At 56.8% G+C, this 57671-nt stretch carries 54 protein-coding genes and 1 pseudogene (2 of these 55 cut by a window edge); 30 read left to right on the top strand and 25 right to left on the bottom strand.

What is annotated here, in order from left to right:
- Positions 1-546, bottom strand: partial view of a GNAT family N-acetyltransferase gene (locus ABH912_RS08830; protein ID WP_429510410.1) — the 5' portion only. Its footprint begins 147 nt before the window's first position; only the first 546 of its 693 coding nucleotides appear in the window; its start codon is at positions 544-546; the stop codon falls past the left edge of the window.
- A gap of 283 nt (positions 547-829) precedes the next feature.
- On the opposite strand from ABH912_RS08830, the gene ABH912_RS08835 reads away from it, so the two are divergent.
- Positions 830-3958, top strand: a complete 3129-nt coding sequence (locus ABH912_RS08835) for an Ig-like domain-containing protein (protein WP_429510411.1) — start codon at positions 830-832, stop codon at positions 3956-3958.
- 11 nt (positions 3959-3969) lie between these two features.
- Here the strand turns inward: ABH912_RS08835 and ABH912_RS08840 are convergent, their stop codons facing one another.
- Positions 3970-4539, bottom strand: coding sequence for a YceI family protein (locus ABH912_RS08840; protein WP_033060207.1), 570 nt, complete (start codon positions 4537-4539; stop codon positions 3970-3972).
- Positions 4540-4744: 205 nt separating this feature from the next.
- Between ABH912_RS08840 and ABH912_RS08845 the strand changes: the two genes are divergently transcribed.
- Positions 4745-5500 (top strand): SDR family oxidoreductase, encoded by a 756-nt coding sequence (locus ABH912_RS08845; RefSeq protein ID WP_429510412.1) that lies wholly within the window; start codon positions 4745-4747, stop codon positions 5498-5500.
- Between the two features lie 63 nt (positions 5501-5563).
- Here ABH912_RS08845 and ABH912_RS08850 read toward each other — a convergent pair whose 3' ends face one another.
- The 4 genes from ABH912_RS08850 to ABH912_RS08865 form a co-directional block, all read right to left on the bottom strand.
- Complete coding sequence (locus tag ABH912_RS08850; protein ID WP_429510413.1) at positions 5564-7972, bottom strand: efflux RND transporter permease subunit; 2409 nt, start codon at positions 7970-7972, stop codon at positions 5564-5566.
- Positions 7969-9069 (bottom strand): WD40/YVTN/BNR-like repeat-containing protein, encoded by a 1101-nt coding sequence (locus ABH912_RS08855; RefSeq protein WP_429510414.1) that lies wholly within the window; start codon positions 9067-9069, stop codon positions 7969-7971. The genes ABH912_RS08850 and ABH912_RS08855 overlap by 4 nt, the downstream gene beginning before the upstream one ends.
- 88 nt (positions 9070-9157) lie before the next feature.
- Positions 9158-10510: a DUF1329 domain-containing protein gene (locus ABH912_RS08860; protein ID WP_429510415.1), complete on the bottom strand. Its 1353-nt coding sequence runs from the start codon at positions 10508-10510 to the stop codon at positions 9158-9160.
- A 24-nt stretch (positions 10511-10534) separates the two neighbouring features.
- Positions 10535-12187 (bottom strand): DUF1302 domain-containing protein, encoded by a 1653-nt coding sequence (locus tag ABH912_RS08865; RefSeq protein WP_429510416.1) that lies wholly within the window; start codon positions 12185-12187, stop codon positions 10535-10537.
- 465 nt (positions 12188-12652) lie between these two features.
- On the opposite strand from ABH912_RS08865, the gene ABH912_RS08870 reads away from it, so the two are divergent.
- Entirely contained in the window at positions 12653-13342 is a 690-nt protein-coding gene (locus ABH912_RS08870) for a GntR family transcriptional regulator (protein ID WP_033060194.1), read from the top strand.
- A gap of 79 nt (positions 13343-13421) precedes the next feature.
- On the opposite strand, the gene ABH912_RS08875 is transcribed toward ABH912_RS08870, so the two are convergent.
- From ABH912_RS08875 to ABH912_RS08885, 3 genes are all read right to left on the bottom strand, one after another.
- Positions 13422-15059, bottom strand: coding sequence for a bifunctional 3-(3-hydroxy-phenyl)propionate/3-hydroxycinnamic acid hydroxylase (locus ABH912_RS08875; RefSeq protein WP_429510417.1), 1638 nt, complete (start codon positions 15057-15059; stop codon positions 13422-13424).
- A 100-nt stretch (positions 15060-15159) separates the two neighbouring features.
- On the bottom strand, positions 15160-15723 hold the full coding sequence (locus ABH912_RS08880; RefSeq protein ID WP_033060190.1) for a VOC family protein: 564 nt from the start codon (positions 15721-15723) through the stop codon (positions 15160-15162).
- A 40-nt stretch (positions 15724-15763) separates the two neighbouring features.
- Positions 15764-16780, bottom strand: coding sequence for a fumarylacetoacetate hydrolase family protein (locus tag ABH912_RS08885; protein WP_429510418.1), 1017 nt, complete (start codon positions 16778-16780; stop codon positions 15764-15766).
- Between ABH912_RS08885 and ABH912_RS08890 the strand changes: the two genes are divergently transcribed.
- The 4 genes from ABH912_RS08890 (at position 16743) to ABH912_RS08905 (ending at position 19720) form a co-directional block, all read left to right on the top strand.
- Positions 16743-17324, top strand: coding sequence for an amino acid synthesis family protein (locus ABH912_RS08890; protein WP_429510419.1), 582 nt, complete (start codon positions 16743-16745; stop codon positions 17322-17324). The genes ABH912_RS08885 and ABH912_RS08890 overlap by 38 nt on opposite strands.
- A gap of 70 nt (positions 17325-17394) precedes the next feature.
- Complete coding sequence (locus ABH912_RS08895) at positions 17395-18510, top strand: alcohol dehydrogenase catalytic domain-containing protein (RefSeq protein ID WP_033060184.1); 1116 nt, start codon at positions 17395-17397, stop codon at positions 18508-18510.
- Positions 18511-18579: 69 nt separating this feature from the next.
- A complete protein-coding gene (locus ABH912_RS08900; protein WP_033060183.1) occupies positions 18580-19131 on the top strand; it encodes a cupin domain-containing protein in 552 nt (183 codons plus the stop codon).
- A 37-nt stretch (positions 19132-19168) separates the two neighbouring features.
- Entirely contained in the window at positions 19169-19720 is a 552-nt protein-coding gene (locus ABH912_RS08905) for an NADPH-dependent FMN reductase (protein ID WP_429510420.1), read from the top strand.
- Here ABH912_RS08905 and ABH912_RS08910 read toward each other — a convergent pair.
- Together ABH912_RS08910 and ABH912_RS08915 are read right to left on the bottom strand one after the other, a co-directional pair.
- Positions 19704-20225, bottom strand: coding sequence for a hypothetical protein (locus tag ABH912_RS08910; RefSeq protein WP_429510421.1), 522 nt, complete (start codon positions 20223-20225; stop codon positions 19704-19706). The genes ABH912_RS08905 and ABH912_RS08910 overlap by 17 nt on opposite strands.
- A 39-nt stretch (positions 20226-20264) precedes the next feature.
- Positions 20265-21170 (bottom strand): LysR substrate-binding domain-containing protein, encoded by a 906-nt coding sequence (locus ABH912_RS08915; protein ID WP_429510422.1) that lies wholly within the window; start codon positions 21168-21170, stop codon positions 20265-20267.
- 129 nt (positions 21171-21299) lie between these two features.
- Here ABH912_RS08915 and ABH912_RS08920 point away from each other — a divergent pair, with 129 nt between their 5' ends.
- Entirely contained in the window at positions 21300-22736 is a 1437-nt protein-coding gene (locus ABH912_RS08920) for an amidase (protein ID WP_429510423.1), read from the top strand.
- Positions 22737-22738: 2 nt separating this feature from the next.
- On the opposite strand, the gene ABH912_RS08925 is transcribed toward ABH912_RS08920, so the two are convergent.
- From ABH912_RS08925 to ABH912_RS08940, 4 genes are all read right to left on the bottom strand, one after another.
- Complete coding sequence (locus tag ABH912_RS08925; protein WP_429510424.1) at positions 22739-23446, bottom strand: phosphoribosyltransferase; 708 nt, start codon at positions 23444-23446, stop codon at positions 22739-22741.
- A 192-nt stretch (positions 23447-23638) separates the two neighbouring features.
- Entirely contained in the window at positions 23639-24286 is a 648-nt protein-coding gene (locus ABH912_RS08930) for a hypothetical protein (RefSeq protein WP_429510425.1), read from the bottom strand.
- Positions 24287-24880: 594 nt separating this feature from the next.
- Entirely contained in the window at positions 24881-26224 is a 1344-nt protein-coding gene (locus ABH912_RS08935) for a sensor histidine kinase (protein WP_429510426.1), read from the bottom strand.
- Complete coding sequence (locus ABH912_RS08940; protein ID WP_033060168.1) at positions 26221-26880, bottom strand: response regulator transcription factor; 660 nt, start codon at positions 26878-26880, stop codon at positions 26221-26223. Before ABH912_RS08940 ends, ABH912_RS08935 begins: the two co-directional genes overlap by 4 nt.
- Before the next feature lie 132 nt (positions 26881-27012).
- On the opposite strand from ABH912_RS08940, the gene ABH912_RS08945 reads away from it, so the two are divergent.
- The 5 genes from ABH912_RS08945 to ABH912_RS08965 all read left to right on the top strand — a co-directional run bounded on the left by ABH912_RS08945 (position 27013) and on the right by ABH912_RS08965 (position 31831).
- The gene (locus tag ABH912_RS08945; RefSeq protein ID WP_033060166.1) at positions 27013-27336 is read left to right on the top strand and encodes a PepSY domain-containing protein; all 324 of its coding nucleotides are present in this window, start codon (positions 27013-27015) and stop codon (positions 27334-27336) included.
- 92 nt (positions 27337-27428) lie between these two features.
- Positions 27429-27899 carry a DUF2271 domain-containing protein gene (locus ABH912_RS08950; RefSeq protein ID WP_429510427.1) on the top strand — a complete coding sequence of 157 codons (471 nt, stop codon included), beginning with the start codon at positions 27429-27431 and terminating at the stop codon, positions 27897-27899.
- Between the two features lie 25 nt (positions 27900-27924).
- On the top strand, positions 27925-30105 hold the full coding sequence (locus tag ABH912_RS08955) for a PepSY domain-containing protein (RefSeq protein ID WP_429510428.1): 2181 nt from the start codon (positions 27925-27927) through the stop codon (positions 30103-30105).
- Complete coding sequence (locus ABH912_RS08960; RefSeq protein ID WP_429510429.1) at positions 30089-31060, top strand: FAD:protein FMN transferase; 972 nt, start codon at positions 30089-30091, stop codon at positions 31058-31060. Before ABH912_RS08955 ends, ABH912_RS08960 begins: the two co-directional genes overlap by 17 nt.
- Positions 31061-31129: 69 nt before the next feature.
- On the top strand, positions 31130-31831 hold the full coding sequence (locus ABH912_RS08965) for a VIT1/CCC1 transporter family protein (RefSeq protein WP_429510430.1): 702 nt from the start codon (positions 31130-31132) through the stop codon (positions 31829-31831).
- 49 nt (positions 31832-31880) lie between these two features.
- Here the strand turns inward: ABH912_RS08965 and ABH912_RS08970 are convergent, their stop codons facing one another.
- Positions 31881-33239 carry an MATE family efflux transporter gene (locus tag ABH912_RS08970; protein WP_429510431.1) on the bottom strand — a complete coding sequence of 453 codons (1359 nt, stop codon included), beginning with the start codon at positions 33237-33239 and terminating at the stop codon, positions 31881-31883.
- 366 nt (positions 33240-33605) lie between these two features.
- Here ABH912_RS08970 and ABH912_RS08975 point away from each other — a divergent pair, with 366 nt between their 5' ends.
- The 4 genes from ABH912_RS08975 to ABH912_RS08990 all read left to right on the top strand — a co-directional run bounded on the left by ABH912_RS08975 (position 33606) and on the right by ABH912_RS08990 (position 38661).
- On the top strand, positions 33606-35051 hold the full coding sequence (locus ABH912_RS08975; RefSeq protein ID WP_429510432.1) for an ABC-three component system protein: 1446 nt from the start codon (positions 33606-33608) through the stop codon (positions 35049-35051).
- The gene (locus ABH912_RS08980; RefSeq protein WP_429510433.1) at positions 35044-35742 is read left to right on the top strand and encodes an ABC-three component system middle component 1; all 699 of its coding nucleotides are present in this window, start codon (positions 35044-35046) and stop codon (positions 35740-35742) included. The genes ABH912_RS08975 and ABH912_RS08980 overlap by 8 nt, the downstream gene beginning before the upstream one ends.
- Before the next feature lie 9 nt (positions 35743-35751).
- Entirely contained in the window at positions 35752-38157 is a 2406-nt protein-coding gene (locus ABH912_RS08985) for an AAA family ATPase (RefSeq protein ID WP_429510434.1), read from the top strand.
- Between the two features lie 231 nt (positions 38158-38388).
- Positions 38389-38661: a hypothetical protein gene (locus ABH912_RS08990; protein WP_429510435.1), complete on the top strand. Its 273-nt coding sequence runs from the start codon at positions 38389-38391 to the stop codon at positions 38659-38661.
- 137 nt (positions 38662-38798) lie between these two features.
- Here ABH912_RS08990 and ABH912_RS08995 read toward each other — a convergent pair whose 3' ends face one another.
- Positions 38799-39341, bottom strand: a complete 543-nt coding sequence (locus tag ABH912_RS08995; protein WP_429513076.1) for a histidine phosphatase family protein — start codon at positions 39339-39341, stop codon at positions 38799-38801.
- A gap of 135 nt (positions 39342-39476) precedes the next feature.
- On the bottom strand, positions 39477-40331 hold the full coding sequence (locus ABH912_RS09000; protein ID WP_429510436.1) for a LysR substrate-binding domain-containing protein: 855 nt from the start codon (positions 40329-40331) through the stop codon (positions 39477-39479).
- Positions 40332-40437: 106 nt separating this feature from the next.
- Between ABH912_RS09000 and ABH912_RS09005 the strand changes: the two genes are divergently transcribed.
- Positions 40438-41142, top strand: a complete 705-nt coding sequence (locus ABH912_RS09005) for an FMN-dependent NADH-azoreductase (protein WP_429510437.1) — start codon at positions 40438-40440, stop codon at positions 41140-41142.
- On the opposite strand, the gene ABH912_RS09010 is transcribed toward ABH912_RS09005, so the two are convergent.
- Positions 41119-41445: an AzlD domain-containing protein gene (locus ABH912_RS09010; RefSeq protein WP_429510438.1), complete on the bottom strand. Its 327-nt coding sequence runs from the start codon at positions 41443-41445 to the stop codon at positions 41119-41121. The two genes, ABH912_RS09005 and ABH912_RS09010, sit on opposite strands and share 24 nt — an antisense overlap.
- Positions 41442-42182, bottom strand: a complete 741-nt coding sequence (locus tag ABH912_RS09015) for an AzlC family ABC transporter permease (protein ID WP_429510439.1) — start codon at positions 42180-42182, stop codon at positions 41442-41444. The genes ABH912_RS09010 and ABH912_RS09015 overlap by 4 nt, the downstream gene beginning before the upstream one ends.
- A gap of 135 nt (positions 42183-42317) precedes the next feature.
- Between ABH912_RS09015 and ABH912_RS09020 the strand changes: the two genes are divergently transcribed.
- A complete protein-coding gene (locus ABH912_RS09020) occupies positions 42318-43271 on the top strand; it encodes a LysR substrate-binding domain-containing protein (RefSeq protein WP_033060139.1) in 954 nt (317 codons plus the stop codon).
- 2 nt (positions 43272-43273) lie between these two features.
- On the opposite strand, the gene ABH912_RS09025 is transcribed toward ABH912_RS09020, so the two are convergent.
- Positions 43274-43621: a cupin domain-containing protein gene (locus ABH912_RS09025; protein WP_429510440.1), complete on the bottom strand. Its 348-nt coding sequence runs from the start codon at positions 43619-43621 to the stop codon at positions 43274-43276.
- 267 nt (positions 43622-43888) lie between these two features.
- Positions 43889-45106 (bottom strand): MFS transporter, encoded by a 1218-nt coding sequence (locus ABH912_RS09030; RefSeq protein WP_033060136.1) that lies wholly within the window; start codon positions 45104-45106, stop codon positions 43889-43891.
- A 129-nt stretch (positions 45107-45235) separates the two neighbouring features.
- Between ABH912_RS09030 and ABH912_RS09035 the strand changes: the two genes are divergently transcribed.
- The 4 genes from ABH912_RS09035 (at position 45236) to ABH912_RS09050 (ending at position 48806) form a co-directional block, all read left to right on the top strand.
- Complete coding sequence (locus ABH912_RS09035; RefSeq protein WP_429510441.1) at positions 45236-45874, top strand: TetR/AcrR family transcriptional regulator; 639 nt, start codon at positions 45236-45238, stop codon at positions 45872-45874.
- Positions 45875-46116: 242 nt separating this feature from the next.
- Positions 46117-46479, top strand: a complete 363-nt coding sequence (locus tag ABH912_RS09040) for a DUF6463 family protein (RefSeq protein ID WP_429510442.1) — start codon at positions 46117-46119, stop codon at positions 46477-46479.
- A gap of 338 nt (positions 46480-46817) precedes the next feature.
- Positions 46818-47831: an acyltransferase family protein gene (locus ABH912_RS09045; protein WP_429510443.1), complete on the top strand. Its 1014-nt coding sequence runs from the start codon at positions 46818-46820 to the stop codon at positions 47829-47831.
- A gap of 42 nt (positions 47832-47873) precedes the next feature.
- The gene (locus tag ABH912_RS09050; RefSeq protein WP_033060130.1) at positions 47874-48806 is read left to right on the top strand and encodes a transporter; all 933 of its coding nucleotides are present in this window, start codon (positions 47874-47876) and stop codon (positions 48804-48806) included.
- A gap of 75 nt (positions 48807-48881) precedes the next feature.
- On the opposite strand, the gene ABH912_RS09055 is transcribed toward ABH912_RS09050, so the two are convergent.
- Positions 48882-49835: a sensor domain-containing diguanylate cyclase gene (locus ABH912_RS09055; protein WP_429510444.1), complete on the bottom strand. Its 954-nt coding sequence runs from the start codon at positions 49833-49835 to the stop codon at positions 48882-48884.
- Between the two features lie 3 nt (positions 49836-49838).
- On the bottom strand, positions 49839-50852 hold the full coding sequence (locus ABH912_RS09060; protein WP_033060325.1) for a response regulator: 1014 nt from the start codon (positions 50850-50852) through the stop codon (positions 49839-49841).
- Positions 50853-51016: 164 nt separating this feature from the next.
- Here ABH912_RS09060 and ABH912_RS09065 point away from each other — a divergent pair, with 164 nt between their 5' ends.
- The 7 genes and pseudogenes from ABH912_RS09065 to ABH912_RS09095 all read left to right on the top strand — a co-directional run bounded on the left by ABH912_RS09065 (position 51017) and on the right by ABH912_RS09095 (position 57158).
- Entirely contained in the window at positions 51017-51442 is a 426-nt protein-coding gene (locus tag ABH912_RS09065) for a GNAT family N-acetyltransferase (RefSeq protein ID WP_033060127.1), read from the top strand.
- Between the two features lie 127 nt (positions 51443-51569).
- The gene (locus ABH912_RS09070) at positions 51570-52310 is read left to right on the top strand and encodes a Mut7-C RNAse domain-containing protein (protein WP_429510445.1); all 741 of its coding nucleotides are present in this window, start codon (positions 51570-51572) and stop codon (positions 52308-52310) included.
- A gap of 74 nt (positions 52311-52384) precedes the next feature.
- Positions 52385-52573: pseudogene (locus ABH912_RS09075) on the top strand (dienelactone hydrolase); the annotation flags it as partial.
- A 60-nt stretch (positions 52574-52633) separates the two neighbouring features.
- The gene (locus ABH912_RS09080) at positions 52634-53065 is read left to right on the top strand and encodes a hypothetical protein (RefSeq protein WP_429510446.1); all 432 of its coding nucleotides are present in this window, start codon (positions 52634-52636) and stop codon (positions 53063-53065) included.
- 335 nt (positions 53066-53400) lie between these two features.
- Positions 53401-55050, top strand: coding sequence for an arylsulfatase (locus tag ABH912_RS09085; protein WP_429510447.1), 1650 nt, complete (start codon positions 53401-53403; stop codon positions 55048-55050).
- A gap of 208 nt (positions 55051-55258) precedes the next feature.
- Positions 55259-56035, top strand: a complete 777-nt coding sequence (locus ABH912_RS09090) for a lytic transglycosylase domain-containing protein (protein WP_429510448.1) — start codon at positions 55259-55261, stop codon at positions 56033-56035.
- A 442-nt stretch (positions 56036-56477) separates the two neighbouring features.
- Positions 56478-57158 carry a polysaccharide lyase family 7 protein gene (locus ABH912_RS09095; RefSeq protein ID WP_033060121.1) on the top strand — a complete coding sequence of 227 codons (681 nt, stop codon included), beginning with the start codon at positions 56478-56480 and terminating at the stop codon, positions 57156-57158.
- A 128-nt stretch (positions 57159-57286) separates the two neighbouring features.
- On the opposite strand, the gene ABH912_RS09100 is transcribed toward ABH912_RS09095, so the two are convergent.
- Positions 57287-57671 carry the 3' portion of a DUF2867 domain-containing protein gene (locus ABH912_RS09100; RefSeq protein WP_429510449.1) on the bottom strand. The gene runs 146 nt beyond the window's last position, so 385 of the gene's 531 nt are visible here — the last part of the coding sequence; the start codon falls outside the window, past its right edge — the gene reads right to left on this strand; the stop codon is at positions 57287-57289.

Raw genomic sequence — 57671 nt, forward strand, 5'->3', positions numbered from 1 at the left:
CTCGAGCGAGCTGTAGATCGACGCCACGTCCAGCACGGCCATCAAGCCGTCGGTGCCGTGGTCTCGGGTGTTCATCAGCACTTGAGTCGCGCGCACGCCCACGACCTGAAACCCCATTGCCTCAAAATACGGAACCTTGGCCACCGCGCACGTCAGCTCGGCATGCAGGTAGCGGCCGACCATCTCCCGCAGCATCCGCCGGGCAATACCTTGGCGTCGATGGCTGGCACTCACCGCCATATACGCAACACCGCATGCATCGGGATCGTCCTTGACCGGCAGGTACAGCAAGAAGCCGACGACCTTCTCCGGGTCGTCTTCGTCGGTCGCGACGAGCAACTCCACGGCAATCCCTTTCGCCCCGTTCAATGCCTCCAGGTAGAGGTGAACCTCGTAGCCGATCGCGTACTGGTACACGTTGTACAACAGGTTGCTCGGCGCGATAGCGACCATGCTGATGTCGGTCAGGTTATCGACCACCATTTGCAGGATCTGGCTATTGATGTGCTCGGGGCACGGGGTTTTGAAATGGGTGATCTGGGGCATTGCAGTGGCTGACTCCGAGGGGCGGATGCGAAGCGTTCGTCGCGGGCGTGCCTATCATAACGTGCTGGTGCGGCTTTACCCGCAAACCGGGCCTTGATGATTGATCGTTCCCCGACAGTGAGGAATATCCCCCATATGTAAGCACTGCTTTCACCCGTCGACGGCATAGACTCCATTCAACTTACTGATTATTCCCAGTTCCCCCTCACACCAGGGTATGGCGCAACTTTTGCTACGGCCCTTGCAGCGCAGCTGCCATTTGGGCATGGCGCGAGGGGAAACCATGAAAACCGCAGCACCGGAGCACCGCTCACTGGTCTTTTTTCGAGGGCCGGGTGCCTTCTCCGTGATGCTAATCAGCTTCAGCCTGACCACGGCCAGTGCTGCACCGCTCGATGATTTCGGGCCGCCGCCACCGACGGACCCCTCGGCCTTCACCAATCAACCCGCCGATCCCAAGGCAGCGCTGGAGGCATTGAAAACCTTGCCGCCGGCCAATCAAGGGGCATTGGCCCTGCCCAACGGCGTATTCGGTGACAGAAACACACCGCGGGCCGACAACGTGCTGCCACCAAACTTGCAGACGTCGTTCAATTTCCCCACTAATGGCAAACCCAGCCCCTTGTTTGGGGCCGCACCGTTTACCCAGCAACTGTTGCTGTTCGAAGAGCTCGGTTCGGAAAAACTCGACCCGACCACCCCGCCACCGCTCCTGACATTCCCGGTGCCCACCACCGGCCCGGCGCCCCAGCAAGACCCGAACAACGTCGCCCGCAGCGGCCCGTCGAGTGCCGCGATTGAAGCGTTCATGCGCCAGCCGGGGTTGTTTCCGTTCCCGTCGCAGTTTTCCAATGTGCTGGACCGCAACCCGTGGAAGGCGCAGATCGAAGCCTTCCTCAATCGCCACCCGGTGGGCTCGCCCGCCGAAGGTCGGCCGCCGGGAAAAGGCTGGTCGCACCAGCGCTGGAACGAGTTTTTTCCTCAGGTCCAGTTCAAGACCGTACAAATGGGTGCACGGACCAACCAGGGCTTGCGTGACAGAAAACAACTGCACAACTACGCCAACGGCGAATTCGCCCCCGGCGGGCTCTACTACCAAACCTCGGACATCCCTGAAACCGCCGGCACCACTCGGGGCATCGACGTGCGGTTTCATTCCCGGATGCCGGTGCAGAATCACAACTCGCTGTGGACCTTCGACGGCACCGTGCCGCCCAAATTGCTGATGGTCCGCAACGGCCAAGCGTTGCTGATGCGTCACTACAACGCCCTGCCGATCGACCCGGCGGCCAACGCCGGTTTCGGTCTGCACACCCTCAGCACCCACGAACACAACGGTCACTCCCCCGCCGAAAGCGACGGCTTTGCCAACGCGTTCTTCTTTCCGGGGCAGTACTACGATTATCGCTGGCCGCTGCAACTGGCCGGTTACGACAGCATCAACACCACGGCGCAGGATCCGCGCGCAGCGTTCCCCTGTTCAGTGGGCGAAACGCTGTATGTCAACGACGCCAACCCGGGCCTGAAGACGTGTGCAAACGGCAGCATCAAGATCCGTGGCGACTGGCGCGAAACCATGAGCACCCACTGGTTCCACGACCACATGCTCGATTTCACCGCGCAGAACGTCTACAAGGGCAACGCGACAATGATGAATTACTACAGCGCCCTGGACCGCGGTAATGAATCGGTGAATGACGGCGTCAACCTGCGACTGCCCAGTGGTTCGGCGTTGCCGTGGGGCAACCGCGACTATGACGTCAACCTGGTGGTCGCCGACAAGGCGTGGGATCAGGCCGGTCAACTGTGGTTCAACCCGTTCAACACCGACGGCTTTCTAGGGGATCAGATGCTGGTCAACTGGCAGTACCAACCCCGTTTGAAAGTCCGCGCGCGCAGTTATCGTTTCCGCATCCTCAATGGCTCGGTGTCGCGGTTCTTCAAGTTTGCCGTGGTGCGTGAAATCAGCGGCAATGGCGGCGAATTCCCAGGGCCAGCAGGATCGGGGGTGTCCTACAACCGAGTGCCGTTCCACCTGATTGCCAACGACGGCAACCTCATGGAACACGCCGTGCCCTTCGACGGCAGCCTGGACCTGGATGGCGACGGTGACCGGCAAGATCACAATGCAATCCTGCCGACGCTAGCCGTCGCCGAGCGCTTCGACATCATCATCAACTTTGCGAAAAACGGCATCAAGACCGGCGACAAAATCTACTTCGTCAACCTGATGGAACACCGCACGGGCAAGGGGCCGGAGAAGGACGAACTGGCGCTGGCGGACGTGCTGTCCGAAAAATACAAAGCCGTGATCAAGCAAACCAGCAAAGGGCCGCAATGGGACAAGGGCGACCCCGTGGTGGGCAAGTTTCTGCAACTGCTGGTGCAGCCCTACACCGGCCAGGATCAGAGCATGGACCCGGTGGCCTATGAGCCAGCCAAACCCGGCAAGCCCGCCGGGAAGATCATGATCCCGCTGCCCATCGACCGCGACAACCCGAGCGACCAGGCCAAGCTCAAAGCGGCGCGGCATCGCGAGTTCATTTTCGGTCGCTCCGATGGCACAGACGAAGCCCCCTGGACCATCAAAACCGACGGTGGTCCTGGTTTCAGGATGGACCCTCGCCGGATCAGTGCCGCGCCGCAATTGGCCACCGGTCCGACGGATGCCGGGTTCTCCGGAGACGGCACACTCGAAGTGTGGAAAATCAAGAATGGCGGCAACGGCTGGAACCACCCGGTGCACGTGCATTTCGAAGAAGGGGTCATCCTCAGCCGCGACGGCAAGGCGCCGCCGGAATGGGAGAAAGGCGCGCGCAAGGACATCTATATTATTGGCGAAGGCATCGACAGTTCGGTGGAAGTCGACGTGGCGCTACGCTTCCGCGAGTTCGCCGGTACCTACATGGAGCACTGCCACAACACCCAGCACGAGGACACCTCGATGTTGCTGCGCTGGGATGTCGAGCATCCGGGTCAGTTCCAGTTGATGCCAACGCCCCTGCCTGGCTGGGACGGTGTCACCTACGTGAACTCCGTGGCGCTGCCGACTTTCCGCACCGGCAATGTCGACGGCGATCAGGAAGGCAAAAACAAGAAACCCGTGGCCAACCCTGACAGCGCCACCAGCAACAAAGGCCTGGCGCTGACCATCAACGTGTTGGCCAACGACACCGACCCCGACGGCAACCTGCCGCTCAAGGTGGTGGGTCTGAGCCAACTGGACTCCGGCAAGGGCACGGTCAGCACCGATGGGATTCGTGTGATCTACACGCCACCGGCCATCGTCGCTGCGCCGTTCACGGCAACCTTCACCTACAGGGCCAGCGACAAGCTGGGTGCGGTCTCGGACAAACCAGCGACCGTGTCCGTGGCGGTCAGCGCAGTGACGGCGCCAATAGTGGCGCACTAAAGGGAGATCGGTTAATGCTGCGGCGCAACCATCCGGAACCTGATGTTGATGTCGTCGGAGACAGCAGTGTCGGCCCATTCGCCTTCACCGATTTTGAAGTCGCTGCGTTTAAGCGTTAGCCGGCCATCGAAAATCCCGATGGCGTTTTCGGCCTTCAGGAGCACCGGTACCTCCACGACACGCGTGATCCCCCGGAGCGTGAGTTTGCCGGTGATCGAGTAACGGTTGTTGCCCAGTACCTTCACACCGGTCGATTCAAACGTCGCCACTGGGTACGTTGCCGTGTCGAACCAGGCTGGTTTTTTCAATTCGCTGTTGGCGTCGCTGCTTCCGGCATCGATGCTGTCGAGCTGGATGGTGAGCGCGGCCCGGGCTTTCGATGGTTTTGCCGTGTCGAAATCCAGCGTGGCCTCGAACTTGCCGAACGTACCGTACACCCGCGAAGAGAACTGTTTATACGTGAAGGAAATCGTGCTGGCGGTTTCATTGACCTGCGTGTATTCGACCGCCTGGACGCAAGGCAACGCGCCAAAAGCAAGGGCGGCCACCAGCACGGAGCAGGTCGGGAATCGGTGTTTCATGGGATTCTCCGGTTGGGCTCCCGTCATGAGCTGAGGCGCCGCACACGTGAGCCAGCGATAGGTGGACTAAAGCAAATAAACGCCGTTAATGCCACCTGCCGCTCAGACTTCCGACCACCTGTCGGCCCACGCCAATGGCCGCCCGATACGCCCGTTGCCAAGGTGTTTAATGACTGTCCCAACACACCGCATCGGGAGACCGGCCATGAAATTCGTCATCATTGGAGGAAGCGGGCTGATCGGCAGCAAAGTCTGCCAGAACCTCCAGGATTTGGGGCATGAAGTCATCTCAGCGTCACCGAGTACCGGCATCAACGTCATCACCGGCGCGGGCCTGGCGGACGCGCTCAAGGGCGCCGACGTGGTGGTCGACGTGGCCAACTCCCCCTCATTCGAGGATCACGCGGCGTTGCATTTCTTTGAGACCGCCGGGCATAACCTGTTCGCTGCCGAGAAAGTTGCCGGCACCAAACACCATGTTGCCCTGTCAGTCGTCGGCACCGAACGTATGCTCGAGAGTGGATATTTCCGGGCCAAAATGGCCCAGGAAAAACTCATCAAGGCATCGGGCATTCCCTACACCATCCTGCGCGCCACGCAGTTCTTCGAGTTCATTGGCGCCATTGCTTACTCGGGTCGCGAGGACGGCAACACCATCCATTTAACGTCCGCCGCGTTGCAACCGGTGGCCTCGGTCGATGTCGCCGCCGCACTGACGGCTATCGCTCAAAAAGCGCCGATCAATCAGACCGTGGAAGTGGCCGGGCCGGATCGCCGACCCATTGTTGAATTCGTAAGTGAGTACCTGAAACACACCAAGGACCCGCGCGAAGCCGTTTCGGATGACACGGTTCCTTACTTCGGCGCCCCGATCAATGACAAGTCCCTCACGCCAGGCGATAACCCCATTGTCGGAGCGACCCGGTTTGAAGACTGGCTAGAGATCGCACATCCCTCTTGAGTCGCCAGCGGCGATAATGACCAGCGGGTTCAGCGAAACTGAACCCGCTCTCGCCGTCAGGTATCACCCATGCGCAGGCAACGGCTGGTTCTTGGGCTTGAGCAGAAAATGCGCCAGTGCCGGAACCAGTACCAAAGCGCCCACCATGTTCCAGATGAACATGAACCCCAGCAGAATGCCCATGTCGGCCTGAAACTTGATTGGCGACAGCACCCAGGTGAGCACCGCAACGCCCAGCGTAATCCCTGTCATCACCACCACCTTGCCGGTGGAAAGCAGGGCCAGGTAGTACGCATCGGACAGGGTTGAGCCATTGCGCAGATTGGTGAGTGTCACACTGAGGATGTACAGCGCGTAATCCACACCGATCCCCACGCCCAATGCGATGACGGGGAGCGTCGCCACCTTGACGCCGATGTTCAGACCGACCATCAAGGCCTCACACAAAATCGACGTCAGCATCAACGGCAGCACCGTACACACCACCGCCCGCCAGGATCTGAAGGTGATAAAGCACAAGGCGATGACGGCCGCGTACACCATGAACAACATCTGCACGTTCGAACGCTTCACCACGATATTGGTGGCCGCTTCGATCCCGGCATTGCCCGCCGCATTGAGGAACTGGAGCTGGTCGGTGTTATGGGTCGCCGCGAACTGCTCGACGGTCTGCACCACACTGGTGAGCGTGTCCGCCTTGTGGTCCTTGAGGTAGACGTACACCGTCAGCAGGTCGCAGTTTTGATTGAACAGTTCTCGGGGCGCGCGGGTGATGATCGCGTTCAGTAACCCCTGGTTACGGGGTATCTCATACCAGGTCATGCTGCCTTCATTCATGCCCGCTGCGGCCTGCTTGCTCAGCGCCGCCAACGACGTCGTGGACACCACGCCCGGCAGTTGTTGCAGCTGCGCCTCCAGCGCATCGACCGACACCAATGTCTGATAGTTGGCGCAGAAGTATTGCGGTGTTTTCACCATCACCACGTACTTGTCACTGCTGGCGGAAAAGTTGCTGACCATGAAGCGGTTGTCGCTGTTGTAGCGCGACTCCGGACGCAGTTCCGGCGCTCCGGGATTCAGGTCACCGATCTTCACGTGCAGGCTGACGGCAAAACCAGCCACCCCAAGGATCACGGCGATGAGGATGGCACCGCTCGCCCATTTGCGCTCGGTGAATCGATCAAGAAAAGCCCAGAACGGGTGCCGGGCGTGAAGCGCGTCCAGCTGCGAGAACTTGTCGTTCGCTGCTTCACGCTGTGCCGCTGCTTTGCTGACACCGGTGTACGACAACAGAATCGGCAACAGAATCAGGTTGGTGAAAATCAACGTCAGCACGCCGATTGTCGCGGCGACGGCGAGATCCTGAATCACAGGGATCTTGATAATCATCAACACAGCGAAACCCACAGCATCGGCCACCAGCGCCATCAGCCCGGTCAAAAACAATCGGCGAAAGGTGAAGCGTGCCGCCACCAGCTTGTCGGCTCCGCGCCCGATGTCTTGCATGATCCCGTTCATTTTCTGCGCGCCGTGACTCAACCCGATGGCAAACACCAGGAACGGAACGAGGATCGAATACGGATCAAGATCGAAGCCCAGGGTAGGCAGCAACCCTAGCAACCAGACCACGGCGATGATCGAACACAGCAGCACCAACAGCGTGCTGCGAATGCAGCGGGTGTACCAGAACAGCACGATGCCGCAAATCACCAGCGTCGCGGCGAAGAACAGCTGCATCTGCCGCATGCCGTCAATCAGATCGCCCACCACCTTGGCGAAACCGGTGATGTGGATTTTGATGTTGTCGGTTTCGTACTTGGCCCGAATCTGTTCGAGCTGGCTTGAGAGCGCGTTGTAGTCCAGCGGTTTGCCGTCGTCCGAGGTGATGTCCTGAAGCGGTAAAAGCACGATGCTGGACTTGAAGTTAGAGGCCACGAGTCGGCCGACTTCGCCCGACCGTTCGACGTTCTGTCGAACCTGTTCCAGGCTGCCGGCAGAGCCATCGTAGTTGTCAGGGATGACCGGGCCGCCGTCGAAACCCTCTTCTGTCACGCCGATCCAGCGGGTCGCCGGGGTCCACAAGGACTTCATGTACGACCGGTCGACACCAGGGAGCAAAAAGACCTCGTCGTTGATTTTCTTGACCGTCTCAAGGTAGGCGGCATCAAAAATGCTGCCCTGCCGGGCCTCGATCGCAATCCGCAGGGTATTGCCACCCTCCCCCAACTGGCCGCGATTCTTCAGGTAGTTCTGCACATAAGGGTGATCCGTCGGGATCATTTTTTCGAAGGCGGCGTTGAGCTTCAAACTCAGCGCCTGGTAGCCGAACACCAGGCTGAGCAAGACACAGATGCCCAAAATGATGCGGCGGTGATTGAACAAAAGCCGTTCAACCAGGGTGCCGGAAGAAGGATCGAAGGTGTCCGATTGAGGGACGGTGTGAGGCTCGGCAGTACGCGTAAAGCTGTTCATTGATCGTGCTCCGACGATTCCACGGCAACCACGGACGACAGCATGCCGCGTGCGCTGCTGATGATCAGGTCACCGTTCGCGGCTTGCGCCATGCCTGTGAAGTAACCGGGTTGAGTCACTTGAAGGAGAGAGGCTTTGGTATCGCCGCCCGCGAAACGCAGCACTCGGCCTGATTCATCGGTGAGCAATACCGAGCCATCGTCAAGGCGCAGGCCGCTGGTCAAGGTGACGGGTTGCAAGGTGTCGAGACGCTGCCAGGTCTCGCCGCGATCTTTGGACTCGAAGGCTTTGCCACGTAGCCCGAACGCCAGAATCGAACCGCTGCTGGTCGCCTGGAGCCCGAAGGTCGTGCCCTCATAGGGTGACGTCAGCGACTCAAAGGTCTGGCCCTCGTCACCTGAACGCAACAACGTGCCCTGTTCGCCAGCGACGAAAAGGTCCGCCCCTGCACGCTCGATGCTGTAGAGGTGCAAGCCGTTCGGGTTATCGAGACGCGAACGGATCGATTGCCAGCTGAGCCCGCCGTCATGGGTGACAAACGCCAAACCATAAGCGCCCACCACCAACCCGTTTTTGGCGTCCAGGAAGAGCAGATCGAGCAGGGGTTTGTCGGGGCCATCGTCCACCAGTTGCTGTGCTTGAGCGATTTTTTCCGCATTGTCGAAGCGTTTCGCTTCTTGCAGTTCGATCTCGGCTGCCTGGACGCCATCAAGCTGTTTGCTCCAGCTCAGCCCGCCATCCTGGCTGTGCAAGACAACCCCGGCGTGCCCGACCGCCCAGCCTTCGCGGTCATCGATGAAGCGAACCTTGACCAACGTCATGCTGATCGGGGAACTGACTTGCTTCCAGGTGCCGCCATTGTCATCAGAAACAATGATGAACCCTCGTTCGCCAACGGCCACGAGGCGTTGCCCTGCCCTCGCCACACTCAGCATGACCGATTGGGCCGCCATGGCGCTGGTGATCGATGGCTGCACCGGCAGTCCATCGGTTTGTGCCGCCGCAGCCGAACCGGTGAGCGCCGTGATGATCGACACGCTCAGCAGGAACGCCTTGAACGGATGCGGATGTAAAAGCCTGGGAGTCTGAATACGCATTTTCGAGCCTCGATGATGCGGTTCTGTGGACGCCGCGTCAGTGGCACGGCGTCCATGGAACACAAGTGTGAACACGCTGTTGCGAGGCTCAGCGCACCGACCCGGACGCTACCGAGTTACCGGTAAAGAAGTTCTCGGGCTTGCGCGGGATAACGCTGTAGGTTTCGCCGTTCAGGCTTTGCACGACGCTGTACGTCTTGGCTTGCAGGTTGTAGATCACCACCGGTTTCACCACCACCGCCGGGATGGAAGGCACAACGAATGGAAGCACTTGGGACACACGCCACAGCTTGCCTTCGGCGTCATAGCCATCGACCAGCGAGACCGTCCAGCTGTCTTCATCGATGTAGAATTTGCGCTTGGGCACGGCGTGGCGTTTACCCGCCGCGACCGTGGCTTCCAGCTCCCAGACGCGATGCAGTTCCCAGCGCACCTTGTCCGAGTTGAGGTGGTTAGCCGCAAAGGCATCGTCGCGTTTTTCGGCGTTGAATTTGTTGTCGTTGTACGGGATGTACAGCTCTTTTTTGCCGACCAGTTTCCAGTCATAACGATCCGGGTGGCCAATGAAGCCATGCACCTCGTCGAAGTAGTTGGCACCCGACGCCACGAAGTCTGGTGTGTCATAACCCACGGTAGGCGCGCGGCGCACGCGGCGTTGGCCGACCAGGTATTGCCAGGCTTCCCGCGGTTCCTGGGCGTTGATGCTGTCGTGCGTCACCAGCGATTCGCCGGCCTTGAACGGGGGTTCGTTGGTCAAGAAACGCAGCAGCGCATACTGCCCCGACCACTTATCCGCGCCGCCATCCTTGAAGTAATACGGGTACTGCCAGTTCTCGACGCCACGACTGGCCAGTGTTCGGGTTCCGTCAGCATTGCCGATGATGTTGGCGTAGCCCATCTGAATGGATTCGGCCTCGACGCGCAGCAGGAAATTCCAGATCACCTCGTTGCCGGTTTTAGGGATCGGGAACGGAATGCCGCCGTAACAGCCCTCCACCGACAATCCATTGCTGGTGGTCTTGCACTGGGTCGCGTTGGTAAAGGTGTTTTGATAAACGCTGTCGGGGGCCGCAGCGGTTCGATGAGTCGGGTACACATCGAGATGGAAGGTGTCGGGGTATTTGGCCAGCAAGGCTTTCGTCCCTTCGTTCAACTTGTCCGCGTACTGCGCAGCGTTCTTCGCAGTGATCTGCAACAGCGGCTTCTCACCGGGGAACGGATCGGCAGGCATGTCGCCGGATTTTGCCCCGGCCACTTCCTTGGTCAACCCGCCGGTCCAGGCCGGAATGGAACCGTCGGCATTGCCGGCCTTTTCGGCGCCCATGGGGGTCAAGGTGGTTTTGAGCTTCGCCGCCTCGTCAGGGCTCACCGCCGCGAATGCAGTGCTGGCGCAGATTGAGATCGACAGGGTGGAAAGCAACAGCAGTTTAATTTTTGTCATTATCAGGGCCCGCCTGTTCTTTGCTTAAAAGGTTCGCTGGATCGAGAACGCCACAAAATCCCGGTCTTTCATGTTTTGCTGGTAGGTGAACGAGTTGGAGGAGTTGATGACAGGTCCCGCCTCACCGAAAAAGTTGGTGTAGGACAGCGAGGCGTACCACTGTTTCTTGTAATCGGCCTTGAGGCCCAACGTCAGGTCCCCGCCATGTTCCGGGCCGAACGCCTGAGGCGTGACGGAAGAGCGCCCGGAAGGGTTATAACCAATGGTGATCGGGGCTTGAACGTCGATGCCGGGGAAGACCTGGAAGTACTGCGGCTCGAAGGTGAAGCGCAGCGCGAAGGCATTGCGAGTGGTGTTGGGGTCCAGTTGATCGGCATTTTTGCTCACGCTCAGTCGACGATTGAACGCCAGTTCACCGACGAACGAAGCACCGTCCCACAGCGCGGATCCGCCGTAGACATTGACCATCGACACCTGGGCATGCCACGACTTGCCGATGGGGTACGCCGGGTTCGAATCGTTGTCGGAATCCATACCGGTGATGATCGTTCCGCCGACGCCCGCCAATGGCGTGTCGAGCCGAATCGAGGTTTCACCCGCGATGTTGGCTTCGCCGACCAGGGTGCTGAAACTTGCACCGAACACTTTGACGTCCTCGGGATAAACGTTGACGAACGTGTCATCAGCACCGGGGACCAGCGCGGCCGGACGGAAGTAAAACACCGGGGTCTTTTCGTGATATTTCGCGGCGTACAGACCGAACTCCCAGTCCTCGACGGCAAACTTCAGTTGCGCACCAAACTGCCCGGAATCTTTGGCATCAATGTCCTTGCCGTGGCGTAGTTCGCCGGTAGGAAAGAACACCCGCTCCCCGCCTTCGCCGACAAAATCCGCGCCGCTGAAATAGCTACCCGCTGCGGGAAGGCGCGTCTTGTTCCACTCGAATTGGTAGTAGGCGCCGACGCTGACCGTGTCGTTCAGCTGCCAGTTGCCTGACACCTGTTTGGTCGGCATCAGAATTTCCTTGAATTGGGAACTCGGGACGGACTGAAGCTTCACCAGGTCAACGGTGGACTGAGCATTGGCGATGCCGTTGGCCCCGAAGAACAGGCTTTCACCGTAGATTTGCGTGAACTGGCCGAGTCGCCCGGACAACGACGTCGTGCCGATTTCCTTCGAGCCATAAACAAACGCATCGAGGATTTCGGTGTGCTGTTCGTGGATGCGGCGGGTGTCGCTGGTGAACTCATCGTGCTCGACACTCAACGAGTTGGCGGTGCCGGGAGAGTCGTTATCGTTGTCGTGGGCGTAGACATTGTCGTACCAGGAGGCGGCACTCAGGCGAGCACCGACGTCTTTGTACTTGATGTCGAATTCGGACAGGACATCCAGGCGATTGGAGATGAGCCCACGATCAAAATTTCGGTCGCCATCGTCCAGGTTGGGATTGCTGTTGGACGTGCCTGGGCCGACCGCGACCTTGTGATCAAGTTTGTTCACGCGCCAGGCGTTGCTGTACTTGATCGTGTTGTCCCAGGTGGCCGAAAGATCGGGATTACCCGTGTCGATCTGGAAGGCGTGCGAGGGCGTTGAGAGGCTCAGCAGCACCGTTGCGCTGACCGCGCAGGCGATGCTGGAAACCGGCAACGGGCAGAGCCGCTGGTTGGCTGTTTTCATGAAGATGTTCCTGTTTTTTTGTTTTTGTAAAAGGTCATCCACTCGCAGCATTGGCTGCGAATACCACGGGTGCGGCGGCGTTTCTTCCCTGTCCGTTCTGGTCAGATTTACGAGCCCGACCACTTATGCGCAAAACATGATTTGCTGCATTCAATATCACTTTGTGCACAAAACGTAATCCTGCACAAATTCAATGTCAAGAACATTCGGGAGGTCATTCGGATAGCTGGGGGCGGGGATTACGGCAGGCGAGAAGTCCGTGAGGACAGCAGAGGCATGCGTGTTGAAATGGATGGTGGGAAGGAGGTTGGAGGCAAAGGGCCGGTCTAGAGCGTCCGAAAGACGGCTCGTCCATTTCCCCCTTGCGACGAAGGAAAATTTATGCGCAATGCGAAATTCATCCTTTGCACCAAACAACTTTTTGCGCATAAAATCCGTTTAGTGCAAATTTCAGGATGACCCATCATGATCCCCTCCTCCCCCAACAGTCCGCTGATCGAAGTCGCATTGACCAAGATGAAAAAAGCGATTGTTTGTTGCGAGCTGGCCCCCGGCGAAAAACTCAAAGTCGCCGAACTGTCCAAGACCTATGGGCTCAGCAGCTCGCCCATTCGTGAGGCGCTCAATCGCCTGACGCAGGACGGCGTTGTCGAAGCCAGCGATAACAAAGGGTTCAGGGTTGCCCCGATTTCCACCACGGATTTCCGCGACATCACGCGGATGCGCTGCTTGCTGGAATGCGAGGCGCTGGGCGATGCCATCAAGTTTGGCGATGACGCCTGGGAAGCCGATGTGCTGGGCGCGTTTCACCGCTTGAATCTGGTTGAGAAAAAACTCGGGACTGGTGTGCTGGTGCTCGACGATGACTGGTCGACCCGGCACAAGGCGTTCCACTTCGCGCTGTTCGCGGCGTGCCCATCGCCGTTGATGCTGAAGATGATCGACTCCCTGTTTGACCGGGCTGAGCGCTACAGACGCTTCTCTGCCAAGCAGAGAATCCGCCAACGCCACAAGGGCAATGAGCACCAGGATTTGATGGATGCTGCGCTGGCACGGGACTCTGAAAAAGCGGTGACGCTGTTGCGCAACCACATTCAGGACACCCTGGAGCGAACCATTGAAGCGATCGAGCGCCAACAGGCGACGCTTCAATAGATCAACCGGGATTGCAAAAAAAGCCCTTCGCCATGCAACTGCTTTCGTGGACAGTGCAAAGCGAAGGGCTTTCTGTTTTCTACTGACTTAGCCCTTGGGCAAATTTGATCATCGGGTCAATGGCGCCGCCATCACTCGGTTCAGGCTTCTTGCACCACAGCGCAAGCTCCATCCCCTCCAGCAACTCCATCGCCCAGGCAACCGTGACCGCCCCGCCGTACACGTAGTGATCCGGCCGCACGATGACGACATTGCAGCCTCGGCTCTCCAGCCATTGCGCCAACACCCCATCGACTTCCTGATAATCATCCACGGTGCGTGGGCCTGACTGTTGAGGGTCGACCAATCGCACGACATGGATGGGCAGACCTTTGAGCGATTGACTGCTGCGCAGGCATCTCAACAAAGCGCTGGCGTCGAACCCGGGGGCAATGACCACTCGGAAGGACTGGCCGGTAAACTCATCCAGCAGCGCGGTCTTGCCGGCATGGTTGATGACCATCGGTTGCGGAAACAGCTCACCGGCAGGCGCGACCTGCGCGACAAATCCTTGAGACAACCCCGGAATCAGCGATTGCCTGATGGTCCCTGCCGGGTTCTCTGTCATCTGCCGGATCAACCGCGCATCGCGGATTGCGGCTTTCTCGCTGTCGCGTTCGCAAATCACGCCACCGAACTCCTTGGCCGCCATCGTCGTTTGGCGCACATGAGGCACGCGTTCAGTCTGGTAGGTATTCAGGAACGCCGGGGCGGCCAGCCCTTCTTTCACCAGCGCAAGCTTCCAGACCAGGTTCAATGCATCGCGAATCCCCTGGCACATGCCTTGCGCCAGGAAGGGCGGCGTCATGTGCGCCGCATCCCCGAGGAAGAACACCCGGTCGGACTGCCACTGCTCAAGGATCAGTGCGTGGAATCGATAAGCCGACGCCCGCCATAGCTGATAGTCACCCTCCGGCAACCAGCGGGAGATCAGCTTCTTGATCGCTTCGGGTTGTGAGATTTCCGTCGGTTGTTCGTCAGGATTGATCATGAACTCCCAGCGCCGATGCTGACCCGGTCCGACGACAAAAGTACAAGGCCGGGCCAGTTCGCAAAACTGCACGTTGGTCTTCGGCAGATGCTCGCCCGCCCCTTCATTGAGAATCACATCGACCACCAGCCACGGTTCATCGAACGCCAGGTCCTCCATCTTCAGGCCCAGTCGGGTGCGGATCGGGCTGGTGCCGCCATCACACGCCAGCACATAGTCCGCCGTGACCGTGCGTTCGGTGCCGTCTTTGGCCCGAATCCGCACATCCGCTTGCGAGCCTGTGGAATCGACCGACAGAACCTCTGAACCGAGCTCTACAGTGACTGATTTCAAATCGGCAATTTTGCCGCGCAGTGCACGCTCGACGGGCGGCTGCGAGAACACATAATTCGGTGCCCAACCCAGCGGAAAAGGAGGCTTGGCGGCATCAATGCGCTTGATCAGCGCAGAGCCGGTGGTTCGGTACTCCGAGGGGCGATATGGCATGACATGTTCGGCGATCTCATTGGCCAGGCCGATGTTGCCGAAAACACGCATCACTTCGTGGTCAAACCCCATCGCCCTGGGGTTGGTGTACACCGTTTCGGACTTGTCCACGACGAGGGCCTTCAGCCCCCACATGCCGGCCAGATTTGCGCACAGAGCACCCACCGGACCCATTCCAACAATGATGACATCGTAGTCCATCGTCTACTCCGCTTTTTGTTTTTATCCAGTGCGACGTCTGGTTGATGAACAGGCGTGTGCGTGCCCATCAACCAGGCTTCAACATCCACAAATCGGCAAGTTATAAGCCGATTCGAACCCGCTGTTCTTCGATCTTCGCGCGGATGGAGTTCTTCCACTCTTCTCGCGTCTGGAAGCCAGGACGGCGCTTACACATGGCTTCGGTCTGGGCCAGGATGACCTCGCTCGGCAGCTCCAGATCGAGGGGTTCCTTGCAGGGTTGTGCGGTGTAGAACGGCGCATCGACGTACATTTCGATGGGGTTGCCTTCTGGGTCTTTGAAGTACATCGACCAGGCGTTGCCATGGTCCACCTGAGCGATCCCTTCAATGCCGCTGCTTTTGGCGAACTGGTAGTAAGTCTTCAAGTCATCCAGCGTGTTCAGCAGGAACGACAACTGATTGATCGGGTTGAACGGCAGGTCGACAGGCTTGCCGTCAAAGAGCACGACCTGGTGATGCAACTCCGGGTTCTGGGTCATGAAAAACAACCGATGCCCCGTTGAGGCGACACCTTTGTCACTGACGATGAAGCCTAAGGTACGGCAGTAGAAATCGACCATGCGATCGAGGTCTGCGCAAAACACGCCGGAGTGGGTGAAATTGATAGTCGGTAAGGCGGGCATGTGGAACCTCCAGTTTTTATGATTGTGTAGAGGACAACGCTTAGGCTTCGTCAATAACGCCGTTCGATAGCGTCCCGATTTCCGTGATCACTACTTCGAAAATATCACCGGGTTTAAGGAAAATCGGTGGATTCCTCTTGAAGCCGATTCCGCTCGGCGTACCGGTGGCCAGAATGTCGCCCGGGTTCCACGCCAATGCCTTCGACACGTACGAAATCAAATGCGGAATGTCGAAGGCCAACTCTGAAAGTCTGCCTTCCTGCAACTGCTCACCATTGAGTACCCCGCGTACCACCAGCTTACGGTAATCGGAAATTTCCGAAGCTGGAATGAGCCATGGGCCCAGCGCACCGGTTTTTCTGAAGGTCTTGCCCATGCCGTACTGGTGCGTATGGAACTGCCAGTCGCGAACGCTGGCGTCGTTGAAGCAGGTGTAACCCGCGACGTGATCCATCGCATCGGCCGGATCGATATGCGCCCCTCCTTTCCCGATCACCACGGCCAGCTCGGCTTCGAAATCAAACTGCTCGGATACCTGAGGCCTTACCAGTGGTTCTCCGTGAGGCAGCAGCGTTTCGGCGAAACGCTGAAAAATCACTGGGAATTCACCGACCTTTCTGCCGGCTTCTTCGGCATGCGCCACATAGTTAATGCCCACGCAAATCACCTTCCCGGGATTGGGGATGACGGCTTCCAGTTCAACGCTTGAAAACGGGTAGTCGGGTGGCGCGGCCTCTACGATCTGGCGAGCCTCCTGCATCAAGGCCGGGTCGGCCAAGAAGGATGCAAGGTCCGGAACCTGGGTAAAACGGCGGGTCAGCTCGACCACCCCGTCACCGGACACGGCGCCGAAATGGGCCTTCCCCTCTTTGCGGTACGAAATCAGCTTCATGTTCTTCTCCTGTTTTTTATGCACAAAAACTAATTTCTTGCACCATACATCATAAAATGCATAATGCAAAAGGCCGGTTTTAAAAAAATGACGAGCCGCTTGAGGCTCTCGGTTCTGGAGGTTAGGCATGTCGCTAGTGATGGTTCGCAAGGTAAAACTGGACATCGAAGAAGTGTTCCACGAAGGCGGGCCTCGCTCGTCGGTCCCGCTCAGGATTGCGGTCGCCACCGCCGTGGTCGCCAATCCCTACGCAGGTCAATATGTAGAGGACCTGCTGCCGTTCATGCAGGAACTGAGAGGGTTAGGCGCGCAGCTGTCGGAGCAACTGATCCATGCACTGGGCGGCGCCAGTCATGTACAAGCCTATGGCAAGGGTGCAATCGTCGGCGAAGACGGCGAGTTGGAACACGGTGCGGTCTGGCATGAAGCCGGTGGTTGGGCCATGCGCGAAGCCCTCGGCAATCCGAAGGCGATCGTGCCGGCGGCGAAGACCATCGGTGGCCCTGGTTGCCGGGTGATGATCCCGCTTGGGCACATCCAGGCGGCCTATGTGCGCAGCCACTTCGGCGTGGCTGAAATGACCGTATGGGACGGCCCTCGTCGCGGCGAAATCGCTTTTGGCCTGGCCATGGCCACGGGCGGACGGATTCATGCGCGACTCGGTGGTCTGGCTGCCAGCGAGGTGAAGGGCGAAGACGGGCTGCGTTAGTGCCGAAGATTTGAAGCGTGCTGCAGGGTTACATACCACTACAAAAACAATATGTGTGTTGGAGAACATCATGACTGCAAAAACTATGCGCGCCGCACGTCTGTATGAAGGCGGTAAACCCATGGTCATCGAGCAAGTGTCCGTCCCCGAGATTCGTCCGACCGAAGTACTGGTGAAGATCAAGGCCTGCGGGATCGTCCCGAACCTGCACAACATCCTCACCAACTGGGTCAAATGGTTCCCGCATAACCCCCTGCCGAAACTCCCTGCCATTTTCGGACTGGACCCTTCAGGTGTCGTCGAAGCTGTCGGCGCCCAGGTCTACGACTTCAAGGTCGGTGACCGGGTTTACGTCAATCCGGGAAGGCACTGCGGTTCATGCCGGGCCTGCCGCGCGGGCAACACCATCGCGTGCACCGCCTATACGTTCAACGGTTACTTCGGCTTCACTCCGAAAAGCCCACGCATGTTCGAAGACTACCCCTACGGTGGCCTTTGCGAGTACATCCCTGCCCCGCAATACAGCCTGGTCAAACTGCCGGACAACATCAGTTTCGAAACCGCTGCACGCTTGGGTTATCTGGGCACCGCCTACAAAGCATTGCTCAAGGCCAACGCAGGTCCTGGCAGCACGGTGTTGATCAACGGAATCAGCGGCACACTCGGCCTGGGCGCCGTAGCACTGGCGCTGGCCATGGGCGTTCGTAAAATCCTCGGCACCGCCCGAAACCAGGACTTGTTCCAGAAGGTGAAAGACCTGGCGGCCCCGGGCCGGATTGAAATTCACACCCTCGGCACGATTCCCACCCACGAATGGGCCTATCAAGTGACCCATGGCGAAGGGGTCGATGTCGTCATTGATGCCCTAGGCCCGGGCGCCCCCCACGAGAGCCTGACCCAGGCGCTTAAATCCCTCCATCGCGGTGGGCATCTGGTGAACGTCGGCGCCATCGCCGGCGAAGTGCCGATTGATCTGCACTGGATCATGGACAACGACATCCAGATCAGCGGATCGGCCTGGTTCACCACCGGACAAGGCCAAGCCATGGCGGACATGGTTGAGTCCGGGGTGCTTGACCTCTCGTTCTTCGAAAACACGGCCTTCAGTCTGGAGGACGTCAACAGCGCGATTACCGGTATCGAAAACCGCCATGGCGGCTTCAGCAACTACGTCATCTGTCCTTGACTAAACTCAGCGAGTGGAGCGGTTCAACCGCCCCTCGCTGACTCTTTGACTGCCCGTTGAGTAACCCCTATGAAGATAAGAAGAATCGTCACCGGCCACGACGAACAGGGCAATTCCGTGTTCGTTTCAGATGACTTTGCCCCAAGAGCCCAGTCCTTTGCCTCAATCCCGGGGCACGCGATGGCACAGCTGTGGACGACGCCTGCCCAGCCGACACTCCTCGAAAAAGAACGCGACCCGACGCTTGATCACGCCTCGCTGATTCCTCCTCAGGGCGGCACCAGCATCGCCATGTTCGATTTCCCACCCGACACCGTCATGCAGAACCTCGCCGATGGCGTCCAGGCCTTTAGCGAGTTGAGCGCTGCACTGCCGGGCTTGATCGAAAGCTTCGAGCCGGGCCATCCGGGCATGCACACCACTGCCACCATTGATTACGGAATCATTCTGGAAGGTGAGATGTGGCTGGAGCTGGATAACGGTCAGAGCCGTCTGGTAAAGGCCGGCGACATCGTTATTCAAAATGGCACGCGACACGCGTGGCGCAACAAAAGTGAGCGGATTGCCCGGGCACTGTTTGTGATGATCGGAGTGTCACCCGCAGAGAAACAGGCTGTGTAGTTGTTTGATTACTCATCTCTCGGATTGAAGGATTTTTATGGCCACTCATCGTCTGCTCGGTATTTCAGGCAGCCTGCGTTCACAGTCCACGAACACAGCGGTACTCAAGTCCCTTGGCGCTCGATTGGGCGATCAGGCAGAAATGAGTCTCTTCGCGCTGAATGACATCCCCCTGTACAACGCAGATATCGAAACGCAAGCGCTTCCGGCATCCGTGGCGGCATTGAAAGAGGCCATCGCACAAGCCGACGGTTTGATCATCTGCTCGCCTGAATACAACTACGGCACCTCCGGCGTGCTGAAAAATTCGCTGGATTGGGCCTCCCGCCCGGGCTTCAATTCACCGCTGAAAAACAAACCCGTGCTGATCATGACCTCTTCACCCGGCGTGCTTGGCGGAGTGCGTGCCCAGTCTCAACTGCGGGAAACGCTGTCGGCCACGCTGTCCAGGGTCATTTGCGGCCCTCAGATCGTCATTCCCGGCGTGAATCAAAAGATCCAGAACGGCCACTTCGTCGACGAAACAACGATCGAGTTCATGCTGGCGGGGGTCGATCATTTGATCGCTGAAATCAAGCGCCTGGCTTAACGTCACCGCGGTAGTAAGTGGCGTGTTTGGCCAGCCACTGTTTCCCGAGTTCGATATCCTCTTTGCGCCTGGCCAGGATCCAGTCCGACGTCCGAGGGACGCCATGCTTGTCCTGGCCCAAGGCCTGACCCACCAACACCTCGGCTTGAGGAAGAATCAGGAAGCTGAACACCCCCGTAGAGGTCGCGCCTTTCTTGAGGGACTTCCATGTGCCGTAAAGATAGTGACCGTCATACAGTTCACAAGAGCCCTGCCACAGGTAACCACCAATATTGTTGGCGTTGCGCAGTCGAAGTCGTCCACTGTCGATATCGACATCGACCGTCTCAATGACCCATTGATTGGGGTCGTCGGCATCCTGCCAGGTCGATGCCCAGAAGCCGAGCAGATCGTCCCGGCGCGAGTATTGCCAGTGGCTCAGAAGCCTGGGAAGCAATAGCGTCAGCACAACACCAAAGGCCGCGCTGCCGAATGAAATAAAGACGTTTTCCAAGGTGCTGCCCATGGCAAGAGACCTCTGGACTGAGCTGACTGGAAGCTTAGCTCACGGCCCCAACGCGGGTATCCGCGCCTTCAGATACCCGATAAACGCGGTGACCTTGGGCGAGGGCAAATGCTCGCGCGCCGTCACGGCGTTGAGGTCCTGGGGCGGGCCGATCCACTCCGGCAACACCCGGCACAACCGCCCTGCTTCCACGTCCGCCTGCATGCTTTGATCCATCCCCAGGCTCAGCCCTTCCCCGGCGCACAACGCCTCTTTCAACAACGCCGGGTCGTTGGCGATGATCGACGGCTCGACCCGATATTGCCGCAGCTTGGCGCCGGCCTTGCGCATCGGCCAGACATAGCCGACGTCCCGCCTGGCCTGGTGCAACACCAACGCACGGTGCTGGATCAGCTCGTCAGGTGTGGTCGGTTGGCCGTGACGCTCGATGTATTCAGGCGCTGCGTAGATGCCTGTCGCGTAACTGGCCAATCGGCGAGCCACCAGGCTTGAGTCCGGCAAAGCCCCCAAACGCAACGCCACGTCGATCTCCTCCCCGACCAGATCCAGCGGCACATGGGACGCCAGAATCTCCAGTTTGATTTCCGGATACGCCTGGCAGAAACCGGCCACCAGCGGTGAAAACCAACTGACCCCGAACGAGTACGGCACCGTCACCCGCAACCAGCCGCGCGGACCGTCGCGCAGTTGATGCACCGCCAGTTCGGCGTGCTCCAGCGTGGTGGCGATGTCCTTGCATTGATCAAAGTAAACCGCCCCCGCCTCGGTGAGGCTCAACTGGCGGGTGGTGCGGCGCAGCAGTTGCACGCCGATGGCCTGCTCCAGTTCGCGCACCCGCCGGCTAACGGTGGTCTTGGGAATCTGCAAGGCATGGGCCGCGGCGGTAAAACTGCCCAGGCGTACCACCCGCACAAACACCAACGTGTCATTCAAGTCCCTGATCATCGGGCCGCCTGCGAGGTAAAGGGGAGATAGCGCGATTGTGCCACCAACGGTACATTCCAAACCGCTTTTATGGGCTAATCGTGGCGACTGCACACACCTATGATCGGGTCTCTCAACAGGAGTCCCCCCATGAACTTGAATGAATACGCTTCCTACGACGCCATCGGCCTGGCCCGACTGGTAGCGAACAGTGAAGTCACTGCTGCGGAACTGGCCGACCTCGCGATCAAAGCCGTGCAACGGGTCAACCCGCAGATCAACGCGGTCATCGAACACTGGACGCCCACCGTGACGGAGGGCACTGGCCCGCTGGCCGGCGTGCCGTTTCTGATCAAAGACCTGGCGATCACCTCGGCCGGACGTCGCGTCGAACTGGGCAGCCGTCTCGCGCAAGGTCTGGTGGCGGAGTCGGACTCGTTCCTGATGCAGCGCTTCAATGCGGCCGGCCTCGCCACCCTCGGACGCACAACAACGCCGGAAATGGCCTTCAGCACCGAGACCGAATCCGCTCTTCAAGGCCCGACCCGCAACCCGTGGGACACGCGACGCTCGGCCGGTGGATCAAGCGGCGGTTCCGGTGCAGCGGTCGCTGCCGGCATCGTGCCGATTGCCCACGCCACCGACGCTGCGGGTTCGATCCGCGTGCCGGCCGCCTTCAATGGTCTGGTCGGGCTCAAGCCCTCCCGTGGCCGCACCTCGAACGGTCCGGCGCTGGATGAAGTGTTTGCCGGGTTCGGCGTGCAACTCGGGCTGTCGAGAACCGTGCGCGACAGTGCGGCGCTGATGGACGTCGTCCAGGGGTATTCGCCAGGCGATCCTTACTACACCGCCGCACCCGCCGAGGGTTTTCTGGCGCAGGTGGGCCGTGATCCGGGACGGTTGCGCATCGGGTTGCTCGACACACCGTGGAATGGCGCCGCGCTCGACAGCGAGATCGCCGAGGCGACACAGACTGTCGCCCGTGAACTGGAAACCCTCGGCCATCACGTTGAACGCGTCAAAGCACCACTGGGCACCTCGTGGGAATCGTTTGTCGAAGCCAATGCCCACATCTGGTGTGCAACGCTCGTGCGCTGGATCGATGGTTTGTCTGCAGCCACCCAACGGCCCATCGACCTGAGCACCCTGGAACCCGCCACCCTCGCCTGCTACGCCTACGGCCAACACGCCCGCGCGACGGCGTTCGCCGGAGCGCTGGAAGTGCGCAACCTCATTGCTCGCAGTGTGGCGGGTTGGTTTGACGACTTCGACGTGCTGCTGACCCCGACGCTGCCGCGCCTGCCCCAGGCCCTCGGCACCTACAGCGTCGGCGCAGCAGCCATGGACGGTCTGCAATGGACCGCCCGGGTGTTCGAGCACTCGCCGTTCACGCCAGTGTTCAACGTGGCGGGGACGCCGGCGATATCGTTGCCGTTGGGCATGTCCCACGCGCAAGGACTGCCCATTGGCCTGCAATTCGCCGCGCGATTCGGGGCGGAAGAGGTGTTGTTGCGATTGGCGGGGCAATTGGAACAGGCGCTGCCGTGGAATCAACGCAGACCTGAGGTCTGGGTCGGCAACGCTTGAGATCAAAGATCGTGGCCTGATCCGCCGGAGCGTTGCTGCGCGGAACTGGATTCTCGCAACCACGCCCGCTGCAACAGCTTGATGACCTCGGCATCCGAGGTCTGGGTGAAGTCCATGTACCAACGACTGATCGACATCATCCAGTCGGGAAGGATCGGGCATATCAGCTCATCCACTTCCCTGCGCAGCGCCTCCGCCGTTTCAATCGGCGCCACCGGCACGGCGACGACGATGCGAGACGGCGCGTGCACACGCACTGCGTGGATCGCCGCCATCATCGAGGCGCCTGTCGCCAGGCCGTCGTCGATCAGGATCACCACTTGGTCCTTGAGTTGCACAGGCGCGCGCGTTCCCCGGTAAACCTGCTCGCGGCGTAGCAGCTCCCGGGTTTCCCGTGCGACGACGTCATCGAACGTGGCCGGGGCAATCGGGTGAACCCGCAGCGCCTGTTCATTGAGGATTTGGATGCCGCCGCTGGCGATGGCGCCCATGGCAAATTCTTGATGAGACGGAACACCCAGCTTGCGCACCAGCATCAGGTCCAGACGAACGTCCAGTGCCGCGGCCACTTCATAGGCCACCGGCACACCGCCACGGGGCAAGGCGAGGATGATGACATCGGGTCGATGCGCGTATTGGAGTAACGGCTCCACCAGACGTCGACCGGCAGCGGCCCGGTCCTGCAGAATGGTGGGCGATGAGGGACTCATTTGAAAACCTCCTCAGGCGATCACGCCTGTCGGTTCGCATCACACGGTCACTCAGAATTGTCGGTCTGACGGTGGCTGACATCAAGCTCAGCCATGATGCACGCGCCTGTCCTTAAAATACAAAACGCCCGATGCAGTGCATCGGGCGTCAGGGTGAAACAGGTGTAAACCTGTTTCAGGACTAGGCAAGGCCTAACATGCGCTCGCTACTGTCCGTGGAGAAATAACGACGGAGTCCTGTGTTTTCAAACGCTGAGTCAACACCAGCATCGTCAGGAAACCCAGTGCAATCAGTACCGGATACGCCATCAACAGTTCAGAAAGGGAGTACTTCCACGCCAACGGGCGCCCGACGCCCAGCATGGCCGCATACATCCAGGACACGGCCGACAGCGAGCCGCAGAACAGCGCCAGCATCCGTGCGCTGAAGCCAAGATTGAGCAACGAGCCGGCCTTTTGCAGCGCGGGCAGTACCAGGCGATGCAACAAGATGCCGTTGTAACTCAGCAACACGACAATAATCACTTTGGCGTGCAGCTTTGGATTCATAAAGTAACTCATACCTTTTTCCAGGTAATCGATACCGATGACAGCGGCACCCGTCACCCACAACGCTATCAATGCAGCGATGACAGACTTCTGAAGACTTTCCATGTGAGCATTATCATGCTCAGTGAATGTCTTCCGTTTCAACAAGTCTCTGACCATCGCAATATCACTGGTCAATACCAAACCAATGGCCACACAACACGACACTAAATGAACGTAAATAACGCCCAATCGCAAAAATTCCATGCACTCTTTATTTTCGAGCAGGCTCATAATTGTATTTATCGCCACGGTACTTTCTCCACCTTATTCGATAGTACAGATCGATATTCAACAGGGCATTCAACTCTTCAAAACCCTGCGCGATCTTACTTTTATAAGATATGCCAACTCATAGACCTGGCACTGCTTAGCCCATTGATTCGCCTGGCAAATCAATGACCGGCTTATGTATTGCCTCCTGAATTTCAGATAAAAAAATCCCCATTAGCATTCAATGCACATGAGGTTAATTGTCCACTTCTTTTCTGCGGCTGCAGGAGCAGGTCTTGGGTGACGTGCTGCAGGATCAGAGGCCGGGGATCCCGGAATGTTCATTTTTTGAGCAAACTACCGACAAACGGTGGTTATGTGAAAGACCTTCGCACCACAGTAACTCGTGCACTTCTCCGAAACGCCCATGGTAACTAGCCTGGTGAATAACATAAGCATAAAACAGTGCTTATTGGATCCATGAGTTGTGACGATGCTCACAACAAGTGCAATAGCGATCCACTCTCATTCATGACTGACACGCCAACTAATAGTCATACCTTTCGCATAAAAAGCCCACTGACTTTATCGAGGGTCCGGACAGCACGTTAATGTCACTGTCCGGCACCGCCCTCAGCCTTCGACCGTCGACGCGAGCGCAAACCAGACGCAGACTTCGAATCCATCCGTCCGACCTGTCGCCGGCGATACCAACCGTATTTTCGCGTTGACGCCCTGCACAATGGTTTGGGCAATCGCCAACCCCAACCCTGAACCACTGGTTTCACTGTTGCCCCGCACAAAGCGCTCGGTGAGCCGCTGCAACACCAGCTCGGGCACCGGCGGGCCACCATTGACCACACGCAGCAGCGCCTGGTCGGTAAGACTGACTTCGACCGGTTGATCCGCGGCGCCATACTTGAGCGCGTTCTCGATCAGGTTGCGCAACAGGATGGCGAAGGCGTCCGGATCAATCGTCGAGTACACGCTCGTCTGGGTTGGCAGGTGCAACTCGATCCGGTGCCCACTGCTGTGGTTCCACTCATCGACCCCATGAGCCAGCAACGGAATGAGGTCCTGGGGCGTTTCGGACAACAGCCCCCCCCCCTCGGCCTTGGCCAGCTGCATGAGTTTTTCCGAGAGCCGCGTCAGTTCGCGCAATGAATTTTCGATTTTAGCCGCCCGTAACCGCAACGGGCCTTCGGGCGCTTCGTGACGCAAACGCTGGATCTGCGCCAGGGTCGCGGCCAGCGGCGTGCGCAGTTCATGGGCGCTGTTGGCAGTAAAGCTGCGCTCGGTCTCCAAGGCCTTGCGCAAGCGCTCCAGCAGATGATTGACCGCCTCGGCCAACGGGGCGATTTCCGCCGGCAGTCGCGCCACGTGGATCGGCGACAGATCACCCACGCCGCGAGCTTCCACAGCACGACGATACGCCAATACACTGCGCAGGCTGATGCGCACAAACATCCAGGTGCCAAACAGGCTGATGGGAATCAGCGCCAATAACGGCAACAACAAGGCAAGCAACGCTTCCCGCGCGGCTTCACGGCGATGTTCCAGAGGTTCGGCGATTTCGATGAATACCGTCTCGCGCAGCGCACTGGCGCCATACAGACGGTATTTTTGAGTGGTTGAAAAGCCTTCGGCCGGTTGTTGATTGAAGATCTTCGGGTTGGCGTCGTGGGACTGCATCAGGATCTCGCCCTTGGCATCGCGCACCAGATACGTCAGGTATTCCTTGTGCATTTTCAGGGTGGCGACATGTTGTGCCTCACTGGGGTTTTCCCGGTTGCTGATTTCCAGCACGGCCAGGGGCAGGATGCGCTGCGCGGTCTCTTCCAGCGCGCTGTCGAACGCCTCGTTCAATTCATGTTGCACCACCAGCCAAGCGCCGACGGTCGCCGCCAGCCAAAGTAAGGTCGTGCCCAACGTCAATCCCAGGCCGAGACGTTTTTGCAGGCTTGATGACGGCTTCATGCGGACATCAACCGATAGCCCATGCCCCGCACGGTTTCAATCAGGTCGCGCCCGAGCTTTTTACGCAGACGGCTGATATAGACCTCGATGGTATTGCTCTCGATTTCGGCGCCGAAGGCATACAGCCGTTCTTCTAGCTGCGACTTGGACAGCAGCGCGCTGGGGCGCTGCACAAACGCCTCGAACAGCGCCCATTCCCGCGCCGTGAGGTCTACCGTCGCACCGCCCCGCTGCACCGTACGGGCACTCATGTCGACCTGCAAATCACCGAGTTTGATCTGCGGATTGGGGTTGCCGCTATAACGCCGGGCCACCGCCGCCACACGGGCCGAGAGCTCAAACAGGTCGAACGGTTTGACCAGGTAGTCGTCGGCGCCCGCGTTGAGGCCAGCGATACGATCGGAAATCTGATCCTGGGCGGTCAGGATAATCACCGGGGTCACGTCCCCTGCCGAGCGTTGCTGACGCAAAAAATCCAGCCCGCGACCGTCCGGGAGCATCAGGTCCAGCAGGATCAGGTCGTAAGGCGTGGTGCGCACGCTGTTGCGCGCATGGTCCAGGCGCTGCACCCAATCGACTGCGTGACCGTCATCGGCGATCTGCTCGCGCACCGCCTCCCCCAAACCTGGTGCGTCCTCGACCAATAAAACCCGCATCTGGCACCTCCTGCGATGGTTGTCGTGCAGCACCTTAAACGCCTTACCTGACGTGAATCTGAAGATTCAGCTGGTTGTCAGGAATGCACCTTAGGGTATGCCACAGACGCCGACCTCGGCAGGAGACAGATCATGAAATCAGGTTTTATTGCCAATGCCGCGCTGTTGAGCCTGCTGCTCAGCGGTTACGCCCTGGCCGATGACGACTGCAGCGACCCGGTGAGCGACTGGCAACCGCGCGAAACCTTGCGTCAGCAGGTCGAGCGGCAGTACGGCTGGAGCGTGCAGCGCATCAAGGTCGACGACGGTTGTTACGAGCTCAAGGGGTTGGACCGCAAAGGCAATGCCATCGAAGCCAGCTATTCACCGGCATCGCTGCGCCTGCACACACTCGAGATCCATTTCCGGGATGACGGCGATGCCAGGGACTACCTCGGCAGCCCGCTCACCGAATGACGCCTCACCTGTCGATGAGTTTTTCCTGCGTTTCAGGTTGCTGTCAGCAAGCAGGTCCAGGCTCTCGACCTAACGATCAAAAGGACACCGCCATGAAAAAGATCATCGCAGCAACCTGCCTCGTTGGCGCCATTGCCCTGCCGGGGCTGGCCCAGGCCCGTGAAGTGACCTTGACCACACAGCTCAAGGACTACAGCGGCAATGATGCCTACCTGGCGATCTACGTCACCGACGCAAATGGCCAATACCAGAAAACCCTCTGGGTGGCCGGCAAGAAGGCCAAATATTACAAGCACCTGGGCGACTGGGCCCGTGGCAGCGGGATGAACCCGAGCGAATTCGATGGGGTTAGCGGCGCCAGTGTCGGCAGTGGGCGCACGCTCAAAGTCAGCGTCGAACTGGCAGACACCCTGATTGATGCCGGGTATCAGATCCGCATCGACAGCGCCGTCGAGGACAAACGTGACGCCCGCGGCGATGTCAGCGTGCCCCTGACGGCCAAGGGCGCAGGCAAGCCGGCGACCGGCAGTGCCTACGTCGACTCCTTTACTTACGATCTGTAGCACCCGCCATCTCTGGAGGCTGAACATGCTTCGTCAGTTCCATTCCCTTCCTGGCCTGATCGCCGCCCTGTTGGTCATGTTGTTGGCCATCAGCGGCGCGATCCTGTCTGTCGACCCGGCGCTGGAACGCCTGCACAGCACGTCCACTCCTGCCGGACAACTCAACGTCGGCCAACTGGCCGGGCGCGTTACCAGCCACTTTCCGGGCGTGGAGCAGATCCAGCGCTCAGCGTCCGGCACGGTGATCGTCTACTACAACCAGAACGGCCAGGCCGGGGCGGAAAAGGTCGACCCATTGACCGGCCAAGGCCTCGCCCCTTACGAGCCATCCGCGCTCTCGCGCTGGGTGAAAGACCTGCACCGATCGCTGTTCCTTGGCACGCCGGGCCATGGAGTTTCGGGTGTCGGCGCGCTGTTCATGCTGATGCTGTCGGTGTCCGGTGCGCTATTGCTGGCCCGGCGCCTGGGTGGCTGGCGCAACCTGCTGCGGCCACTGCGGGGCACCTTCAGCCAGCGCTGGCATGCTGAAGTCGGGCGACTGGCATTGCTCGGGCTGCTGCTGTCGGCATTGAGCGGGCTCTACATGTCCGCCACCACCTTTGGTTTTATCGCCGACGGCAGTCAACGTGAACCCGCCTTCCCCGCCCACATCAGCGTCGGCCCGGCCTTGCCGGTGGCGAACCTGCAAGCCTTGCAGGCCACCGACCTGAACGACTTGCGCGAACTGGTCTACCCAAGCCCCGGCAACCCGCGCGATGTGTTTTCCCTGCGCACGGCCCAGGGCGACGGCTACGTGGATCAGGCCAGCGGCGCCTTGTTGTCCTATCAAGCCCACGACTCGATGCACAACCTCTACGAATGGATCTATCAGCTGCACACCGGCGAAGGCCTCTGGTGGCTGGGCCTGCCGCTTGGGCTCTGCGCCCTCTGCGTGCCGCTGATGAGCGTGACCGGCATCCTGTTGTGGTGGCGCCGCCGCAAGGCTGGCCCGAACATCCGCCACAACAGCCCTGCCCACTCCGCCGACAGCGTGATTCTGGTGGGCAGTGAAAACAACAGCACCTGGGGCTTTGCCAGAACCTTGCACGACGCCTTGCACCAGAGTGGCCATCAGGTGCATAGCGCGGCGATGAATGAATGGGTCGGCGATTACCGCAATGCCCAACGGGTGTTCATCCTCACCGCGACCCACGGTGACGGCGATGCACCGGTCTCGGCTTCGCAGTTCCTGGCGCGGCTGGCCAACACCGGCCTCAAACCCGGCCTGCCCTTTGCTGTGCTGGGCCTGGGCGACCGCCAGTTTGCGCAATTCTGTCAGTACGCCCATCAGGTGCAGGACGCGATGCTGCAGGCCGGTGGCTCGCCATTGCTGGAGCTGGAAACCGTCAACCGCCAATCCTCTCAGGAGTTTGCGCGCTGGGGCCTCGCGTTGGGCGAAGTGTTGGGGCAGGACCTGACGTTGGTTCACACCCCGCAGCAGCCGCGTACGCATCAATTGCAGCTGACAGAGCGCATTACCTATGGCGAACAGGTGAATGCGCCGACCCATGTGCTGCGCTTCAAAGCACCCAACGAGCTGCCGGGCTTTCTGGCCGGTGACCTGGTCGGGATTCTGCCCCCGGGCAGTCCGATCCCACGTTTCTACTCGCTGGCCAGCGGTTCGCAGGACGGCGAGCTGGAGATCTGTGTGCGTAAACACAGCGGTGGCATGTGCTCGGAACTCCTTCATGGCCTGAACATCGGCGCGCAAATCGAAGCTTTTATCCAGCCCAACCCGCAATTTCGTCCGGCATCGGGCACGCACCCGGTGATCCTGATCGGCGCCGGTACCGGTATCGGTCCTCTGGCTGGTTTTATCCGCAACAACAAGGCTCGACACCCGATGCACTTGTATTGGGGCGGGCGCAACCCGGCCTCGGATTTCCTCTATGAACCGGAGCTCAACCAATACTTGTCGGACCGACGCCTCACGGCACTGCGCGCCGCCTTCTCTCAGGTACAGGACCGCAGCTACGTGCAAGACCGGCTGATCAGCGATGCCCTGGCCTTGCGCCGACTGATTGAAAAAGGTGCCCAGGTGCTGGTGTGTGGCAGCCGCGAAATGGCCAAAGGCGTGATGCAAGCCCTCGATGAAGTGTTGGCGCCTCTCAACCTGAGTGTGCTGACCCTCAAGGCACAAGGACGCTACCGTGAAGACGTCTACTGAGTTGCAGCGTTATAGCCTGAACGGCGAAACCATGGGCACCCGCTACACCGCCCTGTTTTATGCCGGGGCCGGGATCGATACCGACGAAGTTAGTCATCACCTGGCGCGCGCCGTGGCCCGGGTGGACCAGCAAATGTCCACCTGGAAACCCGACTCGGACCTCAATCGCCTCAACGCCGCCCCCGAGCACGAATGGGTGTCCGTGCCCAAGGAACTGGCGACGGTGCTGTCTGCTGCATTGCGCGTCAGTCAGCAATCCGGCGGCGCTTTCGACATCGCTGTCGGTGACCTGGTTAACGCCTGGGGCTTCGGTCCCGGGGAGCAGACGATCACAGAGCAGGCGATTGGCACGATTGCGCCCCGCGCCCGGCTGTTAGCCAGCGCCGCGTTGGTGGTTGAGCCGCAACGCAATCAGGTGCGCAAGCGCGTGCCGCTGAACCTTGATTTGAGTGGCATCGCCAAAGGTTTTGGCGTTGATGAACTGGCTCGTTGCCTGGAGGGTTTGGGCATTACCCGCTACCTGGTCGGCATCGATGGCGAGATGCGCGCCCTGGGCGTCAAACCTGACGGCCAGTGCTGGGCCGTGGCCCTGGAAAAGCCCAACCGGGGCGTGCGTGAAGTCATGGGAGTGATGGAACTTAGCGATGCCGCAATCGCAACCTCCGGGGACTATCGACACTGGGTCGACGTGGCCGGTCAATCCTATGCTCATACCATGAACCCGGCCACCGGCGCACCGCTGTGCAACCCGCTCGCCGCCGTCACCGTGGTGGCGGCCTCGTGCATGCTCGCCGATGCCTGGGCCACGGCGCTGATGGTTCTGGGCGAAACCGAGGGCCCACGCCTGGCTCAGGAACGCGGGATGGACGCGTTGTTCGTGCTGCGCGAGGGTGAACAGTTCAAAGAAATATCCATTGTCGGCGGCCAGTTGCAGGCGCAGATTGAAACCCGTTGACGCCGATTGCCGGACCACTCGGAGCCCGTCCGACTGGAACCGCCTAATGACAGTGAGTCCCGTTAAACAATGAAATTCATGCACAGGCACACCGAGGCACACCGAAGCGATCGTATCGGCTGGCTGCGCGCCGCCGTCCTGGGCGCCAACGATGGGATTGTCTCTACCGCCAGTCTGCTGATCGGCGTCGCGGCCGCCAACGCCAGCCACGCTACGTTGCTGGTCACCGGAATGGCGGGGCTGATGGCCGGCGCCATGTCCATGGCCGCAGGCGAGTACATTTCCGTGCACTCCCAGGCCGATACCGAGCGAGCCGATCTGTCCCGCGAACGGGCAGAACTGGCGAGCGACCCGAAAGCCGAACACATCGAGCTCGCCAACATCTACATGCATCGCGGCGTATCACCGGAACTGGCGCATCAAGTGGCCGATCAATTGATGGCCCATGACGCATTGGGCTCTCACGCCCGGGACGAGCTGGGCATCAGCGCCACCCTCACCGCCAAACCCTTGCAGGCCGCCCTGGCCTCCGCCGCCAGTTTCGTAGTGGGTGCCGCGTTGCCTCTGGCCGTGACTTTTTTCGCGCCGCAGCACAGCGTCGGGCCCTGGATATCGGCCATGTCGCTGGTGTTTTTAGGGTCATTGGGCGCCATTGCCGCCAAGACAGGCGGAGCCAATGTCATAACCGGCGCCTGGCGGGTGACATTCTGGGGAGCTCTGGCCATGGGTATTACGGCGCTGGTGGGGCATTTGTTTGGCGCAGTGGTCTAGCGGGGGCGTCCTATCTAGTCCTGGAATAGGTTTACACCTGCTTCACCCCCTACACCAACCGCTCAATCTTCTGATGCTGCCAGACCATTTTGTAATACGCCGTCTGCAACACCAGCATCCCCAGATACGCCACCGGAAACGCCATCCACACACCCTGCAACCCGAAGTGCCCGTCCAGCACATACGCCACCGGCAACTGCACCCCGACCACACACACAATCGAAATCGCCATCGGCACCAGCACGGAGCCACTGGCGCGCATGATGCCGCCGACAATCGCCTGGAAGCCGAACACCAACAGACTCCACAGCATGATGTGCAACAGATGCTCCGCCTTCGCCCGGGTGGAATCATCCGTGAGGAACAACCCCAACAACCAGTGCGACAACAGATAACCCAACACCACCAAGCCACCGGTCAGGCACACATTGATCAACAACCCCGTGCGCAGAATCGGCCCCATGCGCTCAAGGCGCCCTGCCCCAATCGCCTGAGCGCCGAGGATCGACGCCGTGATCGCAATCGACAGCGCCGGGAACTGCACGTAATTGACGATCTGCGTCACCGCGCCATACGCCGCCGTCGCCTGCGAACCGTGCTGATTCACCAGCGCCAGAATCACCAACTCCGACACCGACAACACCACCATCTGCAACCCGGTCGGCAACCCGATGCGCAACACCTTGCCGAGAATCACCAGGTCCAGCCGCATCGCCGCAAACATCTCCCGATCCGGCGCCAACGGATGCCCCTTGCGAATCAACCGCCACGCCAGCCACCCCATCGCCGACAAGTTACCCGCCAACCCCGCATACGCCGCACTCTGAATCCCCATCATCGGCAACCCGAACCAACCCCGAATCAACGCCGGCGTCAGCGCCAACCCGATACAGGTCGACACCACCAACGCAATCAACGGCGACACCGTATCGCTCACCCCGCGCAGGAGTTGAGTGAAGAGCACGTAGACCAGCAGCGACGGCATGATCCACATCATCACGTGGGCATAGGACACGGCGTCGTCGATAACGTCGGCCGGCGTGCCCAAGCCCTCCAGGGCTGGCCTTGCGAAAACGCTGCCGAGTACGGCTGCTGTCAGGCCGATCATTGCGCCTAACAGCAAGGTTGTACCGGCGATGGTCTTCACCAGATGCGGCTCACGCGCGCCCCAGGCTTGGCCAATGAGCACACCAGCGCCAGCGCCGAGGCCGATGACCAGGGCGATGAAGAAGAAGACGATGGGGAACATGCCGGACACGGCAGCCAGGGCTTGGGTGCCGAGCATTTGGCCGATGTAGATGCTGTTGATGGTGCCCGACATGGATTGGAGGAAATTGGAGAGGACCATGGGGGCCAGGAAAAGGAGGTAGGTTTTCCAGAGAGGGGGTTGGGTTGAGGGGGTTTGCATGGGTGAGGGGCTCTCGAATCGCCATTTAGTAAAAAGAAATCTATTCATGAAAAAAAATCGCAGCTACGAAAAAGTAGCGGATTTTGACTCTCTCGCAGATACCTGAGATGCGAACACACGTTAAAGCACAAAAACAGAGGACCGAAATTGAGATCCGTACTGGAGCTGCCTAGTTTTTACTCCGTGGAGACGATGCTGTCCCAAAGCTCAGATCCTTTAAATGCAACTGAGTATGCTCAATTTTTGAGTGCTCTATGGCAGAAAAAAAACGTAAGGTGAGATCGATGGCCATTTGATACCCTCACAAAACGTAGGCATGTGTCCTTGTACGCTTGCCAGTTCTACAGATGAGAAAGGGACTTTGACATGGCTCATGACGCCTCGCCCTCTTGGAGCGGCTTTAACTACCAAGGAAAAGTAGCGATCTACTATGCGCTTAGCGTAATAAATGAAAAACTAAGCACCAACGTAAAATTTGACTTTACACCTTATGAATTGGTCCTTGAAAACACCGAAGACTTTGAAATTCTAGCAACCAAAAAAACAATTTCTCTGCACCAAGTAAAGGCTCTTCAAGACTCGAGCTTTAGCAGCTACCAGAACGCTCTTTTTGGAATAGCAATAGAACTTAAAAAAGAACAAAATGCCAAAGGCTACATTCACACTTGGAAAAAAATAAACCCGAATCCAACAAAAACATTAACTGAGTCTATAGCAGACGATATAGCTAACGTAGTAACCGAATACAGGTACGCTGCGGACAAAAGCAAAACAGTTATTGGAAACGTGTTGGGCAACTCAAAAAACCCGAGAAAAAAAACTGCAATATTACGCTTAGCGTTTCCGGGTATATTACCTGACAAAATAGAAAACTTCCTCTGTGATATTTGCACATATAAAGACACTGCACTATCTAGACTTAACAACTTCACATACCCTGATGGAAATGAATATTGCGAGCTCGAAGAAATAAACACCAAACTGAAAACAGAACTATCTAAAGCATTTCTTAAAAAATCAGTTGTAAACAGCGAGAAGCAAATCAATAACGCCTTTAATTACTTTCTTGGAACGATTGACAAACACATTACCGAGCGCCACTTAACAAAGAAAGAAAAAGATATTCTATCTATACCTTTCACCAAATTAATAGAAATCATTGAAAACGACTTCGAAGATGTAAGCTCTCAATATTTAGCTTTTCAATTCAAAAATCAATTTCTAGAAAAGTTTGATGAGTTTATGAGCTACCCAGAACTCTACAAGCAACCGTTATTAGATGAGGGGGTAAGCTGCAACCTACGATCTATAAGTTCTTTGCTTTCAATATTATCTCCCGAAGTTCTTTGGGAGCATTATAAATGCTTCTGCCCTCACCAAAGCTTTGACATATCAAATAATTTAACAACCGCCCTAAACGTCAATATGGATAGCGTATTGTTCGTATTGATGAAAATATTTCATGAAATAGATTTCAATAAAACCATTCATAGTTCCAGCACATCGCGACTCGTTTACCAAACTCCTCTACGACCTGGAGATCAGTATCTTCCCACAACGATCAACGCAGATCATTTCCCTGCAAAAATCGCTAGAGGGATAATTGACAACCCAAACATGATCGAGGCGTTATTTGAGATTAATACTTTGATTTATGATGGAAAGCTTATTGAAAAACTTCCAACACAAACTACCACACACATATTGGCTCCAACAGCCGTAGGGGCTGATACAAGAGAAAGAAGAGAAGAGATACTAAGCAATCTTCGATTAATCCCAACAAGCCAAGCCAAGGTAGAACTTAATGCTTAGCGAGATCTTGCGAAACATTTTCATCAACCATAAATTTGCCGAAGTACCGACAAATCTAAATATCGACAACTACAAACTTTCTATATTCAAGCCTCTTCCAGAGTTAGAAAAACAAGAATATTTCGCAATTATAGAAAGTCTAGAACAGTCGGAGGCCGCGACACATTTTATTTTTGATGAGTTGAGCGATCTCTTGTTCGAAAAGCTTCGCACGTTAGACAACATAGAAAGTTACTTCATAAAAAACTGCACATTAATCATTTGCTGCGAGAAATCAAAAACCTCAAACAAACTTATACTTTCAATAGAAGAGGACCCTTATAACTTCAAGAAAAATATCATCACCTATACCAACGGCGAAATCACGAGCTTAAATGAGATAATAAATACGCAAGAGTTAAATCTAACGAACGAGCAGATAAACAACATTATCAACGGGGAATCAGGGAATCTATTTCGTTCATTCAAAGAAAAAAGCAGCAACATAAATAGCTACTACTCCCTAATACTTAAGATCGTCGCGAAGATTCCGTTCATAACATATACACCAGCAAAAAAAAGCCTGCACGACTTAGATGGAGACATTGAAAAAGAGCTAACTAAAGAACAGCAAGCACTATATCTAAAAAGCCTAGACATCGATTTAAACGCATCCGACAAAGAAATCGAAGCTTTAATTCTTAACCTCTAGGACAAAAAAATGACAATACTAAAAAAAATAACCGTAAAGAATTTCAAACTTTTCGGTGCCGAGCCATACACCATAAATTTTGGCGACGCTCAACTAATTTTAATGGACGGCCCAAATGGTTACGGAAAAACCTCCATATTTGACGCAATAGAGTTAGCACTCACAGGAAATATATCTAGGCTTATAACTTTAGAAAGCAGACAAACCCCCACTGACATCGTTGTTGCATACAACAACGCAAAAGACGTTGAAGTAATTATTGAAATCGAAGGAGAATCAGCAACAACCATCATTCGAAAGCTAAAAAACCCACTACCCAAAGAAGCTAAAAAAATATCAAAATTCCAGGAACTATGGGATATCTTTGTAAAAAAAGGCGATGAATGGATCGGCATTACTCAACCCACACTAAATACTTATTTTCAAAATGAAAACTTTACTCGGGACTTTCATTTATTCCACTACATACAACAAGAAGAAACAGCTCGCTTCTTAAAATCAAAAAATGAGATACAGCGAGCAGAAGAACTATCCAAACTTTTTGGAGACACCAAAGGAGCTGAGGAAAAGCTTACGAAGCTATTAACAATTCAAAAGAAAGTGGACTCAATGAAGTTAGATTCATTTCGAGAAATATCCACACTAAAACAAACCCACGACATTACAAACGTCTCCGAGCTCACCTCTCAAATTCAAATCGACCATGAATATTTACTTCCTTGGCTGTCTATTACAGCCAAATCACCCGAATGGGACATTCCCATATCCGAAGCTCTATCGCAAGAAAAACTCAATACAGCGCTAGAAACCCTATCGCAAATATCCTCATTCTTACTATTTAAAGATCAATACTTAAAAGAGCGTAAATACGCACGAAGCGCACAAGAAAAAGATGTGATAAAACACTACATAAAATTTTATAACGCGCTAAACAAACAAGAAATATATATAGACCTGCATTACAAAATAAAAACACTAACAAAACTCCTCGCCATTGTTAACGACAAAAAACTTACCCAGCTATCTGAATTTATAGAACTACAGTACGCATTCGAAGTAATAGACTCACACGAATTTCAGCTTTTCCATGAAGCGTTAGCAGAGTTGATTTCCGAAGAACAGAAAAGCGATGGAATCAATAAGCTTTACGTCGCATTGATTAAAGAGCGAGACACTTTAAGCCAGCATCTTTCTCAGTTAAACAATGAAGATAATTGCCCCCTTTGTGGACAACACTACGAAGATCATGACTCCCTAATTGTTAACGTGGCCGCCCATGGGCAACTATTGCGCACTTTACTTGGTGATCAAGAGCAAAAAACCGTAAGGCTTAGAGATGAGTTTGTCGCCAGCAAACTCACTCCTCTTCAAGAAAAAATTACTGCCTTTATTAGCATTCATAGCACACCATCCGACGATGAAATCATTGAACTTTCTAATGCATTGAATATAAAGGAGCGAATCATAGGGCTCCATAACTGGCTAATAAATGAGGGAATAGAACACTTAGATCTACTTGAAATAAAGCTACCTGCCTCACGTAATGAAAGCGAAATTAACGAACGCGTGAACACCCTATCAGGTCGGATTCGAAACACTGCAAATATCACCGATGAAAAATACCACGAAGCAAATCTTGGTAATATATTCGACTTGGTTTACCGCGATTACTTCAACAACAACCCCGCTTTGACCGGTTCGATCTCCGAAGAGGCGCTGGAGAAAAAAATAAGTTATCTAAAGGCACAATTCTTTAGATCAATTCACACCATAATCATGGATCTCAACGCACTTGAAGAAAAGCAGGAAAGACTAAAAACCATTAAAGACGAATTATCCGAAATCATTCAGTCAGTACGCACGCAAATCAGACAGTATCGAAAACGCCTTATCACCGATATTGAAATCCCATTCTATATATACTCCGGAAAAATACTCCAAACACATCAAGCTGGTCTCGGACAAGGAATCTTGATCAAAGACCCTACTGGTGGTGAGGAGCTAAAAAACGTGAGATTAGTTTCAAATTGGGATAGTGATCACGACATCATGAACACCATGAGTTCGGGCCAGATCTCGGCAGTTGTAATCGCACTAACCCTAGCATTGAATAAAGTTTACGCAAAGAATTTTTCACCGATTTTAATTGATGACCCCGTCCAAACTATGGACGATATAAACATGTCTTCTCTTGTTGAACTACTGAGAAATGAATTCGGGCACAAACAGATCATACTATCCACACATGAAGATAAAGTTTCTAAATACCTAATCTACAAGTTCCTAAAACACCACAAATCAGTTAAAAAAGTCAACGTGATGGAGCGCAGAGAGTACATGCCCACCAACCAGTTTATTTACAACACCGCACCTCCCACATCAGGTAGCCCAACAGACTTTATAGAGCCGAATTAAAGCTTCGTTGCTGATGGATATCAGCACAAAAGTTCATCCCAGCTTGATTATTAAAGATAACAATCAAGCTGGGGCAATCTCTCAGCTATTTCCTACGCCAATTTCAGAAGCATCCATCTACTTTCGCTTTGGTGGTCAAATCTATAGTTCACCTCGTCGCCCACCCAGCGACCAGGTTTGGCGACCTGCAGATCGGATGAGTCCTCATAAATCTGATTCGGAGTTTTACCTATGGAAAGATACATGCCCCTCACCGGAATCGACCTGATCCCGGCTTCCCTGCTAATCGACACCCAAGCCCCACTCGACGTCCTGCAAGCCATGGCCGATTACCGCATCCGCACGGTCACGCAGGTGCTGGAAAACATCGCCCACCGCGCCGAACTCGGTTGCGACACGGTAGTGCTTTCGGACTTTTCCAAACTGCTGGTAATTCCATTACGCGATGGCTGTGACTTGATGGATGTAATCGGCCGGCGCTTGCGGGCTCAAGTAACGGAATAAACGAAAACGGGCGCCGTGAAGGCGCCCGTTTTTTTGTGTCCGCAAACAATGAGCTGCGCCAGCATCCACCGGACTGTCAGCGTCTGGCGAATACGCGCCAGGCAATATCCGTCATTTGGCTAATCAAAATATATGCCTCAACTATGACTCGTTCGGTAGGTCGCAGCGCTCCAGTATCGATTGCCGGTACTTGTGTGGCGAGTCCATCCAGCAGCTTCCAGCTGCTTTGCGATCATTCGGTTCATGAATCCATGACCGAGCAGAAGAACTGAGCCTTCACCGCTAAGGGACTGAAGTCGTTGTGCTGCCTCAATGGCCCGTACCCTCGCCTTGCGGGCAGACTCAACATTCCCGGAGAAACCGCACAACCATAAAATACGAAGAATAAATGCCCACGTGAAGGGTGAAAGTCGCGGCAGTGCCCATCGTCCATAGGGTAACTGTGCCTCGCAAAAAATCTCATCCACGAGGGTGGGTTGAAGGCCCAAGGCCCGGATAGAGGTGAGCGCACGAGGCGCGCTGCTTGAGACAATTACTTTGGCGGTAGCGGCCAGTTCCAAACTCGCTTTAGGGGCAGGCTGGTTCGCAATTTCGGATAAGTCGTATTGCTCAATCCAGCGTTTCATACCAAGTGCTGAAACCTTGTCGAAGGTAGCCAGATTCGGCTGACCATGACGCATTAAGATAATTTCTTTGCCCACTGGAATCACATCCTTGATTTAGCGAACGGAATGCTCGTGCCTGAGCAATCCTGTTTAACGGAGCGCAATAATAACCGCTACCCGAGACGCTCAAGCAAGCCCTTGAAATGACAATCAAGCCCTCCGCGTAGAGCAATACTCCAAAATAACCTGAATAACCGCAGCCACAATCCCCCGATCCGCGTCAGGCGATGTAAACAGCCGACATTGCGCATCCGGCAAATCCGGCAACCCATGCTCTACCCCAACAACCGCCAATCCTTGCCCCAACTGACTGAGTGGCATGGGCGCTACCGCGAAGCCTGCCAGCGCCGCCGCCCGTAACCCGGCGGTGCTGCTGCATAACATCGCCGTGCGTTGGGCGATCCCCGCCTGGGCCAGCCTTGTCAGCGCGGCCTCGCGATAAGGGCACGGCTCGGGGAATAGGGCCAGCGGCAACGGCGTGGGTAACCGGGCGACGGGTTGCGCGGACCAGGCCCACACCAGCGGTTCTTGCCATAGCAACAGCCCCGCTTCGCTGGTTTCGCACAGCGAACCGATGACCACTTCCAGGTGCCCTTGCTTCATCAGCGCCAGCAACGTACCGGGAATGTTCACCTGCACCTCGATCTCCATCCCGGGGTACTGCGCTGCGAAATCCTGAACGGTGCGCAGTAATCGAGACTCGACAAAATCTTCGGACACGCCGATCCGCAGTCGCCCGTGAAACGGCGTGCGTGTCAGGTCTGCCCAGGCATCACGGTTGAGCGCGAGGATCGTGCGCGCATAGGAGACCAGGCGCTCGCCATCGGCCGTCAGTTGCTGGGAACGGGTGGTGCGCGTCAGCAGGGGTTTACCAATCTGTTCTTCCAATCGCCGCACATGGCCACTGACCGCCGACTGAGTCAGGTGCAGCTTCTGGGCGGCACGGCTGAAGCCGTCTTCGTCGACGACGGTGACAAATGTCTTGAGCAGCAGAGCATCGAACATAGTTTTATACGTGATTAATCGAGCAGGAATTTACGATTTATATTTCAAATACAGCTATGTTGCAATGCTCACACCTGCCCTGCTCCCTCATCATTCAAGGTGTGCCATGACGACTCTTCTTCATATTCAGTGTTCTCCACGCAAGCAGCGTTCGGCTTCCCTTGAAGTCGCCCGCAGCTTCATTGCGCGTTATCAAGCAAACACCCCGGACACCGAAATCATCACCCTCGACCTCTGGAACATGGCCCTGCCGGAATTCGATGATCTGGCCATGGAGGCCAAATACGCCGGGCTCAATGGCACGCCGTTGACCGCCGCACAACAAGACGCCTGGAACACGTTAAAAGAGTTGGCCAGTCACCTGCACCGCGCGGATGTACTGGTGATGTCTGTACCGCTGTGGAATTTCAGCATCCCGTACAAACTCAAGCACTTCATCGACCTGGTATCGCAGAAAGACATTCTGTTCAGCGTTGACCCGGAACGCGGTCTGGAAGGCATGCTGCACAACAAACTCGCCGTGGTGATGTACGCCCGCGGCCTGGATTTTTCGGCGCAGTCGAGCACACCGGCGGAGCGCTTCGACTTCCAGAAGCCCTACGTGGAAGCCTGGCTGAAATTTATCGGCGTCACGGATGTGCATTCGGTGATTGTGGAGAAAACCATCCTGGGGGAAGACGTTGATCTGCGCGCGCGAGAGGACGCGACTCAGCAGGCCAGGCGCCTGGCAGACAGTTTGTCGCTGACGGCCCCCTGGTTGAGGCCGTCCCGGCTGCTCATTGATTCATTACAAACCGAAAAACCTGAATAGCCACAACCCTCCCATACCCACCGCCAGCGTCAGGACCGTATTGCGAGTCTGCCAGGCGACCCACGCCGCAATAATGGCGGCGGGTATCTGGGGGTTGTTCAACACCAATTCACCCTGCCCGTTGGGGTACACCACGGCGGGCAGCACAAGGGCCGCCAGCACACTCGCCGGTACGTAAAGCAAGGCCCGACTCAGCACTGACGGGATGCGCAACCGGCCATACAGTTCGACAAAAGAAAGGCGCATCGCGAACGTTCCCAAACCGGCCGCCAGGAACATCCCCCACAAGGCTAGATCACTCATGGTGTCTCCCTCTCGACGTCAGGGGTCAGCACATCGCTCAATGGGCGCTTGCGAACACCCTCGATCAACAGACCCGCCATGACCCCGCCGATAGAAGCGGTTATCAGCCCAAGGTTATAGGGCATATTGACCGCCAACACCGCGATCAGCCCGCCAACCGAGGCGGCGGCCAGGCTCGGCGCGCTGCGGATGCCGGGAACCAGAAGCGCCAGAAACGAAAGCGGTATGGCAAAGCTCAATGACCAGGTCTCGGGGATGCTTGCTCCCAGGTAGATGCCTGCCAATACCGACAATTGCCACGACAGCCACATGGCAGAGGCGGTGCCGGCATAGTAGTGGTGTGCGAATTGACCCAGCTCGCCAGAGGAAAGTTTGAGACTGCACAGTGCGTAGGACTGGTCAGAAAGCATGTAGGACAGCGGCCACGTCCAGCGTCGGGGCAAGTGGTGCAGATGGGGAGCCAATGAGGCGCTGTACATGATGAAGCGCAAGTTGATGACCAGGGCCGTCACCACAATCGCCAGCGGCACAACGCCCGTATGGAGCAGTTGCAGTGCAACCATCTGAGCGGACCCGGAGTAGAACAGCAGCGTCATGCCCATGGTCGTGCCGGGCGACATGCCCATGTTGATCGCCATGACCCCCGTCAGCAAACCGAAAGGAACGACACCGGGACTCAATGGAATGAGCGCCCGGACACCTTGCATGAACGCTTCCCTTCCTGATTGGTACGGCATGTCGTCTCCTTGTTTTTGTGTGCGCGGCGCGGGTTCGATTGGCCGTGGTCCGCAGCCCATCGTGCGGTAGAGTGTGGACCCGGAGCCCGATGGGCAGAACCGACTTTTTTTTCGAGAATACAGGTAGTTTTTGTTATGGCTAAAAGCTCCCAGCCTGATCAGGCCCTGCTCTCAATGCCGTCCTTCAAGGCCATGAGATCCTTCGTGGCCGCCGCCAAATATCGGAACTTCACCCGGGCCGCCGAGGCGTTGTGCGTCACTCAGGCGGCGATCAGCCGTCAGATTCGCGAGCTTGAACTCTACTTGGGGACTGAGTTGTTCACACGGACAGGGAGGGAAGTCAGGCTGACGGCGTCGGGCACCGTACTCTTCGATGCTGCACAGCTGTCCCTGCTGAACATCTTTCAAGCGACTGAAAGAATCCGCCGGGAAAAAAGCGATAAGCGCACCCTGACCCTTTGCTGCTCACCCGCCTTGTCGGCGCTTTGGCTATCCCACCGACTAAAAGACTTCTTCAGCGCCCATCCCGACGTCGACTTGAATGTCATCACCACCCAGCATTTTCTGGTGATGGAGCCTGGGATGAATCCGGATATTTTCATCACCAAGAACAGTGATCTGCGCCCCGGCTATCTGCGAATCCCCTTGTTCCATGAAGTCGTCTATCCCGTGTGCACGCCTCGTTATCTGGAGGCTCATCCAGAACTGAAAACCCTGGAGGGCATGCGCAACAGCGTACTGCTGGATTTGAACCCTTATGGACGTTCCCAACTGTCAGAACAGGTCGACTGGAATGTGTGGTTCGCTTTCCAGTCCCACGATCTACAGATCCCGGCCTCGGAAAACCCGCACTACTTCAGCAGCAATGACTACAGCCTGCTCGTGCAAATGGCGCTGGATGATCAAGGCATCGCCTTGGGCTGGGATCATTTGGTGAGGCATCTGGTGCAGCAGGGGCGCCTGGTTCGGCCGGTGACGGAGGAACTGACGCTCAGGGAATCGGTTCAGTATCTGATGATCAATGAGACGAAGGCAGAGGATCCGGCGTGCGGGCGTTTGAAGGATTGGCTGGTTGCTCAGTTCAAGTGAAGTCAGGACTGGATACTGACAATATCGACCGAGATCTCCACCGCCGCAATCGTGCCTCTGTTCTCAAGCCAGTGTGTGGTGTTCCTGTCCTCGGGCCAGCCCACTCCCGGCCCATAATCCGTGGCGACACCATTTCGATGGTCAGTGATCGTGCCTTGCAGAATGTAGACGGTGCCGGGTCTGTCTATATGGTTGTGAATCGGCCCGAAGACGCCTCCAGGCTCGATGGTCACCCTGCGCATTCTAAGTTGGCGCCCTGCCATACCCTCGATCTCAGGCCCCAGGTCAATGGCTGCCAGTAACGTCACCGTAACGCCTTTCGTCTCAGGTGCCGCCTGTTCGGTGCTCATCGCGCGCTCCCCTCTGTATGTACGAGCCTGACTAGAAGTAGAGACGATAAAAGGTGTGATCAGTGGGGAGGCGACAAAGGGTTGATTGTCGCCTTTCGCAACAGGCCGTTATCGGCCAGAGGCGGACATACGTAACCAACAGAAAGCGGTACCCTGAGACTAAGATCGCATCGCTTAAGTGACTGGGTTTTACAAGGGAGCTTTACCAGATGAAAACCTACCATCGATTTAAGGCCGCCCCCTCAGATAGCCGTTTTTTCATGGGGTTCAGTGCCCCGCAACCGCAGGCCTGCCAGCCGCACGCGGGCCCGATTTGAAGCCGTGAACCCGAGCGCTCCAGACAATTGCAAACCCCACGCCCACCAACACCACCATTGCCCATGGAAAAGAGGCGACGCCCCACCTATCCAGCAACACCCCACCCACCACACCACTCCCCGCAATCGCACTATTCCAGGCCACCACATTCAACGACAACGCCACATCCGCCCCCTCCCCGGCCGCATCCGCCAGTGCCGTTTGCAGCAACGTCGCTGCCCCACCGAAGCTCAACCCCCAAACCGCTACGCCGATGTAGATCACCTCAGGCACGCTACCCAAAAAACCTAACATCACGCAAACCGCCGCAAACGCTGCCAAGCTCACCAACACAGTCTTGCGCAACAATGGCTCAACCAATTTGGCAGTCACCCAAATCCCCACCAACGCCGCAATACCAAACACCAACAACACCAAATCCACTTGATCCCCCAGCCCCGCCGACGCCACAAACGGTGCGATGTAGGTGTAGAGAATGTTGTGTGCCAGCATCCAGCTGATCACCACCGCTAGTACAGGTTGTACGCCCGGCGTGGTCAACACGGCGCGCAGCGACATGCGCTGGTGCGCAGCTTGGGGTGGGTAGTCAGGGACTTTCACCAGTACCCAGACGATCAGCACCAGGGTCAGGGCCGACATGATGCCGAAGGTGGTGCGCCAACCCACGAGGCCGCCGAGCCAGGTGCCGAGGGGCACGCCCAGGGACAGAGCAATCGGTGTGCCGACCATGGCCAGCGCCAGCGCCTTGCCCTGTTGATGGGGCGCAACCATGCGGCGTGCGTAGCCGGCCAGCAGGCTCCAGGCCAACCCCGCCGCGACACCGGCGAAGAAGCGCGCCACCAGAGTCACGCCGTAATGGGATGACAGCGCAGTGATGGAATTGAACAGCAAGAAACCGACGATGGTCAGCAGCAGCACGTTACGGCGGCGCCAGTCGCGGGTGGCGATGGTCATGGGGATGACCGCCAGCACCGAGCCCAGAGCGTAAGCGGTGACCATCTGGCCGGCCATGGAGGGGGAAATCGCCAGGCCTTCACTGATCAGCGGTAACAGGCCAGCGGGCAGGGTTTCGGTGACGATGCAGATGAAGCCGGTCATGGCCAGAGCAAGCAACGCGCCGATGGGCAGGCGGTCGGGTGCTGCCGATAAGGTGATTGAGGGTGTCACGGGAGACTCCTTGAGCGAGGACTTCAGATTTAAATACTGATCGATACAAATGTTGAGGGCAGCCAGCGCTTGTTGTCAACGACTTATGTATCGACTAGTATTTATCTCGTTATTCAGAGGAGCCTTTAAATGGCGCAAATGGGCCGCCCCCGCACCTTCGACCGCGACCACGCCGTGGAACAGGCCTTGCACCTGTTTTGGCAACAAGGCTACGACGCGACCTCCCTCGCTCAGTTGAAAGCCGGGCTTGGTGGCGGGATCTCCGCACCGAGTTTTTACGCGGCGTTCGGTTCCAAGGAAGCGTTGTTTGATGAGTGTGTGCAGCGTTACCTGGCGACCTTCGCCCAGGTCACCGAATGCCTGTGGGACGAGAGCCTGCCGCCACGCCAGGCCATCGAGACAGCGCTGCGCCAGTCGGCGCGCATGCAGTGTGAAGAAGGCCATCCCAAGGGCTGCATGGTGACTCTCGGCATGATGAGCGCGCCCAGCCCAGAGAATGCGCGGGTGGTCGATGCCCTGACCCAATCTCGCGCCCGCACTCGCGCGGGGATTTTGGCGTGTGTTGAGCGGGGTGTCAGTGCCGGTCAGTTGCCGGGCAATTTTTACGCGCCCGCGATGGCTACGGTGTTCGACAGTTTCTTGCAGGGTATTTCCATCCTTGCTCGGGATAACACGCAGCATGGGGTCATTGATGCGGCCATCACCCAGATAATGCTGACGTGGGACATGGCTGCCTCTACTGTGCCGCCCACCTTTTGCAATGGTTAAAAGGGGCTGATCGATTTAGCCAATCTGTTGCGTCGACCGGTTGAATCCACAGTCGATTGATGCCGCTGATGACTGGTAGAGAACGGTCAAAAAGTGGACGGTGGACACGGTGATGGCAAATGGGTAGCTTCATTCGCGGGCAGCAGCCCTTGCCGTCACCCATGTTGCGTTTCTCCCTGAGCAATGTCGCATTTGCCGTGACCACTTCTAAGCCAACCTCACCGTTACGGAGCATATAAGACATGTCCAACATCGTCGCATGGACCCTGTTCGCCCTGGGTGTCCTCCATATTCCGTTCGGTATTATCAAGTTCAAAACAGCATTCGCCGCCGCTGTAGACTCTGGCTTCGTTGACCAATTCAAAGCGCACGAAGATCGACGTACTGCCCTCTGGTTTACCATGCTGGGGCCGCTTTTTATGCTCGCAGGGCAGACAGCGATTCACGCCGTAGCCGTTGGCGATCTCGCGCTACTTAAAATGGTTGGCATCTATGTGCTTATGATCTCGATCATTTGCGTCATTGCCATTCCAAAATCGGGGTTCTGGGCAACGCTGCTGGTTTCTCCGCTGATCATCGCGGCAGGGTATGGCTTGTACGCCTGACAAACGGTTCATCCTTCACGATAGGCAACAATCGGCCAAAAGCCGCCGGTAGGGTATCTACCAAAAAGTGGGCGATTCACTTAGCGCCATGCCATCAAGCAACGTCAAACAAGCAACGTCAAAAACCCGGTCATTTAGCGAATTCCTCGCGCCTGGAATTTTTTCATGGCGTGAAGTGTAAAGCGCAAAAGGTGTCCTAGACTTCAGGCTTAAATGGTCTGATTTCATGAATTGTTCACCGCTGTAACTACTTGGTTTTTATATGAATTCAGACAGTCTTCAGTCGCAGCGCGGCCTTTATAGAATGCCCTCTATCGACCTAAGAGCGGGATGCCAATATGAATAGTGTTTCCGGAGAGGGCTCTCGATTCAACGTACTTGATGGATGGCGCGGCATAAGCATCTTGCTTGTCTTGGCGTGCCACCTGCTACCACTTGGCCCAAAGCCTTGGCAATTTAATGCCGCCGCAGGCGTTATGGGAATGGCTATATTTTTTACGCTATCGGGATTCCTGATAACAAACTTTCTGCTCAACAACAGCAGCGTCGTTGATTTTTTAATCCGCCGAATCTTTCGGGTTGTGCCGCTCGCCTGGTTGTACATGCTCATTGCTTTGCCTGTCATGAACAGCACTCCGGATTTCTACATCACAAACTTCCTGTTCGTTGCCAACTGGCCGCCTATGTGGCTTGGCAGTGTCAATGGCCATCTGTGGAGTTTGTGCATGGAGGTCCAGTTTTATTTTGCCATCGCTTTACTGGTCGTTCTGATGAGAAACAAGTGGGTAATGCTAATCCCTTGTCTCTGCATCGCCGTCACGATGTACCGAGTCATGAATGATGTCCATGTCGCAATCAACACTTATTACCGCATTGATGAAATACTTTCCGGCTGCATACTTGCACTGATCTACAACAATAGACTGGGTAACATCCTTGCCAAACTTCCGACACAAACGGCGATCACACAAATATTTTTATTTCTCCTGTTTGTCTTGTCCTGCCATCCCGATGCGGGCTTCATGAACTACTTCCGCCCCTATCTTGCCGCAGCCATGGTGGGGAGCACGTTACTCAATAGCCGGACACGAGTTGCCCTGCTTCTGAATAATCGAATTCTATTTTATATCGCCACCATTTCGTACGCTCTCTACGTTGTTCATCCGATGCTAATACACACTTGGCTGGGTAGCGGAGATACCGTCATAAAATATTTGAAACGCCCTTTGTTGTTCGCCGCCATTTTTATCACCGCGCATATCTCCACCTTCTATTATGAAAAATGGTGGATTGCTTTTGGTAAGCGATTTGCCAAGAAAGTGGCTAGCCAATCTGTTACATCGGTCGGTTGAATCCACAGTTGATTGCGGACCTGCACGACAGGAAGCGAGCGAATGCGGATGAAACACACACTCTGCGTCGTCAGGCTGGCCCGGTTCGCATCCGCTTCGCTGATCATAGTTGCCCCCTGTGCAGTCGCAGAGGATCTCGAACCCAGGTCCTACGCCAATACGCCGGTCGGTATCAATTTCCTGCTCATGGGCTACAGCGATCTCCAGGGTAGCGTGACCGCCAACCCCTCAGTCCCACTCCAGGATGCCAAGCTCAACATCAAGACTGTCGTGTTTGCCTTTGCAAGGTCTTTGGACGTCTGGGGCCGCTCCGGGAAGTTCGATATCGTCGTGCCTGAAGCCAGATTGACGGGCTCAGCGCTGTTCGCGGGTGAACCCAGGGAGCGAAATGTTACTGGGTTGATAGATCCAAGATTCCGGTTCTCGGTCAACTTATATGGCGCCCCGGCGATGTCCCTGGCTGAGTTCCCCAGCTATCAACAGGATGTGATTATCGGCGCCAGCCTGGCAATTACGGCGCCACTTGGCCAATACGACTCCAATAAGCTGGTAAATCTCGGCAACAACCGCTGGTCATTCAAGCCTGAACTTGGGATTTCCAAGCGCCTGGGAGCCGTGACCCTGGAATTATCCGGCGCGGCAACCTTTTACACCGACAATGACCAGTACCTTGGCGACCGTACATTTTCCCAGAACCCGACTTACCAGACACAGGTGCATCTTATCTATGCCTTTAGCAACGGTGTCTGGGCCTCGCTGGATGGGACCTACTCCGCTGGCGGGAGTACCTCAGTCGATGGGGTCGGGAACCACGACTTTCAGGAAAATACACGCTATGGGGGGACGCTCTCGCTGCCGTTGAATCGAAATAACTCGCTAAAGCTGTTTGCGAGTGAAAGTGCGCATACCCGTACCGGCAGCGAATACGATGCTATTGGCATCGTCTGGCAGTATCGTTTCGGCGGAGGGCTTTGAAACTCAGGACTTACGCTACATTCCATTGATGCGTTCGGCTGCGCAGCAGTCGTAAAACCAGGCACTACGATCTATCTACTCATACACCGTCACCCGATTGCGCCCGGCCTTCTTCGACACAAACAGCGCATGGTCCGCCCAGGCGATCAGGTCGGCGTGGTTGATCGAGGGCTGGCTCAGGTCGGCCACTCCCAGGCTGATGGTGAAACGGATGCTCTGGCCGTTGAACAGCACTTCCAGCCCTTCGACTGCCTGACGCAGACGTTCGGCGAAAACCCGTCCACCGGCCTTGTCGGTGTCCGAAAGCACCACGCCGAACTCTTCACCGCCATAACGCCCCGCCACATCGGTTTCGCGCACATGCTCGTGGATCAGCCTGGCGACTTCCTCGATGACCTTGTCGCCCGCCGGGTGACCATAGGTGTCGTTGACCCGCTTGAAGTGGTCGATATCCAGCATCACCAGGCTGGTGGCATTGCCATAACGCTGGTGCCGGGCATAGGCGACTTTCAGGCTTTCTTCCCAATGACCGCGGTTGTACAGGCCCGTCAGCCGATCGGTTCTGGAGAGTTGCTGCAATTGCGCATTGGCGGCCTGGAGCTGATGCCGGTTGGTGGCGACGTCGGTGACGTCATAGATCACCAGGCAAATATGGTTAATTTTGCCGTCGGTGGAGCGCAGCGGTAACAGCGTGGTGTTCTGGTACATGAACTCTTCCTGGCCGGTGATCGGCTGGTAGTTCTTGAACCGCACCAGATACGGACGTTGCTCCCAGATAGTGAACGCTGGCGTGCCCAGGGTAACGACGCTTTCCACCTTGCGGCTGAACCATTGACGGTCGACTTCAGGAAACAGATTTAAGAAATTCTGATTTTGGGCGTCCTTGGGCTGCACCCCGGAGCGGTTCTCCATGAAGGTGTTCCAGACTTGCACGCAATAGTCGCGGTCGAGCACTACGACACCGACGTCGATGTTCTGGACAATCGCCAGCAGCCAGTGAAATTCGTTCAGATCGATAGGATCGTTCATGGCTCAGTTCATCAAGTAGGCGAGTTTGTGGGTCAATCGCTCGATTGAGTCTTCCGTGAACAGCAACAACAGGTCGAAACGAATATCATGCCCTTCCAGGCTGTAGCTGATTTCCACTGCCAGGGTCTTTTTCCAGTGCTTGTGGTTGTCCCGGATCAGCTCATCGATGGTCGCGTGCTGGCCGAGGATCTGCGGGTGGCCTTGAGAAAACACCACATCGATCTGTTCGGCAATGCTGCTCAGGCAAGCACCGATCAGAACGCTGGAGAGGTCTAGCAGCATTTCCAGGTCCGAATAATCGGCGCTCTGACGCTGCATCAATTGCGCTATGTCGGCGATTTCCGAGTCGTGAAACATCAGCAGGGCTTCGCCGGCGATGCCACTGCCGATAAACCCCTGGCAGATGGCCGTGAGTTCCTTGCAGCTGCTGGCATCGGTCAGCGCCATGTGCAACTCGCCGACTTCGAGGATGTTCACGTTCGGTACTGGCAACTGCACAAAGACGCCCAACACTTTGGCTATCAGGGCGGCCGCCCGGCCGATGGCAACGTTGACCGTTTCGCGGAACACATCGTGAAAACTGATGACCGTGTTCGCTGCCGGACGACTCCCCAGCGACGCCTGGCCAATCTCCGTCAGTAGCCCCAGCTGACTGAGTGTCTGGCGCAACTCGTTTTCGTCGAAAGGCTTTTTCAGGAACGCCAGCGCGCCCAGCTCACGCACGCGGCGCACCGCTTCTTCCTGAATGTCACCGGAGATCACGATGACTTGCGCCTTCAATCCTTCGGCGCGCAAGGCGCTCAATACCTGATAACCATCCATCTCCGGCATGGTCAGGTCGAGCAACACCACCTGCCCCAACCCCCGGCGTATGGCATCCATTGCCTCGCGACCATTACCGGCCTCGGTGACCGAAACCGGCCAGTCCGCCGGCAGTGCCCGTAGCACCTGCTTACGGGCCATGTTGGAGTCGTCACATACCAGTAGGGGAATCACTGACAAAAGATAGGCACTCATCGGCATTGAACATCAGGGAAAGCACTACGGCCCATCATGCCCCATAAGCCTACAAAGACCACCTTATAATCAGGGTTTTATTGAGAGCGACGTCCGAGCCAATGAATATTGACTCGAATGGGATACTCTTTTGACCCGGTTGCAAAACGCTCAGGGAGAGCACCATGCCTGCACAAATCCAACTATCAGAAAATGTAACTGAAGCAGAACGCCTCGCCATTCTGACCCCGCTGCTGGCCCATAATCTGGCTAACGGCGGAGACGACGCGCATGAAACATTTGCTCTGCTGCTACGAGCCCCTGACGGGGACGAAGTCATTGGCGGGCTGTACGGGAAGATCTCCTATCGATGGCTACTCATCGATCTTGTCAGCGTTCCTGAACAGATGCGGGGCCAGGGTATCGGGGAGCGGTTAATGCGCATGGCCGAAGAGATCGCGCAAAAGAAGAACTGCATTGGCATTTGGCTAGAAACCTTCAGCTTTCAAGCGCCAGGTTTTTATCGAAAACTTGGGTACTCCGAGTTTGGACACTTGGCAGATTACCCACCAGGACATACTCGACTCTATTACCAAAAGACGCTGTGCTAGCAGCGTTACTTGTTAAGGCGCAGCGCGTCGAAAGCATCTCGCGCTTGGCATGCGGTATAGGTCGTTTGCGCGGCGATTAGCCCGGCCTAGACTCGCTCATCCTTACAGCCCTGCCATACTGTTCAACATGACCAGTGCAACCTTCCGCTTCTACGAAGAGCTCAACGATTTCCTGCCGGCCGAACGGCGGCGGCAGTCCTTTACTTGTGAGTGCGCGCGAGCGGCGACGGTCAAGCACATGATCGAGGCGCTCGGGGTACCGCACACCGAGGTCGAGTTGGTGCTGCTCAACGGCGAGTCGGTGGGCTTCGAACGGGTGATTTTCGACGGTGACCGGCTGGCGGTGTACCCCAAGTTCGAAGCGCTGGACATCAGCCCGCAGCTCAAGGTTCGGGCGCAACCTTTGCGGGTGCTGCGCTTCGTCGCTGATGCGCACCTGGGCGGGCTGGCCAACCTGCTGCGCATGAGCGGCTTCGACACCCTCTACGACAATGGCTTCGAGGATGGCGAGATCGCCGAGATCGCTGCGCAGCAAGGACGCATCGTGCTAACCCGCGACCGCGAACTGCTCAAGCGACGGATCATCAGCCACGGCTGTTACGTGCATGCCCTGAAACCGTCGCTGCAGCTGCGCGAATTGTACGAACGCCTCGACCTGGCGCGTAGCGCGCGGCCATTCAGCCTGTGCCTTCATTGCAACCTGCCGCTGCACGAGATCAGCCCGGAACTGGCCCGGTCGCAGGTGCCGCCACACGTTGGCATCCTCTATTCGCACTTCGTGCGCTGCGACGCCTGCCAACGGATTTACTGGGAGGGTTCACACTGGCGCGGCATGTGTGCACTGCTCGCCCCTCTGCTGGACCGATAACACTTGTCTATTCAAGGAAGAAACGACATTGAAAATAGCTTTCGGCGCCCTGTTATTGACCTGTCTGACGACCATCGCACTCCAGCTTCTTGTCGGTGTGCAAACCTGGTGCGCAGGTATTGCTCGAAGAAGACGCACCAGGCGATGGCATCATTTGCCAGGATGGCGACAGCGCTCGCCCGCGAGAGCTGATTCAACAGCAGGTTACATCGCTGATAGCAGAGTTTCTTCAGTCATCTATCTTCAAAGAAGGCAGTTTGTAAAATCGTGCCAGGGATGAGCGCTAGGGGTCGGAAGCGGTCGCCCTTTTTCAGGAGGGTAAAATGATGCGAAGGATTATCGCAACAGGAGCGCTCTTGCTGACTTTGGGCGGGTGCGCAACATCACCTATGCGGGTTTATGAAGCGCGGCCAGTGCCAGCCAATGATATGTACGCGATCAAGAGCCAGGGCACGAACGATCCGGGTCGCCTGACCGTTCTCCGTGATGACGGGCTTTTCGGTGCGGCATGTGACGCCGTGTTCTACATTGACGGTCAACGCGCAGCCAAGATAGGTCCCGGTCATAAGGCATCTTTCGTTTTGCCTGCCGGTGAAGTGAACCTCGGCACCGGGCTCGCCGAGTCTGGGTTATGTACGGGTGTCGCGATCAAAACTGTCGCGGCCAACATCAAGCCAGGGAAAGAAGTGATTTATCGAATCAACTGGGATACGCAAGGTTTCTCCTTGGGCCCCTACGTTGAAGAGGGTCGTTGAGCCCAGACACCATCGCGGCAAGTGGAGGCGAAACATCTTTCAGCGTTCTTCGGGTGCATTACTGAGGTGTACGGGCTCGCACCGCAGCGGCCTGCTGGCCGAAAAAGTCGACGAATGACTCTAATTGCGCCACCCAAACAAGACAGACAGAAATTTTTCGTACTAGGCTTCACGAGCGCGTTGAACGGTAAAAGGGATTCGATCCAATCGTTACGCCGTTTCCTTGAACCGTCCAGGCTAAAAGTTGGGGGGATTACTCACGAAGTTCCTTGTTGTATTGCTCTCCATGTTTGAGCGACTGCAACAAGGATCGGAACTTGAGAAAGGAAATCCATATGAACCGGCTCTCGCAACGCACTAAATTGTATCTGGCATGTTCCCTCCTGATGGCAATTAACCTTACCCAGGCAGCGCAGACAGAAAAACCCAACATCCTGTTTATCGTATCCGACGATACCGGCTACGGTGACCTGGGCCCCTATGGCGGCGGTGTCGGTCGCGGCATGCCGACCCCGAGCATCGACGAACTGGCGGCCGAAGGCACAACCTTCTTCTCGTTCTATGCCCAACCCAGTTGCACGCCGGGTCGGGCGGCCATGCAGACCGGGCGCATTCCCAACCGCAGCGGCATGACCACCGTGGCCTTCCAGGGCCAGGGCGGCGGCTTGCCGGCAGCGGAATGGACCCTGGCCTCCGTGCTGAAAACCGGTGGCTACGACACCTACTTCACCGGCAAGTGGCACCTGGGCGAAGCCGATTATGCAATGCCCAACGCACAGGGTTACGACGTCATGAAATACGTCGGCCTTTATCATCTCAATGCCTACACCTACGCCGATCCCGAATGGTTCCCGGACATGGACCCGGAGACTCGCGCCATGTTCGCCCAGGTGACCAAGGGCGCGTTGTCCGGCAAGGCCAGTGAAAAACCGGTCGAGGAATTCAAGATCAATGGCGAGTATGTTGATACGCCGGTTATTGATGGAAAACCCGGCGTGGTCGGGATTCCCTACTTTGATGGTTATGTCGAGAAAGCCGCAATGGAGTTCCTTGACACGGCCGCCAAATCCGACAAGCCGTTCTTCATCAACATCAACTTCATGAAAGTGCACCAGCCGAACTTGCCGGCACCAGAGTTCGTGCACAAATCAATCTCCAAATCCAAGTACGCCGACTCGGTGGTAGAACTCGACACCCGCATTGGCCGCATCATGGACAAGTTGAAAGCGCTGGGAATGGATAAGAACACCCTGGTGGTTTACACCACCGATAACGGCGCCTGGCAGGACGTTTACCCGGACGCCGGCTACACGCCCTTCCGCGGCACCAAAGGCACGGTACGTGAAGGTGGCAACCGGGTACCGGCGATCATGGTCTGGCCGGGCAAAATCAAACCAGCGGTGAAAAACCACGACATCATCGGTGGTCTGGACCTGATGGCGACGTTTGCCGCGGTGGCCGGCATCAAACTGCCGGAGAAAGACCGCGAAGGTCAGCCGATCATGTTCGACAGCTACGACATGACCCCGGTGTTGCTTGGCACCGGCCCATCCCCACGCAAGGAATGGTTCTACTTCACGGAGAACGAACTGTCGCCGGGCGCCGCCCGTGTCGGCAACTTCAAGGCCGTGTTCAACCTGCGCGGCGATAACGGCGCCCAGACCGGGGGCCTGGCAGTCGATTCCAACCTGGGCTGGAAAGGTGAGAGCAAGTACGTGGCGACCGTTCCGCAGGTCTTCGACCTGTTGCAGGATCCGCAGGAGCGCTACGACATTTTCATGAACAACTTCACCGAACGCACCTGGTCGATGGTTCCCATCAGCATCGCGATCAACAACCTGATGAAAACCTACGCCAAGTACCCGCCACGCAAAATGCAAAGCATGACCTACGACGGCCCGGTGGAAATTTCCAGGTACCAGAAATTCCAGTCGGTGCGCGAAGACCTGCAGAAGGAAGGTGTGAACATTCCAATACCTAACTAGCGGTCGGGCGGCAGCCTCGTTTGCGGCTGCCGCTTCCCCACTCCTCATAGAACGCCGTCAGCTCGTACGTCAACGCAAGTTCCAAGGCCGGTTACAAGGGGTATAACTATCAGAACAAAAGGCGGGCCACCCGGAATAGGTCCTCCAAAGGCGCGCCCGGGCCAGGCGCCCCAAGGCCTGAACGGCGCCTGCGGCGCGGAGCGATGTGATGAGTTCCAGAGCATGGCGATGGGCTCGCAAGAGCCTTCTTGGCTGCATCGAGCTGGCGTTGCTGGTCACTCCACTGTGCGCCAGCGCCATGTTCAAGTGCCAAGCCACGGACGGAGCCATCAGCTATACCAGCCAAGCCATCGCCAGCGCTCGCTGCACTCGCCTGAATGGCATGGCCCTGCCACAGCTTGTGCCGGACGACAATTCAGGCGCGGTGCGGGTTCGGGTGTGGACCTTCATCCACAAGGGAGTTCGTCAATATGTGAGCCGGCGCCCTGTCGGGATCTCCGCACGGGTCGATGTCCTTGAGCTCTATTACATCAAGGGCTGCTATCTGTGCAGGGCGCCGAAGGATTTCAAGGTCGCTTCACTGCGCCTGGACACCCAATCCTATCGGCGGGAGATCGAAGCCGCTTCGGGTCATTACGGTGTCGACAGGGCGCTGGTCCGCGCAGTAATACATGCCGAATCGGCGTTTCGCCCCAACGCCATTTCCGAAGACGGCGCCCAAGGGCTCATGCAGTTGATGCCAGCCACGGCCGAGCGCTTCGCCGTGGACGATCCATTCGACGCACGACAGAACATTCGTGGCGGCGTGCGCTACCTGGCCTGGCTGCTCAAGCGCTTCAACGGCAACCAAATGCTGGCGTTGGCAGGTTACAACGCCGGCGAAGCGTCCGTGGTCGAGTACAACGGGGTGCCTCCCTACGCCGAGACGCAATCCTACGTCACCCTCGTGCAGTCCTTGACCGAGCGCTATCGCAACCATCGCTAGGACCGTAGGGCGCATAACCCGGAATAGGTAATACGCCGGGCGGGGAATGGCTCAACCGGACTTCCACACTCGCCGGTAGCTATCGACACATAGCGGCCCTCTTTGAGGGGCAGAAACCGGCCATTAGCGATCACTGGTTGCCGCCTCAAATCCCCCATCGGCAAACGTCCCCCCCCCCCGCACAACCCGTCGTGACGCCTGCTGACGTTCCAGGCCATCGCGCAACGACGCAAATCAGGATTAGTTCCATTAACTCCAAAAATAACCGACTAACGGTCACGCGTGCAGGCACAAAGCCTGCAACAACTACCTGGACGAACATTTGACGTCAATCTACCGCCATACGGTTTTCCTGATCAGCAGACCCAATTGACACAGCTTTATAGCGTCGGTTCGAGCGCGACTGTGGCCGCAACATTCCCCCGCATACAGGATTATTGACATGATCGACCTCGCCACCTGGAACTTGAGCATCCCTGAAGGCAGCCCACCGGCCACCATAGAAACGCCTCGACTCGCGCACGGCTTCAAGGACCAGTATTTCAGTTCTGAAGCCGCGACCCTCTCCTTCTGGGCACCTGTGACCGGTTCCAAGACGGCCAACGCTATTTACCCGCGCAGCGAGTTGCGGGAAACCTATAGCGATGGAAAGCTGCGCAACTGGCAGTATTCAGCGGCGGATAACATTCTGCGGGCGAGTCTGACCGTCAATCAGGTGCCCAGCACCGGCAAGATCGTGATTGGCCAGATTCACAACAAGGACAGCAACGACCCCATGGTGAAGCTGGAATACCAATACAAAACGTCGGCTTCGACGGGAAACATTGTCGTCAAGGTGCGCATGCGCCCCGACGATGAAGAGCCCCTGGTCATTACCATTGCGACGGGTGTCCCGCTCGACCGCAACTTTACCTACCAGATCCACCTCAGCCCGAAGGGCGCGCTGGGCATCAGCGCAGCAGGAAACAACTGGAGAACCACCATCGACCCGAGCTGGAAGACCAAACCACTGTATTTCAAAGCGGGGGTTTATGTGCAGGACAACACCGGCTATCCCACCGAGGGCGGAAAAGTAACGTTCAAGATGCTGGAGGTCCAACACAACATTAAGTCGCTTCTTTAGGTAACTACCGTTGGTACGCCGATCCGAAGGGTGAAGACTTAAGTGGATTTCCTCGTCGATCGGCTATCCAGTGGCTGAGAGATTTGGCCAGGCCTGCCAGAACAGCTTTTCGATGGAAGGGTTAGACCTCAGGGGCAGGTAGCCAGAGGCCAACCGACGCGCGCTGCACGCAGGAGGCTGGCTTTGACAACCAAGCGGTGAAATGGCGCAATCACGAAGATGTAGGCCCGGCCTAGACGGTTGTGGCACTGGACCACGGTTGAAAAAACGAGTTGGCGACTGCCTTCTGGCTCTGCCTCTCCAGAACATAGGATCGATATCCGGAAGTCGAGGTGCTTGTCGTCCTCTCCCAAAACGATTTCGGTCTGGTTCGTGCTGTAGACCTTGAAGACTCCAACCCGATCAGCCAGTGATGCCAAATATTTGGCTGTCTTGAGACCAAAACAGGCAACGATAGTGTCTCGGACTTTCAAGAGCCATCCGATCCAGGATGGCTGATGGGAAAGGATGAAT

This window comes from Pseudomonas sp. BT76 TE3572 (genome assembly GCF_050435365.1).
Lineage (GTDB): Bacteria > Pseudomonadota > Gammaproteobacteria > Pseudomonadales > Pseudomonadaceae > Aquipseudomonas > Aquipseudomonas fluorescens_W.

Excerpts from the sequence above, each read along its gene's own strand:
- ABH912_RS09010 (WP_429510438.1), bottom strand. The coding sequence starts at position 41,445 with ATGAGTGATCTAGCCTTGTGGGGGATGTTCCTGGCGGCCGGTTTGGGA.
- ABH912_RS09095 (WP_033060121.1), top strand. The coding sequence starts at position 56,478 with ATGATCGACCTCGCCACCTGGAACTTGAGCATCCCTGAAGGCAGCCCA.
- ABH912_RS08865 (WP_429510416.1), bottom strand. The coding sequence starts at position 12,187 with ATGAAAACAGCCAACCAGCGGCTCTGCCCGTTGCCGGTTTCCAGCATC.
- ABH912_RS09040 (WP_429510442.1), top strand. The coding sequence starts at position 46,117 with ATGTCCAACATCGTCGCATGGACCCTGTTCGCCCTGGGTGTCCTCCAT.
- ABH912_RS09085 (WP_429510447.1), top strand. The coding sequence starts at position 53,401 with ATGAACCGGCTCTCGCAACGCACTAAATTGTATCTGGCATGTTCCCTC.
- ABH912_RS09035 (WP_429510441.1), top strand. The coding sequence starts at position 45,236 with ATGGCGCAAATGGGCCGCCCCCGCACCTTCGACCGCGACCACGCCGTG.
- ABH912_RS08885 (WP_429510418.1), bottom strand. The coding sequence starts at position 16,780 with ATGTCCAGTTTTACCTTGCGAACCATCACTAGCGACATGCCTAACCTC.
- ABH912_RS08980 (WP_429510433.1), top strand. The coding sequence starts at position 35,044 with ATGCTTAGCGAGATCTTGCGAAACATTTTCATCAACCATAAATTTGCC.
- ABH912_RS09070 (WP_429510445.1), top strand. The coding sequence starts at position 51,570 with ATGACCAGTGCAACCTTCCGCTTCTACGAAGAGCTCAACGATTTCCTG.
- ABH912_RS09060 (WP_033060325.1), bottom strand. The coding sequence starts at position 50,852 with ATGAGTGCCTATCTTTTGTCAGTGATTCCCCTACTGGTATGTGACGAC.
- ABH912_RS08985 (WP_429510434.1), top strand. The coding sequence starts at position 35,752 with ATGACAATACTAAAAAAAATAACCGTAAAGAATTTCAAACTTTTCGGT.
- ABH912_RS09080 (WP_429510446.1), top strand. The coding sequence starts at position 52,634 with ATGATGCGAAGGATTATCGCAACAGGAGCGCTCTTGCTGACTTTGGGC.
- ABH912_RS08840 (WP_033060207.1), bottom strand. The coding sequence starts at position 4,539 with ATGAAACACCGATTCCCGACCTGCTCCGTGCTGGTGGCCGCCCTTGCT.
- ABH912_RS08940 (WP_033060168.1), bottom strand. The coding sequence starts at position 26,880 with ATGCGGGTTTTATTGGTCGAGGACGCACCAGGTTTGGGGGAGGCGGTG.
- ABH912_RS08970 (WP_429510431.1), bottom strand. The coding sequence starts at position 33,239 with ATGCAAACCCCCTCAACCCAACCCCCTCTCTGGAAAACCTACCTCCTT.
- ABH912_RS08975 (WP_429510432.1), top strand. The coding sequence starts at position 33,606 with ATGGCTCATGACGCCTCGCCCTCTTGGAGCGGCTTTAACTACCAAGGA.
- ABH912_RS08895 (WP_033060184.1), top strand. The coding sequence starts at position 17,395 with ATGACTGCAAAAACTATGCGCGCCGCACGTCTGTATGAAGGCGGTAAA.
- ABH912_RS09045 (WP_429510443.1), top strand. The coding sequence starts at position 46,818 with ATGAATAGTGTTTCCGGAGAGGGCTCTCGATTCAACGTACTTGATGGA.
- ABH912_RS08835 (WP_429510411.1), top strand. The coding sequence starts at position 830 with ATGAAAACCGCAGCACCGGAGCACCGCTCACTGGTCTTTTTTCGAGGG.
- ABH912_RS08875 (WP_429510417.1), bottom strand. The coding sequence starts at position 15,059 with ATGGACTACGATGTCATCATTGTTGGAATGGGTCCGGTGGGTGCTCTG.
- ABH912_RS09015 (WP_429510439.1), bottom strand. The coding sequence starts at position 42,182 with ATGCCGTACCAATCAGGAAGGGAAGCGTTCATGCAAGGTGTCCGGGCG.
- ABH912_RS09005 (WP_429510437.1), top strand. The coding sequence starts at position 40,438 with ATGACGACTCTTCTTCATATTCAGTGTTCTCCACGCAAGCAGCGTTCG.
- ABH912_RS09055 (WP_429510444.1), bottom strand. The coding sequence starts at position 49,835 with ATGAACGATCCTATCGATCTGAACGAATTTCACTGGCTGCTGGCGATT.
- ABH912_RS09020 (WP_033060139.1), top strand. The coding sequence starts at position 42,318 with ATGGCTAAAAGCTCCCAGCCTGATCAGGCCCTGCTCTCAATGCCGTCC.
- ABH912_RS09000 (WP_429510436.1), bottom strand. The coding sequence starts at position 40,331 with ATGTTCGATGCTCTGCTGCTCAAGACATTTGTCACCGTCGTCGACGAA.
- ABH912_RS08965 (WP_429510430.1), top strand. The coding sequence starts at position 31,130 with ATGAAATTCATGCACAGGCACACCGAGGCACACCGAAGCGATCGTATC.
- ABH912_RS08850 (WP_429510413.1), bottom strand. The coding sequence starts at position 7,972 with ATGAACAGCTTTACGCGTACTGCCGAGCCTCACACCGTCCCTCAATCG.
- ABH912_RS08955 (WP_429510428.1), top strand. The coding sequence starts at position 27,925 with ATGCTTCGTCAGTTCCATTCCCTTCCTGGCCTGATCGCCGCCCTGTTG.
- ABH912_RS08990 (WP_429510435.1), top strand. The coding sequence starts at position 38,389 with ATGGAAAGATACATGCCCCTCACCGGAATCGACCTGATCCCGGCTTCC.
- ABH912_RS08945 (WP_033060166.1), top strand. The coding sequence starts at position 27,013 with ATGAAATCAGGTTTTATTGCCAATGCCGCGCTGTTGAGCCTGCTGCTC.
- ABH912_RS08935 (WP_429510426.1), bottom strand. The coding sequence starts at position 26,224 with ATGAAGCCGTCATCAAGCCTGCAAAAACGTCTCGGCCTGGGATTGACG.
- ABH912_RS08915 (WP_429510422.1), bottom strand. The coding sequence starts at position 21,170 with ATGATCAGGGACTTGAATGACACGTTGGTGTTTGTGCGGGTGGTACGC.
- ABH912_RS08860 (WP_429510415.1), bottom strand. The coding sequence starts at position 10,510 with ATGACAAAAATTAAACTGCTGTTGCTTTCCACCCTGTCGATCTCAATC.
- ABH912_RS09050 (WP_033060130.1), top strand. The coding sequence starts at position 47,874 with ATGCGGATGAAACACACACTCTGCGTCGTCAGGCTGGCCCGGTTCGCA.
- ABH912_RS09065 (WP_033060127.1), top strand. The coding sequence starts at position 51,017 with ATGCCTGCACAAATCCAACTATCAGAAAATGTAACTGAAGCAGAACGC.
- ABH912_RS08845 (WP_429510412.1), top strand. The coding sequence starts at position 4,745 with ATGAAATTCGTCATCATTGGAGGAAGCGGGCTGATCGGCAGCAAAGTC.
- ABH912_RS09025 (WP_429510440.1), bottom strand. The coding sequence starts at position 43,621 with ATGAGCACCGAACAGGCGGCACCTGAGACGAAAGGCGTTACGGTGACG.
- ABH912_RS08995 (WP_429513076.1), bottom strand. The coding sequence starts at position 39,341 with ATGCGTCATGGTCAGCCGAATCTGGCTACCTTCGACAAGGTTTCAGCA.
- ABH912_RS08905 (WP_429510420.1), top strand. The coding sequence starts at position 19,169 with ATGGCCACTCATCGTCTGCTCGGTATTTCAGGCAGCCTGCGTTCACAG.
- ABH912_RS08855 (WP_429510414.1), bottom strand. The coding sequence starts at position 9,069 with ATGCGTATTCAGACTCCCAGGCTTTTACATCCGCATCCGTTCAAGGCG.
- ABH912_RS08890 (WP_429510419.1), top strand. The coding sequence starts at position 16,743 with ATGTCGCTAGTGATGGTTCGCAAGGTAAAACTGGACATCGAAGAAGTG.
- ABH912_RS09090 (WP_429510448.1), top strand. The coding sequence starts at position 55,259 with ATGAGTTCCAGAGCATGGCGATGGGCTCGCAAGAGCCTTCTTGGCTGC.
- ABH912_RS08950 (WP_429510427.1), top strand. The coding sequence starts at position 27,429 with ATGAAAAAGATCATCGCAGCAACCTGCCTCGTTGGCGCCATTGCCCTG.
- ABH912_RS08920 (WP_429510423.1), top strand. The coding sequence starts at position 21,300 with ATGAACTTGAATGAATACGCTTCCTACGACGCCATCGGCCTGGCCCGA.
- ABH912_RS08925 (WP_429510424.1), bottom strand. The coding sequence starts at position 23,446 with ATGAGTCCCTCATCGCCCACCATTCTGCAGGACCGGGCCGCTGCCGGT.
- ABH912_RS08880 (WP_033060190.1), bottom strand. The coding sequence starts at position 15,723 with ATGCCCGCCTTACCGACTATCAATTTCACCCACTCCGGCGTGTTTTGC.
- ABH912_RS08870 (WP_033060194.1), top strand. The coding sequence starts at position 12,653 with ATGATCCCCTCCTCCCCCAACAGTCCGCTGATCGAAGTCGCATTGACC.
- ABH912_RS08910 (WP_429510421.1), bottom strand. The coding sequence starts at position 20,225 with ATGGGCAGCACCTTGGAAAACGTCTTTATTTCATTCGGCAGCGCGGCC.
- ABH912_RS08900 (WP_033060183.1), top strand. The coding sequence starts at position 18,580 with ATGAAGATAAGAAGAATCGTCACCGGCCACGACGAACAGGGCAATTCC.